The organism is Roseovarius sp. MMSF_3359 (genome assembly GCF_030733385.1).
Lineage (GTDB): Bacteria > Pseudomonadota > Alphaproteobacteria > Rhodobacterales > Rhodobacteraceae > Roseovarius.
In genome coordinates, this window is the sequence record NZ_JASHJC010000022.1 from 1 (window position 1) to 50297 (window position 50297).

The 50297-nt window shown below is 61.3% G+C and carries 44 protein-coding genes; 23 read left to right on the top strand and 21 right to left on the bottom strand.

The genetic code is table 11. The features are described 5' to 3' along the window. Positions 1–99: 99 nt before the first annotated feature. Complete coding sequence (gene gatB, locus RBB29_RS20800) at positions 100–1611, bottom strand: Asp-tRNA(Asn)/Glu-tRNA(Gln) amidotransferase subunit GatB (protein WP_306115317.1); 1512 nt, start codon at positions 1609–1611, stop codon at positions 100–102. Positions 1612–1831: 220 nt separating this feature from the next. On the opposite strand from gatB, the gene RBB29_RS20805 reads away from it, so the two are divergent. The 3 genes from RBB29_RS20805 to RBB29_RS20815 all read left to right on the top strand — a co-directional run bounded on the left by RBB29_RS20805 (position 1832) and on the right by RBB29_RS20815 (position 6620). Then, positions 1832–3256, top strand: coding sequence for a matrixin family metalloprotease (locus tag RBB29_RS20805; protein WP_306115316.1), 1425 nt, complete (start codon positions 1832–1834; stop codon positions 3254–3256). Between the two features lie 223 nt (positions 3257–3479). Further along, positions 3480–4967, top strand: a complete 1488-nt coding sequence (locus RBB29_RS20810; protein WP_306115315.1) for a matrixin family metalloprotease — start codon at positions 3480–3482, stop codon at positions 4965–4967. A gap of 360 nt (positions 4968–5327) precedes the next feature. Beyond that, complete coding sequence (locus RBB29_RS20815) at positions 5328–6620, top strand: matrixin family metalloprotease (RefSeq protein ID WP_306115314.1); 1293 nt, start codon at positions 5328–5330, stop codon at positions 6618–6620. A 119-nt stretch (positions 6621–6739) separates the two neighbouring features. Here the strand turns inward: RBB29_RS20815 and RBB29_RS20820 are convergent, their stop codons facing one another. Then, complete coding sequence (locus RBB29_RS20820) at positions 6740–7474, bottom strand: hypothetical protein (RefSeq protein ID WP_306115313.1); 735 nt, start codon at positions 7472–7474, stop codon at positions 6740–6742. 89 nt (positions 7475–7563) lie between these two features. Between RBB29_RS20820 and RBB29_RS20825 the strand changes: the two genes are divergently transcribed. Together RBB29_RS20825 and RBB29_RS20830 are read left to right on the top strand one after the other, a co-directional pair. Beyond that, the gene (locus RBB29_RS20825; protein WP_306115312.1) at positions 7564–7887 is read left to right on the top strand and encodes a helix-turn-helix domain-containing protein; all 324 of its coding nucleotides are present in this window, start codon (positions 7564–7566) and stop codon (positions 7885–7887) included. A gap of 33 nt (positions 7888–7920) precedes the next feature. Then, positions 7921–8589, top strand: a complete 669-nt coding sequence (locus RBB29_RS20830; protein ID WP_306121215.1) for an HD domain-containing protein — start codon at positions 7921–7923, stop codon at positions 8587–8589. A 9-nt stretch (positions 8590–8598) separates the two neighbouring features. Here RBB29_RS20830 and RBB29_RS20835 read toward each other — a convergent pair whose 3' ends face one another. Next, positions 8599–9879, bottom strand: a complete 1281-nt coding sequence (locus RBB29_RS20835) for a hypothetical protein (protein ID WP_306115310.1) — start codon at positions 9877–9879, stop codon at positions 8599–8601. A 110-nt stretch (positions 9880–9989) separates the two neighbouring features. Between RBB29_RS20835 and RBB29_RS20840 the strand changes: the two genes are divergently transcribed. Both RBB29_RS20840 and RBB29_RS20845 read left to right on the top strand, forming a co-directional pair. After that, positions 9990–10694 carry a transglycosylase SLT domain-containing protein gene (locus RBB29_RS20840; protein WP_306115309.1) on the top strand — a complete coding sequence of 235 codons (705 nt, stop codon included), beginning with the start codon at positions 9990–9992 and terminating at the stop codon, positions 10692–10694. 183 nt (positions 10695–10877) lie between these two features. Then, positions 10878–11657: a universal stress protein gene (locus tag RBB29_RS20845; RefSeq protein WP_306115308.1), complete on the top strand. Its 780-nt coding sequence runs from the start codon at positions 10878–10880 to the stop codon at positions 11655–11657. Positions 11658–11664: 7 nt separating this feature from the next. On the opposite strand, the gene pepN is transcribed toward RBB29_RS20845, so the two are convergent. Beyond that, the gene (gene pepN / locus RBB29_RS20850) at positions 11665–14256 is read right to left on the bottom strand and encodes an aminopeptidase N (protein WP_306115307.1); all 2592 of its coding nucleotides are present in this window, start codon (positions 14254–14256) and stop codon (positions 11665–11667) included. 293 nt (positions 14257–14549) lie between these two features. On the opposite strand from pepN, the gene RBB29_RS20855 reads away from it, so the two are divergent. Continuing rightward, a complete protein-coding gene (locus RBB29_RS20855; protein WP_306115306.1) occupies positions 14550–15326 on the top strand; it encodes a gamma-glutamyl-gamma-aminobutyrate hydrolase family protein in 777 nt (258 codons plus the stop codon). 71 nt (positions 15327–15397) lie between these two features. Further along, positions 15398–15826: a cytochrome c gene (locus tag RBB29_RS20860; protein WP_306115305.1), complete on the top strand. Its 429-nt coding sequence runs from the start codon at positions 15398–15400 to the stop codon at positions 15824–15826. 12 nt (positions 15827–15838) lie between these two features. Here the strand turns inward: RBB29_RS20860 and RBB29_RS20865 are convergent, their stop codons facing one another. The 4 genes from RBB29_RS20865 to RBB29_RS20880 all read right to left on the bottom strand — a co-directional run bounded on the left by RBB29_RS20865 (position 15839) and on the right by RBB29_RS20880 (position 20795). Next, the gene (locus RBB29_RS20865; RefSeq protein ID WP_306115304.1) at positions 15839–18277 is read right to left on the bottom strand and encodes a Hint domain-containing protein; all 2439 of its coding nucleotides are present in this window, start codon (positions 18275–18277) and stop codon (positions 15839–15841) included. Positions 18278–18482: 205 nt separating this feature from the next. After that, positions 18483–19676, bottom strand: a complete 1194-nt coding sequence (kynU, locus tag RBB29_RS20870; protein WP_306115303.1) for a kynureninase — start codon at positions 19674–19676, stop codon at positions 18483–18485. Further along, positions 19673–20038: an MmcQ/YjbR family DNA-binding protein gene (locus tag RBB29_RS20875; protein ID WP_306115302.1), complete on the bottom strand. Its 366-nt coding sequence runs from the start codon at positions 20036–20038 to the stop codon at positions 19673–19675. Before RBB29_RS20875 ends, kynU begins: the two co-directional genes overlap by 4 nt. 4 nt (positions 20039–20042) lie before the next feature. Beyond that, on the bottom strand, positions 20043–20795 hold the full coding sequence (locus tag RBB29_RS20880) for an SDR family NAD(P)-dependent oxidoreductase (protein ID WP_306115301.1): 753 nt from the start codon (positions 20793–20795) through the stop codon (positions 20043–20045). A gap of 355 nt (positions 20796–21150) precedes the next feature. Between RBB29_RS20880 and RBB29_RS20885 the strand changes: the two genes are divergently transcribed. The 4 genes from RBB29_RS20885 to RBB29_RS20900 all read left to right on the top strand — a co-directional run bounded on the left by RBB29_RS20885 (position 21151) and on the right by RBB29_RS20900 (position 26299). Further along, entirely contained in the window at positions 21151–21603 is a 453-nt protein-coding gene (locus RBB29_RS20885; protein ID WP_306115300.1) for an isoprenylcysteine carboxylmethyltransferase family protein, read from the top strand. A 126-nt stretch (positions 21604–21729) separates the two neighbouring features. Next, positions 21730–23310, top strand: a complete 1581-nt coding sequence (locus tag RBB29_RS20890; RefSeq protein ID WP_306115299.1) for a Re/Si-specific NAD(P)(+) transhydrogenase subunit alpha — start codon at positions 21730–21732, stop codon at positions 23308–23310. A 12-nt stretch (positions 23311–23322) separates the two neighbouring features. Continuing rightward, positions 23323–24756: an NAD(P)(+) transhydrogenase (Re/Si-specific) subunit beta gene (locus RBB29_RS20895; protein WP_306115298.1), complete on the top strand. Its 1434-nt coding sequence runs from the start codon at positions 23323–23325 to the stop codon at positions 24754–24756. A gap of 262 nt (positions 24757–25018) precedes the next feature. Beyond that, positions 25019–26299, top strand: coding sequence for a DUF3422 family protein (locus tag RBB29_RS20900; RefSeq protein WP_306115297.1), 1281 nt, complete (start codon positions 25019–25021; stop codon positions 26297–26299). A gap of 137 nt (positions 26300–26436) precedes the next feature. Here the strand turns inward: RBB29_RS20900 and RBB29_RS20905 are convergent, their stop codons facing one another. The 5 genes from RBB29_RS20905 to RBB29_RS20925 form a co-directional block, all read right to left on the bottom strand. Further along, complete coding sequence (locus RBB29_RS20905) at positions 26437–27660, bottom strand: CAP domain-containing protein (RefSeq protein ID WP_306115296.1); 1224 nt, start codon at positions 27658–27660, stop codon at positions 26437–26439. 472 nt (positions 27661–28132) lie between these two features. Next, a complete protein-coding gene (locus tag RBB29_RS20910; RefSeq protein ID WP_306115295.1) occupies positions 28133–29035 on the bottom strand; it encodes an ABC transporter permease in 903 nt (300 codons plus the stop codon). Next, the gene (locus tag RBB29_RS20915; RefSeq protein ID WP_306115294.1) at positions 29028–30035 is read right to left on the bottom strand and encodes an ABC transporter permease; all 1008 of its coding nucleotides are present in this window, start codon (positions 30033–30035) and stop codon (positions 29028–29030) included. Before RBB29_RS20915 ends, RBB29_RS20910 begins: the two co-directional genes overlap by 8 nt. Before the next feature lie 199 nt (positions 30036–30234). Then, positions 30235–31800, bottom strand: coding sequence for a 2-isopropylmalate synthase (locus RBB29_RS20920; protein WP_306115293.1), 1566 nt, complete (start codon positions 31798–31800; stop codon positions 30235–30237). 15 nt (positions 31801–31815) lie between these two features. Further along, positions 31816–32172, bottom strand: a complete 357-nt coding sequence (locus RBB29_RS20925; RefSeq protein WP_306115292.1) for a cupin domain-containing protein — start codon at positions 32170–32172, stop codon at positions 31816–31818. A gap of 245 nt (positions 32173–32417) precedes the next feature. On the opposite strand from RBB29_RS20925, the gene RBB29_RS20930 reads away from it, so the two are divergent. Further along, positions 32418–33083, top strand: coding sequence for an SDR family NAD(P)-dependent oxidoreductase (locus RBB29_RS20930; RefSeq protein ID WP_306115291.1), 666 nt, complete (start codon positions 32418–32420; stop codon positions 33081–33083). Further along, positions 33077–34606: a cryptochrome/photolyase family protein gene (locus RBB29_RS20935; RefSeq protein WP_306115290.1), complete on the top strand. Its 1530-nt coding sequence runs from the start codon at positions 33077–33079 to the stop codon at positions 34604–34606. The genes RBB29_RS20930 and RBB29_RS20935 overlap by 7 nt, the downstream gene beginning before the upstream one ends. 81 nt (positions 34607–34687) lie before the next feature. Here the strand turns inward: RBB29_RS20935 and RBB29_RS20940 are convergent, their stop codons facing one another. After that, positions 34688–36355, bottom strand: coding sequence for a winged helix-turn-helix domain-containing protein (locus RBB29_RS20940; protein ID WP_306115289.1), 1668 nt, complete (start codon positions 36353–36355; stop codon positions 34688–34690). Between the two features lie 227 nt (positions 36356–36582). Between RBB29_RS20940 and RBB29_RS20945 the strand changes: the two genes are divergently transcribed. Further along, on the top strand, positions 36583–37056 hold the full coding sequence (locus RBB29_RS20945) for an SRPBCC family protein (protein WP_306115288.1): 474 nt from the start codon (positions 36583–36585) through the stop codon (positions 37054–37056). A 131-nt stretch (positions 37057–37187) separates the two neighbouring features. Here RBB29_RS20945 and RBB29_RS20950 read toward each other — a convergent pair whose 3' ends face one another. After that, positions 37188–38597: an MORN repeat-containing protein gene (locus RBB29_RS20950; RefSeq protein WP_306115287.1), complete on the bottom strand. Its 1410-nt coding sequence runs from the start codon at positions 38595–38597 to the stop codon at positions 37188–37190. A gap of 154 nt (positions 38598–38751) precedes the next feature. Between RBB29_RS20950 and RBB29_RS20955 the strand changes: the two genes are divergently transcribed. Both RBB29_RS20955 and RBB29_RS20960 read left to right on the top strand, forming a co-directional pair. After that, a complete protein-coding gene (locus tag RBB29_RS20955) occupies positions 38752–40410 on the top strand; it encodes an NAD+ synthase (RefSeq protein WP_306115286.1) in 1659 nt (552 codons plus the stop codon). Between the two features lie 29 nt (positions 40411–40439). Continuing rightward, positions 40440–40892, top strand: a complete 453-nt coding sequence (locus tag RBB29_RS20960; protein ID WP_306115285.1) for a phage tail protein — start codon at positions 40440–40442, stop codon at positions 40890–40892. 16 nt (positions 40893–40908) lie between these two features. On the opposite strand, the gene RBB29_RS20965 is transcribed toward RBB29_RS20960, so the two are convergent. Then, on the bottom strand, positions 40909–41829 hold the full coding sequence (locus tag RBB29_RS20965; RefSeq protein ID WP_306115284.1) for an MBL fold metallo-hydrolase: 921 nt from the start codon (positions 41827–41829) through the stop codon (positions 40909–40911). A 99-nt stretch (positions 41830–41928) separates the two neighbouring features. Here RBB29_RS20965 and RBB29_RS20970 point away from each other — a divergent pair, with 99 nt between their 5' ends. Continuing rightward, positions 41929–42357: a DUF1801 domain-containing protein gene (locus tag RBB29_RS20970; protein ID WP_306115283.1), complete on the top strand. Its 429-nt coding sequence runs from the start codon at positions 41929–41931 to the stop codon at positions 42355–42357. Positions 42358–42458: 101 nt separating this feature from the next. Next, positions 42459–43784, top strand: a complete 1326-nt coding sequence (gene gltX, locus RBB29_RS20975) for a glutamate--tRNA ligase (RefSeq protein WP_306115282.1) — start codon at positions 42459–42461, stop codon at positions 43782–43784. A 13-nt stretch (positions 43785–43797) separates the two neighbouring features. Here the strand turns inward: gltX and RBB29_RS20980 are convergent, their stop codons facing one another. The 3 genes from RBB29_RS20980 to RBB29_RS20990 all read right to left on the bottom strand — a co-directional run bounded on the left by RBB29_RS20980 (position 43798) and on the right by RBB29_RS20990 (position 47341). Further along, positions 43798–44061 (bottom strand): zf-TFIIB domain-containing protein, encoded by a 264-nt coding sequence (locus tag RBB29_RS20980; protein ID WP_306115281.1) that lies wholly within the window; start codon positions 44059–44061, stop codon positions 43798–43800. 65 nt (positions 44062–44126) lie between these two features. After that, entirely contained in the window at positions 44127–46646 is a 2520-nt protein-coding gene (locus RBB29_RS20985; RefSeq protein ID WP_306115280.1) for an ABC transporter permease, read from the bottom strand. Then, complete coding sequence (locus RBB29_RS20990) at positions 46643–47341, bottom strand: ABC transporter ATP-binding protein (protein ID WP_306115279.1); 699 nt, start codon at positions 47339–47341, stop codon at positions 46643–46645. Before RBB29_RS20990 ends, RBB29_RS20985 begins: the two co-directional genes overlap by 4 nt. On the opposite strand from RBB29_RS20990, the gene RBB29_RS20995 reads away from it, so the two are divergent. The 3 genes from RBB29_RS20995 (at position 47340) to RBB29_RS21005 (ending at position 49217) form a co-directional block, all read left to right on the top strand. Beyond that, positions 47340–48014: an arylesterase gene (locus tag RBB29_RS20995; protein ID WP_371931538.1), complete on the top strand. Its 675-nt coding sequence runs from the start codon at positions 47340–47342 to the stop codon at positions 48012–48014. The genes RBB29_RS20990 and RBB29_RS20995 overlap by 2 nt on opposite strands. Positions 48015–48119: 105 nt before the next feature. Then, positions 48120–48626: a thioredoxin family protein gene (locus tag RBB29_RS21000; protein ID WP_306115277.1), complete on the top strand. Its 507-nt coding sequence runs from the start codon at positions 48120–48122 to the stop codon at positions 48624–48626. A gap of 75 nt (positions 48627–48701) precedes the next feature. Next, positions 48702–49217 (top strand): DoxX family protein, encoded by a 516-nt coding sequence (locus RBB29_RS21005; RefSeq protein ID WP_306115276.1) that lies wholly within the window; start codon positions 48702–48704, stop codon positions 49215–49217. Positions 49218–49302: 85 nt separating this feature from the next. Here the strand turns inward: RBB29_RS21005 and RBB29_RS21010 are convergent, their stop codons facing one another. Both RBB29_RS21010 and RBB29_RS21015 read right to left on the bottom strand, forming a co-directional pair. Beyond that, on the bottom strand, positions 49303–49659 hold the full coding sequence (locus RBB29_RS21010; RefSeq protein ID WP_306115275.1) for a hypothetical protein: 357 nt from the start codon (positions 49657–49659) through the stop codon (positions 49303–49305). A gap of 203 nt (positions 49660–49862) precedes the next feature. Then, a partial coding sequence (locus tag RBB29_RS21015) for a glycosyltransferase family 4 protein (RefSeq protein ID WP_306121216.1) occupies positions 49863–50297 on the bottom strand: 435 nt, incomplete at its 5' end.

Consider the following 50297-nt stretch of genomic DNA (forward strand, 5'->3'; position numbering starts at 1 on the left):
CTTGCGGGCGGTCTGGCGATCGCGCGGCGGCCTACGGCCTTGATTCCGCGCGGGAGGTGAAAGTCGAACGGCAGCTTCGTCCGCAATGCGGATGCGCGATTACAACCCCAGCTTGGCGCTGACGATCTGGTTGACCGCCTTGGGGTTGGCCTTGCCACCGGTGGCTTTCATCACCTGACCAACGAACCAGCCCGCCAGTTTCGGGTTCTGCTTGGCTTTTTCGACTTGGGCGGGGTTATCGGCGATGATCTGGTCCACCGCTGCTTCGATCGCGTCGGTATCGGTGACCTGTTTCATGCCACGTTCTTCGACAATCTGCGCTGGGTCACCGCCTTCGGTATAGACGATTTCAAACAGATCCTTGGCGATCTTGCCCGAGATGGCGTCAGAGGCGATGAGGTCGATGATCCCGCCCAGTTGCGCGGGGCTGACCGGGCTTTCAGCAATATCGTGATCGTCCTTTTTCAACCGGCCAAACAGCTCGTTGATGACCCAGTTGGCGGTGAGCTTGCCATCGCGCCCCCCGGCGGCCTCTTCGAAATAGGCCGCATTGGCCACATCGGCGGTCAGCACGTTGGCGTCATATTCAGACAGACCGAATTCACCCATGAACCGGGCCTTTTTCTCGTCCGGCAGTTCGGGCAGTGACGCGGCAATGTCATCCACCCAAGCCTGCTCAATCTCCAGAGGCAGCAGGTCGGGGTCGGGGAAGTAACGGTAATCATGCGCCTCTTCCTTGGAGCGCATCGAACGGGTCTCGTTCTTGTCCGGATCGTAGAGCCGGGTTTCCTGCGTGACCTCGCCGCCCGCCTCGACAATCGCGATCTGGCGGCGCGCCTCGTAGTCGATGGCCGCCTGAATGAAGCGCATGGAGTTCATGTTCTTGATCTCGCAGCGGGTGCCGAGATGGCTGAAATCGCCGGTTTCACGGTATTTCTCGTAAGCGCCGGGCAGGCAGATGCTGACATTCACATCGGCCCGCAGGTTGCCGTTCTGCATGTTGCCATCACAGGTGCCAAGATAGCGCAAAATCTGGCGCAGCTTGGTCACGTATGCGGCAGCTTCCTCGGGGCCGCGGATATCGGGGCGCGAGACGATTTCCATCAGCGCCACACCGGTACGGTTCAAGTCCACGAAGGACATGTTGGGGTCCATGTCGTGGATCGACTTGCCGGCGTCCTGCTCCATATGAATGCGTTCGACCCGGACCAAGCGGGCGATGCCCGGCTCCATATCGACAAGGATTTCGCCTTCACCCACCAGCGGCTCGTAAAGCTGTGAAATCTGGTAACCCTGCGGCAGGTCGGGATAGAAGTAGTTTTTGCGGTCAAAGGCCGATTTCAGGTTGATCTCTGCCTTGAGGCCCAGACCGGTGCGCACGGCCTGTTCCACGCAAAACTCATTGATGACCGGCAGCATGCCGGGCATGGCCGCATCGACAAAGGCCACGTTCGCGTTCGGCTCGGCGCCGAAACGGGTCGAAGCGCCGGAAAAGAGCTTGGCATTCGACGAGACCTGCGCGTGCACTTCCATGCCGATCACGAGTTCCCAATCGTGCTTCGCGCCGGCAATCACCTTGGGTTTCGGGCTCTCATAGGTCAGGTCAAGCATGGTTTCGGCCTTTTCGTTTTCCTGTCGCGGTTCTATGCCAGCCCCCCGCCGCGGGCAAGAGGGTGGAAACCTATTGTTTCCGTAACATAGCTGCTGTTTCTGCTGGTATCGGGTGCGGCTCCCGTCTTACTAAACCATGGGAAGAATCGGAGAGTTTGAGTTGCCTAATCTTTTTGGAACGAAATGGGGGAATCCGACAATCGGAACCTCCGGGGGAACAGTGACGTGGAGTATTGCAGGTGCGTTTGAATCGCTGCTGAATTTCGGCATTTTCACGCGGTCGGTGAACGGCAGCAGCTTCATGAATTTCAATTTCACGCAGGAAATCGAGAATGCCTTCGCCCAATGGGCGAGATTCGGCAATATCAAGTTCCAGCAGGTTCCCGATGGCGGTGGTCCCGCGGGCGGCAATGATGATGGCGACATCAGGCTGTTCTTCGGCCATCTGCCCGGGCGGACGCTCGGACTGGGCGCGTTCCCGAGCAATACCGATTTCGGCGGTGACATCCTCCTGGATGTGCGCAACATCTATAACACCAACCGCGAGATATTCCGTGCGCTGGTGCTGCACGAAATCGGTCATGCCCTGGGCCTGGACCATGTGGAGCGGGATTCAATCCTGACGCCGGTCTTGAACCCGAACATAACCCGCCTGCAGCGTGACGACCGCGACGGCATTCGCCAGCTTTACGGTGATCCCGATATCGCGCCATCTTTCACGATCAAGGGTTTTGGCGTCTATCGGCTGGCGGCCAAGAACAACGACTTCATCGTGCAGGGCAACGGCCAGAAAAACATCATCGTCGGGACCGGCGGCAACGATACGCTGGATGGCGGTGCCAATAATGACCGGCTGATCGGTGGCTGGGGTGCGGACGATCTGCGCGGTGGTACCGGGCACGATTTCCTGATCGGACGGGCAGGTGCGGACAGGCTCGATGGTGGCGACGGGTTCGACACCGCGGATTACCGCCATTCGACCACCGGCATTGTCCTCGACATGCTGCAACCCACGGGGACAGGTGGCGATGCCAATGGCGATGTCCTCATTAGCATCGAAAAGATCATCGGCTCGCGCCGTGGCGATACGATCATGGCGGACAATAACGACAACCGTATCGTCAGCCTGAATGGCTGGGATCTTGTCGACGGGCGCGGTGGCAATGACTTCATTAGCGGTTTCTTCGGAAATGACACGCTGATCGGTGGGACGGGCGATGACACCTTGCATGGCGAGGGTGGCAGTGACCTTCTGCAGGGGGGCGACGATAATGACGTCCTGATCGGATCACGCGGCAATGACACGTTGGAAGGTGGCGACGGGGATGATTTCCTGCGCGGTGGCTTCAACAATGACGTGATCAACGGCGGTGCCGGAAACGATGACCTGAAGGGCAACCAGAATAACGATGTCTTTGTCTTCGCGGATGGTCACGGCAGCGATACCGTCGGCGATTTCAACGTCCGGAGCCGTTGGGAATTTATCGACCTGAGCGGTGTGACCGCGCTGGACGACTTTGCTGATGTGCAGGCAGCGGCCACAGACACGGCGAATGGTCTTCTGATCGACACTGGCGGGGGCGACTCGATCCTGATCAGCAATGTTCGGCTGAACATGCTGGGTGCTGACGACTTCCTTTTCTAGGGATCAAACCCCGTCACTCTACTTTTGGTAGAGCGTTTCGGCGGGATTTCGCGGAAAAGCAGGCGGAGGGGAGTTTCGCTTGCTTTCCTTCCTTTGCTCTGCGACGCGGTGCTCTTATTCTTGGGGACCGTCGGGGACTAAGCGTGGATTTTCGCAAATCCGCCGGCGGGTCGGCTTTGACGGTGCTTTTTGACCGGGCCGACGCTGATGACGGAGAAAAGAGATGCCGAACCTGGTGGGGACCAAGTGGGGTGCAAACGGCAATGGTAATCCCGGCGGCGTGATTACGTGGAGCCTGGCAGGTGGTGGCGAAGGCATTGGCCGCTTCGGGGTCGCGGGGCGATCCGTCAACCCCGAGAGCTTTCTGAATTTCGATTTCCGACAGGTGGTCAGCGATGCGTTCGCGGAATGGTCGACCTATGGTGATATCGAATTTGTCCAGGTCGAGGACAGGGGCGGCGCGGCCGGTGCCAATTTCATCGCGGACATTCGTATCTTTTTCGGGTCGATCCCCGGCTCGACCATTGGATGGGCCTATTTCCCGACGCGCCACACCAGCGCCATTGCCGGCGATATCCTGATCGACAGCCTGAGCTCGTTCAACACCAACCAGACACAGTTTCGCGGTCTCATCATCCACGAGATCGGCCACGCGCTTGGCCTTGGGCATGTGTTCGGCGGCTCGGTCATGACGCCGCAGATTTCCCTGGCGACCCTGCAAGCCGACGATATCGACGGCATTCAGCAGATCTACGGGGTGCAGGACGGTGCCGACCCGGTCTTGAACGTCAGAGGCGGCGGTCGGTTCAACATTCTCGAAGGTCTTGACGACCTGACCGTTCAGGGCAACGCCCGCAACAATGTAATCATCGGCGCCGATGGGGATGAGACCATCAACGGCGGATCCGGGGCCGATCGGCTCAGGGGCAAGGATGGCGCCGACGAACTGAACGGCGGCAATGGCAGCGATACGCTTGGTGGTGGCGCCGGGGCCGATGTGATGAACGGCGGCTGGGGCAACGACGTGGCGGATTACGGCGATTCCGCCAGTGCGATCGTTCTCGACCTGCTGGCGGCGTCGGGCACCGCGGGTGACGCCCTGGGCGACACGTTGATCAGCATCGAGCGGATTTTCGGCAGCCTGCATGGCGATACCATTCTTGGGGACAACGACAACAACTTCATTGCCGGCGGTGGCGGCGCGGATACCCTCGAGGGGCGTGGCGGCAACGATGTGTTGAAGGGCAATGCGGGTTTTGACGTCCTGATCGGCGATGACGGCAATGACTTTCTTGTCGGGCATTCGGGGGCGGACCTGCTGCAGGGTGGAAATGACAATGACACCCTGCGTGGCGGTGATGCGAATGACACGCTTGAAGGGGATGCCGGTAATGATGTGCTCGCCGGTGGCATCGGCGCCGACATCATCGACGGCGGGAGTGGCAATGACTGGTTGAACGGTGGCCTTGGCGGCGACCGGTTTGTCTTCGCCGACGGTCATGGCGATGACACCATACGCGGCTTCAACGTGGCCAGCAGGAACGAATTCATCGACCTGAGCGGTGTGAGCGCGCTTAACAGCCTGGCGGATGTCCGGGCGGCGGCGACCAACACGCTCAACGGTGTGCGGATTGATACTGGCGGGGGCGACTCGATCCTCGTCTTCGGGATCGGTTTGAATGCCCTGGGAGCGGATGAATTCCTGTTCTGAACATCCTTAGCAGGAAACAGCCTGTTTCCGGTCGGGAATAGATCGCCCGTTGCCTTGCCCATAACTGCAAGAACAGCCTCGAAAGATTCACGAGAATCACCGGTTTTTGACCGATTTTGAAGCGAACCGCTGCCCCGACGGCAGCGGACCCGTCACTTTCCAAAATCGAAACTTGCGCAAATTACGGCCAAGCCGTGGCGATTCGAGCATATTTCCGCCCTTTTTGGTTAATAGATCGGTCTTCGCTGGCGGATTCCCGCAGGCGCCGAAGGAGACGATGCGAAGGTTGTTGAGTGACGTGTTGTGACGTGTTTAGCACTGTTCTTGGGATGAACGACAAGAAGCATTGAGGTGTCAGAATTGGCAAATGTAGTAGGAACGAAATGGGGGAGCAGCACACTTGGTACCGCAGGAGGCACAGTCACCTGGAGTATCGTAGGCGCTGGAGTAGACATTTCGCGCTTTGGCGTAAGCACAAAAACGTCGGTCTCGGGGAGCTCATTTCTCGACTATAACTTCACCCAGGTCATCGCCGGCGCATTCGCGCAGTGGTCGAAATACGGGGACATCGAATTCAAGCAGGTTGCCGATGGCGGTGGCGCTGCAGGGGTCGGCAAGGACGCCGATATCCGCATCTTTTTCGGCGAAATTCCGGGCAGCACCGCGGGCTATGCCTTCTACCCGTCGTCATATGGATCGGCGATCGCCGGTGACGTGTTGCTCGACACGCTGGATAGGTTCAACAACGACCAGGCGCTTTTCGAAGCCGTCGTGCTGCACGAGCTTGGTCACTCGCTTGGCCTGGGCCATGTGAGCGGCAATTCGATCATGACAGCGACGGTGCGCAAGATCGGCCTTCAGGCGGATGATATCGCGGGCATTCAACAGATTTACGGCGTTCAGGACGACGCGCCTGCGCCGCCGCCGGACAATGGCGATAATGACAATACCGGTGGCAATGACCACGACCATGATCATGACCACGATCACGATCATGACCACAATCCGGATCCGCAGCCGCCGACACCTCCGGCACCGCCTGCGCCTCCGACACCGCCGGCCCCTCCGGCACCGGACCCCGATGATGGCGGGCAGCGCCTGGTCGGCACAAGTTCCGGCGACACGATCCGTGGCACCGAGGGCGAGGACACGATGATCGGGCGATCCGGTTTCGATCGGCTCTATGGCGGTAATGGCGATGACCGTATCGAAGGCGGTGACGATCGCGACAAGCTCTATGGTCAGAACGGTGCCGACGATCTGCGTGGCGGAGACGGCAAAGACCTGCTGAAAGGCGGCCGTGGCTTCGACAAGCTCGACGGTGGTGACCAAAACGACGTTCTGCGCGGTGAATGGGGCGAAGATACCCTTGATGGTGGCGCCGGTGACGACTGGATGCATGGTGGCAGCCATGCGGATATCTTCGTCTTCGACGATAACAACGGGATCGATTCGATCCGGGATTTCAACGCCCGCAATTCGAGCGAAAAGATCGACCTCAGCGCGCATAGCCGATTTGACAACTTCCAGGATGTCCGCGACGCGGCGCATCAGCATAACAAGCACACCATCATTGATACTGGCGGTGGTGACATGATCTTCCTGTCATTCGTGAAGCTGAGCGATCTGGATGCCAGCGACTTCATCTTCTGAAGATCACGGCGCCTTCCTAGCGCACCCCTGAAACTGCGAACGCGCGCGTCCTTGATCGACGCGCGCGTTTGGTTTTTGGGGGCGCAGGCAGGCCAGGATTGCCCCGGCCTGCCGCGTCATCAGGCCGCCGCCGGTATTGCGGAGGAGTGGCGGAGCCTGCTGATCAAGATCAGGTGGAAAGCCAGGAATATTGGTACGAAGAAGCCGGGAAACAGGGCAAGGGGATGCAGGTTGATGATGTTGGGTGCCTCATGCGCCCAAAGATGCGCGAAGCCTTCCGAGGTGGTGATGCCCATGAAAACGGCCACGACAAAATCGCCGATGCCGATCACATTGGCCTGGACCAGTTTGCGCCGCGCATCGGGCGCGTTTCGGCGCACAGCCTGCCACGCCTGATACCCTGCGATACCCGCCCAGATATCGCCCAGTCCCGCAAGCAGGGCAAATTGCCAGGGGATCACGCCCGCGGCCCATCCCAGCAGGAAAAGCGCCCCCATGACGCGGGGGATCTGGAACGCCGCAAGCAGGCCGAGATCCAACCGGTCGGTCACGGCCCGTCCGATCGCCGTTAGTCTTGCCAGGGCCCAGAGTGTGAACGCCCCGCCAAAAAGGAACGCCAACACGATGGGCGGTTCAGCCAGCGTTGCCGGGACATTGAAGACATTGGTCTGCGACATGTGGTTGGCGATCGCATACCACGCCCCGAGCAGGATCGCCGGTACAAGAACGGCCACCCGCGTCTCGGTCGGGGATAGGCTGGCCTGCGTGGCGCCCATGGTCACGAGTGCAACCGCCAGCGCCGGCAAGAGCACAGCGAAGAAATGGACATACCCAAGAAAGAAAACGTCAAGCATAGCGAACTCCTTATTCGATACGTTTTAGCTAGTAACTACTATAATTATAGTCAATTCACATTTTGAACAAACGCGCTATATTGTCCTCCATGGCAAAGCGTAGTCGCGATAACTGCCCCATTTTGCGGGCAACAAATTTCATTGGAGATCAATGGTCTATCCTTATCCTGCGGGAGTTTTTCCTCGAAGGTGCGCGGCGTTTTCAGGACCTGCAGGATGTGCTGAATGTGTCGCCCAATACGCTGTCGGGCCGTTTGAAACGCCTCGAATCAGGCGGCATACTTGTGCGCCATCAATACTCCACCAACCCGCCGCGTTCGGAATATCGCCTGACCGACAAGGGCAGGGCATTGGCGCCGGTCATGAACGCCCTGCATGATTGGGGCACGGCCCATACCGATGACTTGCCGTGATCGATGCGCGCCAAATTGCGGCGGCATGACGGTATGATTGATCCCACCTGTTTCGCGCCACATGAACGGATCGCGGGCGATTTGCTCCCGGTCATAGCGGAGGCCGCGGAGGATGGTTCTCATGATCTTGGCCACATCCTGAGGGTCTGGCGCAACGTGCAGCGGATTTCCCGGGCGGAAGGCGGGGATCAGGAGATCCTCGTGGCTGCCACGATCCTGCACGATTGCGTGGCTGTTTCCAAAAACACTCCTCAACGATCGTCGGCATCCGCTCTTGCGGCGCAAAAGGCGAGTGATGCGTTGCGGACGCTTGGGTGGCCGGAGGACAGGATCAGGAGCGTGTACCATGCTATTGAAGCACATAGCTTTTCCGCCGACATCATGCCGCAGACCGTCGAGGCGATGATCCTTCAGGATGCGGACCGTCTCGACGCAATTGGCCATATCGGCATCGCGCGATGCTTCTACGTGGCCGGGCGGCTTGGCACGGGTCTCTATGACCCGGACGACCCGAGGGCGGAAAACAGGACGCTCGATGACCGGCGATTTGCCATTGACCATTTCAGGACGAAGCTGTTGCGGCTTTCGACGTCATTTCAGACGGCAACGGGTCGGGCGCTGGCGGCTGAACGTCACAAGGTGATGTGCGCGTTTCTTGATGGGCTCGAGGCTGAAATTGCGGTGCAGGCGGACACCCCGTGACCGATTGGATCACAGCGATGGCAGCCGGTACATCCCCGCCGTGGAAAACGCGATGGAGTACCCGTTGGCAATGTCGTCGGCAAAACGTTCGGCGATGACCCTGAGCGCGGTTTGACGTCCCTTGGCGACAAGAGCGCGACGCGAGGGCAGGGGTGGCGTCAGGCCGGGGCTGAGGAGCGTCTGCGACCAGATCAGCGGATGCAACTCCTGCAGATGGCAGGTCAAGATGTAGTCAAGAAACTGGTGCAGCTGTTGCCGCGTGGTGCGGGCGGAGGCGGACAGGTCCTTCGCGCCCTTCGCCTCGGGGCTCATGGTGATCGCACAGAATGATGCCAGAAGGTTGGTCACGTGCTGATCGGAGCGCCGCATCAGGATGTCTTTCATGCCTTCGATGAAGAAATCGCAATCGAGCAGGTCAATCGCACCGGTATCAAGCGCCAGCGCATCGAAATAGACCCATGTATATGCCCCGGCTCCCCAGATATCCCCGGTGCGGGCCGCCGTGCGCCGCGCCTCCAGCTCCAGGCGTTTGTGATCGCCGTAATAGGCCGGCAACAGGTGCTGCCCCAATGCGCGCATGTGGCGGGGGCAATCGGGGTCGAGGTCGATCAGGGTCTCGTAATCATCGGCAACCCGGTTGCCAGGCTGACGGCGCGATGCCAGCAGGGCGCATTGCGCCGCGGCCAGAGACGGGGCGTCAAGCTCGACCCCGTCAAAGGTGCCAAGGATATCTTCGGCGCGTTTGAAATGCTCTTTGAACTTGAGAAGATGACCGCTGCCATCCTCTTCCGGCGCCGTGTTGCGCCAGGCCCAGCCGATGTCGATATGCGCGAGCGCCGTGACCAGGGCGCAGGCGTAGTCGCCGTAATTCTCCGCCAGCATCTCTTCGAGCGCATTGATGCCTTCCATGCTGGGGTCCGCCTCGTCGTAAAGCGCGTCCTCGGTCACCGCGACCACATCGCTGCGCGCCCCGAAAGCGAGCAGCATCGCGGCGGATTCGCCCCCCGGGGTGCTCAACCGGCAATCTTCCGCATATTGGATCTGATCCGACAGTTCCTCCCAGTTTTCCTGCCGGGCCAGTTTCTGACCCCGATCCTGATGGGCGGCACGGGCCATCTCTTCGTCGGTGACCGGAAGCGACGGCAAAATGACATGTTTGGCAAGAAGTTCGATGTCGATTTGCGGCTTCTTGCGGGGATTGAGGCCGCCAACGCTGTCGGGCAGCGCCGTCTTGAGGGACTTGAACACAGAGCCAGCAAGCGACTTGCCGGTGTCGAACGGGGTCTTCATGGAGGCTCCAACTCGTTAACCTTGTTGCACAATGCCCGCGTTTGTGGGCCAAAACATGACAAGCCTTTGGTCTTGGCGGGGAAATTCGCGGGCCGGGCAGGGGCGTTGCCTTGCGCGCACAAACCAGCCAGAATGCGGGGATGAAACGTGTCGCTGCCCTTGTTTTGCTGGCTTTCTGGCCGGGATTCGCGCTTGCCGTCGAAACCGGCGCCACCGAATTTGCCATGTCAAAGCCCAAACCACCCGAGAGGACGGGCAATTTACCGCGCACAAGGTGGGAAAACCGTCCCGAGGCGCAGCTTTGGACCCGCGCCGCGCTGTCGGCGCTCAAGGAACACGGCGCCCGGCTGCCGCAAACGGTCCCGCGTGACATCGAAGCCTGGTGTCCGGCCTATGCCGGGGCGGACGAGGCGCAACGCCGTGCCTTCTGGGTTGGGCTTCTGTCGGCGCTGGCCAAGCACGAAAGCACCTTCAGGCCCCGTGCGGTGGGCGGCGGCGGCAAATGGTTCGGCCTGGTGCAGATCTCGCCGGGGACGGCACGCGGTTACAACTGCCGGGCGCGCTCGGGCGAGGCGCTGAAGAAAGGCGCGGCAAACCTGTCCTGCGCGATCCGCATCATGGCGGTGACGGTACCCCGCGACGGTGTCGTGTCACAGGGCATGCGCGGTGTGGCCGCCGATTGGGGCCCGTTCCACAACCGCAAGAAACGCAACGACATGATGCAATGGACCCGCAAGCAGACCTATTGCAAACCGATGAACGCCGTCCGGCCGAGAACACGGCCCATCGAGGTCGCAAGCGCGACACTTGAGTGACCCCGGATTTCGGGCTGTCCGCGCAGTTCTGAGCCGTCCGGTGACTTGCATTTCAGGACCCGCATATCTGTAACCATCGCGTAAAAAACGATGGCCGCAATCGGTCGTGATCTTGTGACCCGCCTGAGATTGCATAGATGAAAGACAGGTCAAAAAACACTTTATGCGGGAGAATTTGGATCAATGAAGAGCATTCTGGTCGCCAGCGACTTGTCGGAAAGATCACGGTCGGCGGTGCGCCGGGCGGTCAACCTTGCCGCGGATGCAGATGCTCGTCTTACCGTGTTGCACGTGGTGGACGCGGCCATCCCCGACACCCTGGCGCAGCAGGTTGAGGTCGGCGCCAAAACGATCCTTTCCGAACAGGTGGCGGCGGACATCGGTGACCGGTCGGTCACGTCGGAAGTCACGGTGGTGACCGGCGACGCCGTTGAGGTCATCAACGAGGCCATCGACACCTCCGAGGCCGAACTCTTGGTCGTTGGCCTGCACCGCCGGCGGCGGTTTCTCGACCAGGTCAGGGAAACGACGATGGAGCACCTGATCCGCGCCAGCCGCATTCCGGTTCTCCTGGTGGCCGGGGAGGGGGCCGAGCCCTATGCGGGCGTTTTGGCCGGGGTCGATCTTTCGAAGATATGCGCCGCAGCCCTCCACAGCATCCCGACGGTTGCGCCAAAGGGGAAACTCAGCCTTTTTCATGCCCATGAAGTTTCCTTCGGGCAGGAGGCGCGGCGTGATTACGAGACGTGGAAAGCCATGTTCCCGTTGCCCCAAAGCGCCCCCGCGCCGCAGTTTTTCGAAGGGTCGGCCAGTGATGCGCTGCATGCGTTTCTCGACACGAAACACCATGATCTGCTGGCGATTGGCGGACATACAAGGTCCAACGCCGCGCGCTACGTCCTTGGCGGTTTCACCTCGGGCCTTATCCGAAATCCGCCATGTGACCTTTTGATCGCCAAATGACGGGGGGTCACGCCGCTAGGATGCGCGTGACCATTTCGGTGGTGTCACGGCTGAGGTTCGGGGTGTCGAGGATACGTTCGAGTTGCGCCTTGATCCGGGCCTGCCGATCCGCGTCATAGCGCCGCCAGGTCTCGAAGGCGGAACACATCCGTGCGGTGGTCTGCGGGTTCAGGGGATCAAGCTGGATCAACCAATCCGCCAGCAGGGCATATCCCTTACCGCTGGCGTGATGGAAACCCGCGGGCGAGGCCGTCAGCCCGCCCAGGGTCGCGCGGAAGCGGTTGGGGTTTTTCATCGTGAAATCAGGATGTTCGGTCAGGCGCGCGGCGGTGGCTGCGGCCTCGGCCGGATCGGCATGCAGGATCTGCAGCATGAACCACTTGTCGATCACCAGCCGGTCATGCTGCCATTGATCGTAGAAGGCGGCGGTGGCGGCTTCACCCTTGCCAGCCTGGAGCAGGCAGGACCAGGCCGCCAGTTGCTGCGTCATGTTGGCCGCGCTGTCATATTGCCGTTGCGCCTGCGCCCCGCCATCGAGGCGCGTGATCATGCCGAGCGCCGCATTGGCCAGCGCCCGGGCGCCTGATTGCGCGGCGTCGGGGCGGTAGGGCTCGGTCACCTGGTATTGCGCGTAGAGCCGCGGCGCGAGGTCCTGCAGCGCCTGGGCCTTGGCCTGGCGCAGGGTTTCCAGCGCCTCCCAGATCGCCTGCGGATCGGGCGTGTGCCCGGCATCAAAGAGCGTCTGCGCCAGATCGTCCTGACTGGGCAGGCCGAGGGCCAATGCGCGGAAGGCCGGATCGAGGCTGTCATCCCGCGCCATGGTCTGCACCGCGTCGAGATAGGCGCCATCAGGTACGGCCCCGTCGCGGATCATCGCGATCAGCCCGTCACGCGCCAGATCGCGCCCGGCCTCCCATTTGTTGAAGGGATCCGTGTCATGGGCTAACAGCGTCGCAAGTTCATATCCGGCATATGATGTTGATCTCGTTGCAATAATCGGCGCAGAGAAACCGCGATTGAACGAAACGATTGGTGGGAGTGGCATCCCACTGGCCAATGCTTCTTTTGGCGGCTCGGAAACCTCGAACTCAAATACTTGCTCTTGCTCAGTCATTTCAAAGATTTGAGTCGGCGCCGCTTCAGTGCCATCATCATGCAGTGCGCCCAGGGCAATTGGTATGTGCAAGGCCGCCTTCTCAGATTGTCCAGGTGTTGGTGGTGTTGATTGTTTGATTGTCACCGATACGTTCGCTCCGTCCCAATCATCACTCCATATCAGTCGCGGCGTGCCAGCCTGTTCATACCAGCGTTTGAATTGGCTGAGATCACGGCCGGTCGCATCCTCGAAGACCTTCAGCCAGTCTTCGATCGTGGCAGCATCGCCGTCATGCCGCTCGAAATAGAGGTCGAGCGCCTTGTAATAAGCCTCATCGCCCACCAGCGTCTTGAGCATCCCGATTAGTTCGGCGCCTTTTTCGTAGACCGTGGCGGTGTAGAAATTGTTGATCTCGACAAAGCTGTCGGGCCGGACGGGGTGGGCGAGCGGGCCGTTATCCTCGCGGAACTGACGCGCGCGCAGTGCGATCACGTCCGAGATGCGTTTGACCGGCGCCGAGCGCATGTCAGACGTAAATTGCGCGTCGCGGAAGACGGTCAGCCCCTCCTTGAGGCAGAGCTGAAACCAGTCGCGGCAGGTGATGCGGTTGCCCGTCCAGTTGTGGAAATATTCATGGGCGATGATCGCCTCGATCCGCTCGAAATTCATATCGGTGGAGGTCTCGGGCGAGGCCAGCACAGCCGACGAGTTGAAGATGTTCAACCCCTTGTTTTCCATTGCCCCCATGTTGAAATCATCGACCGCAACGATGTTGAAGATATCAAGGTCGTATTCGCGGCCATAAACCTCTTCGTCCCATTTCATGCTGTCCTTCAGGGCCTGCATCCCGAAGGCGCATTTGCCCTCATCCCCGGGCCGGACCCAGATGTTCAATTCGACATCGCGGCCCGCTTTCGTGGTGAAACGATCCGGGTGATTGACCAGATCGCCCGCGACCAGCGCGAAGAGATAGGCGGGCTTGGGCCAGGGATCATGCCATTCGGCAAAGCCTGCACCTGCGTCGCCGGGATTGCCGTTTGACAGCAGGATCTTTTCGTCCCCTTCGATGCGCACGCTGAACTTCGCCATGACGTCGGGGCGGTCCGGGTAATAGGTGATCTTGCGGAACCCTTCGGCCTCGCATTGGGTGCAATACATGCCGTTCGACATGTAGAGCCCTTCGAGCGCGGTGTTGGTCGCGGGCGAAATCTCGACCTCCGCCTCCCAGGTGAAGGGTGCATCTGGCGCGGGGCAGGTCAGGCCGCCTTCGGTGATCTCGGGCGTGATCTCCGCACCGTCGATCGCGGCACGGATCAGGGTCAGTTCTTCGCCGTGCAGAAAAAACCGTCGATCGGTGGCGTCCGGGTTGGGGCGGAAGGCGATGCGGGAGAGGACACGGGTTTTCGTTGGATGCAGGCGAAAGGTCAGCTCGACCTCGTCGATCGCGTAGCCGAAGGGGTTGTAATCCTTGAGATAGATGGTCTGGGGGCTGGCATCGCGCATCTTCTCGGGTCTCCTGTCACCGGGTCGGCACAGGTTTACCGGAATGCGGCGCGGCTGCAAGGTCGGGTGGTGTGGACGACGGCAACCCGCCTGACCGGGATGCTTGTGGCCAGGGCAGGGACGCCTGCGGGCGCAACGCCCGGCGCGACACATGCCGCCGCCCACGCGCCAACCCTAGGGGTGCTTTGGTTACCACTCGGTGCACAGGCGCGCGGAAACCTGTGCGGTGATTGATGTTTTGTTATCAATTTGCCAGATATACCGTGTAGGTGGAGAATGATCAGGGGTAAACGATGGCGCGCGCAGTAGTCGGCATTATCGGTAACAAATACGATTTGGAAAACCGCTATATGGTTCACGCCAATGGCGAGATGAATTCGCAGGCGATTGCCCATGTGGCCGATTGCGTGCCGTTGATCGTCCCTTCCGATCCGACGCTGGCGCAGGTCGAAGATCTGCTCGAGGTCTGTGATGGCTTCCTGCTCACCGGCGGGCGGCCCAATGTCCACCCCGAAGAATATGGTCACGAAGAGACTGAAGCGCATGGCGCCTTTGACCGGGCGCGCGATGCGCTTTGCCTGGAATTGGTGCGGGCCTGCGTGACGCGCGGGCAGCCGGTCCTCGGCATCTGCCGCGGGTTTCAGGAGGTGAACGTGGCCATGGGCGGCACGCTGCACCCGGAAATCCGCGACTTGCCGGGCCGGGACAATCACCGGATGCCCCCCGATGGGACGCTCGAAGAGCAGTTTGCCCTGCGCCACACGGTTAGTTTCACCCCGGGCGGGCCGTTTCACCGGCTGATGGGTCAGACCGAGGTGATGACGAACACGCTGCACGGGCAAGGGATCGAGGAGGCGGGCGACCGCATCGTCGTTGATGGATGGGCCGATGATGGCACGCCCGAGGCGATCTATATCGAAGGGGCCAAGGGCTTTGCCCTGTCCGTTCAATGGCATCCCGAGTTCAACGCGGTGAATGACCCGGTCAGCCGGCCGCTTTTTTCCGCCTTCGGGGATGCGGCGCGGGCATGGTCCGCGGGCCGCACGGCACCAATCCTGAAATCCGCCTGAAAACCCGCTTGACCTTCCCCCTGCTGGACGGCGCAGACACGCCGGTGAGCTGACATTTTGGGGGACATACAATGCGAACTCTGCTCATTGGGGCGTTGATTGGTGCAATTGGGCTTGGGGCCTGGGTTTATGTCGGTCCTCGGGAAAAAACCGGGGCGGGGGGCCAGACACCAGGTACCGGGGCGGAAATGGTGGCCGTGACACTGCCCGCGCTCACGGGCGAAGCGGCGCTTGGCGCCAATGCTTTTGCCGGGCTTTGCGCTGCATGCCATGGACCGAATGCCGGCGGGATCGACGGTGCCGGGCCGCCGCTTGTTCACCGCATCTATGAACCCGGCCACCATGGAGACGGCGCCTTCCTGCGGGCGGCACGCCAAGGCGTGCGGAGCCATCATTGGCCGTTTGGGGATATGCCGCCTGTCGAGGGCGCGACCGATGCCGATATTCGGGCCATCATCGCCTATGTCCGCGCCGTGCAGATGGAAAACGGGATTTTCTGAAACCCCCGAAGGTTAGGCCGCCGACCGAACGGCCGGATGCGCCACCTCGGGCATCAAAAGTCGCGCTTCATGGGCCTTGAGGCAGGTCCGCGCCGTGTCGCCATAGGCGCCAATGTTGGACCGCAATTCCGGAAACAGCGCGAACATCTCTTCGCGGGACTGGTCCGAAATCGCCGAGATGCCGATATCGCCCGCATGAAAGCTCTCGGTCGCGGCGCCATCCGCGTAGATCACCTCGTGTTGGTCGAACATCATGTGCAGATACGTGACCGCGGCGCAATCGACCTGACGGATGTTCAGATCATTGACGAGGTGTTTGGCCGCCACAAGCACCTCCGACGTGCCAAAAAGCAGCTCGGCGCGGTAGCCCGTAAACAGGAACCGATGCTGAGGCGAAACGGTAAGCCGCCGCGTCTGGCCATCGAGCGCCCCGGCATCCAGCGTCACTGGCGCGAACCGGCCAAGCCCCGGCACGGTCCGGCGACCAAGCCAGCGGATCGGCTGCGGCCCGTGATCGCGGGTGACCACCATGTCACCAGCCTTTAGGGTTTCGACCGCCCGCAACCCACGCGGCGTAAGGATGCGCGCGCCCGGCGTGAAGCAGATAATGTTCTCGATCTCCGAGAAGGTTACCACCGTGCCATCGGCCATGGTGAAATTGCCCGACAGGCCGCCCGCCGCGTCATCGGTATTGGTAAAGGTGATATCGGCCAGTGAAATGTCCGACGTCAGTTGCAGCGTGTCGCCGTCGGTCTCGTCGCCCTCGCCACCCACAATCGTGATCGCATCATTGCCGGCTTCACCCAGGTCGGTCAGGGTGAAAAAATCGTCTCCATCGCCGCCCTCGGCGGTATCGCCCTGCGCCACCTGGAACGTATCGTCCCCGGTACCGCCGGTCATGCTGTCCGAGCCAAGCCCGCCGATCAGGCTATCGTCGCCGACCCCGCCATCAAGCGTGTCATCGGCCAGGCCACCGTCGATCGTGTCATTGCCAACCCCGCCCGACAGGCTGTCCTGGCTGCCGCCGCCGCCGCTGTCGGTGATGAGGTCATCACCGTCGCCACCATCGACCGTGTCGTCACCATTGCCGCCGTCAATCGTGTCATTGCCGGCTTCGCCAAATATGTTGTCAGCCCCGCCGCCCCCTTCGATGCTGTCATCCCCATCCTCGGGGGGGACCGCGTCGAAATGGACATCGGTGATGTTGATGCCGTGGGTGCCGTCCTGACCGTTGGAATAGATGATCTGGATCTGCGACACCGGTCCGGCAATTTCGATCAGGGCCGAGCCGTTGGCATCCTCGGGATCATCCAGCGCACCGCCCGCGGTGATCGTGTTGCCGACAACCGTATCGTCCCCCTCGGGCGTGATGGTGACCGTGACCGGATTGCCGTCGGCGTCAAAGGCGTTGACCGTGACCGTATCGGTGTGATTGCCCGCAAAACTGTCGATGTCGTTGATGCGGAAGCTGACATTTTCAACCTCATCCGCATAGGTGCTGCCGGGGGCGGCGGCGAAGTCGATTGTCGTGGTCGAGGTATCCGCATCGCCATCGCCGAACATCGCCAGTGACGAGGTCGTGTTGAACGGCTCGCCGGTGTCTTCGTATTGCGTGTCTGTGCTTTCGACGGTGAAGGTCGCGTTGTTGTTGCCGTCATCGGTGAAGCTGACCGAAACTTCGATTTCGCCGGTGATCTGGGTGACCCCGCCCGATATATCGGCCTCGTCATTGTCGACGGCTTCCCAGTTCAGGATTTCGGCGGAGGTCGCCGAAATCCCATTGTCGCCGCCATAGATCGTGTCCGCACCGCTGCCACCGATGAGGGTGTCGGCACCGCCGCCGCCTTCGATCGTATCATTGCCCGCACCACTGACGACACTGTCGTCGCCATCACCCGCCTGAATACTGTCATTGTTGCCGGCGCCATTGACGCTGTCATCGTCGAAATCCGAATAGCTACCGTCAATCGTGTCATCGCCGGAGGTACCGTTGACGATCGTGTCCGTGCCGACATAGTTCGAGATGTTGAAGCCCGGATCGCCCGCGGTGACGTCGGGGTTGGTGTCGTGGGCCACGACCTCATAGGTTCGGCCGGGGATGAGGGGGCGTTCGGACAGGGTGTAGAAGCCTGTTGCGGCGCCATTTTCGACTTGGAACTGCGAAACGTCGAAGGTTTCGCCCGTTACCGTATCGCGGATCGTCCAGCTTTGTTCGGCATCGACGTTCGATCCGGTGGAGGTGTTGCCACCGATCGTGACATCTGCGGTGGCGGTTTCCGCGCCGTTGTTGTCATCGTCGAGCGTGTAGCCCTGAAACGTGGCTTCATTGTCGGTGATCGTCGCGGTGCCGTCCTGGTCCGCAGGGCCAGTCCAGTTGAAGGTCGACCCGGTCGCCGTCGTGAAGATCGTCGTCGGATCAACGTCATAGATGCCAACCGTATATGTAGGCATGTATTTCTTCTCCTGTTTCGCATGTGCCGCGACATGCGCCTGCTCTTCGTTTGCCCGTTTTCCTAGGTCAGGTGCCCGAAGGCCCCATTGTCTACACGGTCAGCGTAGCGCGCCGGTGCGGCGCAATTACGTGGCCAATGAGGCAAAATTTTGTCGATTGTTTCCGAAACTGTGGTTTTCCGTATCGCGTCCGGTTCTGGCAAGGTCAGGTGACGCGGCTCCGGATCTGAAACTCCGGGTTTTTCCAGCGTTTTTCGCGGATTACACCGATCAATACATCCGCTGCATGGTCGATGTCAGCCGTGTCGAGGTAAAGCGGGGTGATGCCGAAACGCATGATGTCCGGCGCGCGGAAATCGCCGATCACCCCTTCGGCAATGCACGCCTGCATCGCAGCATATCCATGCTCGAAGTGGAATGAAACCTGGCTGCCGCGCAGGTCCGGATCGCGAGGTGAGGCTAGGTCCAAGGCCGGGCAGGCGTGTTCGACACGGGCGATGAACCGTTCGCTCAGCGCAATCGACTGCGCGCGCAAAGCGGCCATATCGACCGCGTCCCAGATGTCGAGCGCCGCGTCAAGAGCTGCCATGGCAAGCACTGGCGGTGTCCCGACCCGCATCCGTTCGATTCCCGCGCCCGGCCGGTAAGCCGGATCAAAAGCAAACGGTGCCGCGTGGCCAAGCCAGCCGGAAAGGATGGGGTCAACGGTTTCCGTGTGACGTGGCGAGACATAGATGAAGGCCGGCGCGCCGGGGCCGCCATTGAGATACTTGTAGGTGCAGCCCACGGCGAAATCTGCATTGCAGCCTTGCAGGTCCACCGGGATTGCCCCGGCGCTATGGGCCAGGTCCCATATCGTCAGGCAATCATTTTCATGCGCTTTTTGAGTGAGTTGCGCCATGTTGTGAAGGCGGCCGGTGCGGTAATCCACCTCCGTCAGCATCAGGACGGCGACCTCGTCGGTGATGTGATCCTCAACCGCATCAGGGGCCACCACCCGCAATTCATGACCGGCATCGAGCGTCTTGATAAGCCCCTCGGCCATGTAGAGATCGGTGGGGAAATTGCCACTATCGGACAGGATCACTTTGCGGTCCGGGCGCAGCGCCAACGCGGCGGCCAGCGCCTGGTAGACCTTGATGCTGAGCGTGTCGCCCAACACCACATGGCCGGGTTCCGCCCCGATGAGCCGCGCAATCCGATCACCGAGCTGCCGTGGCTGCTCCATCCAACCGGCCCGGTTCCAGCCGGTGATGAGCATCTCCCCCCATTCGTCCCGCATCGCCCCGGTCATCCGCGCCTCGGCCGATTTGGGCAGGGGGCCAAGCGAGTTCCCATCAAGGTAAGTCACGCCGGAGGGTAGATGAAACCTGTCTTTCAGGTGCTTGAAATCATTCATTTTGGTTCTGGTATACCCAGTTCGGCGCGCTTCTTCTTGCTGAGATTGGCAGCGGCCATGTGGTAGGAGGCAATCAAATGTTCGCGCAGCTCTTCATCGCTGAGCCCCGGCGTGTCATAGACCTGCAACCATTTCAGCCCGCGCGAGGCCAGGTAGGGCGCGGGCCGGATGCCCGGCTGATCGCCCAGCACTTCGAACGCAATCTCCGACGCCTTGAAGGTGAACGCATCCTTGCCATCGTTCCAGCCGCAGATGCCGAACACCTTGCCGCCGACCTTCCACACATCCGCATTGCCCCATTGCACCACATGGGTCGTGGCCTTGAGGCTGCCGCAGAAGATGTTGAACTCGTCCCGTGTCATCGGATCAGAATTTTCCTCCGGCGATTTCAATGGCCTGTCCGTTGACACTCTCGGATCCCGGTCCGCAGAGCCAGAGCACGGATTGCGCCACTTCGCTCGGGGCGATGAGGCGTTTGTGCTTGTTTGCCCCGACCATGATGGCGCGGGCCTCTTCGGCACTGATGCCCGCACGCTCCTGGATCGAGGTGACGTTGCGGGTGACAATCTCGGTGTCGACATAGCCGGGGCAGACGGCATTGAAGGTGAATGGCGTGCCGAGGTAATCCTCGCTGAGCGCCCGGATCAGGCCAATCATCCCGTGCTTCGACGCGGTGTAAGCCGGCGCGCCCTTCAGCCCCTTGAGCCCGGCGATGGAGGAGATTGCGATCACGCGGCCCCAATCCGTGTCGCGCATGGATTTCAGGCTTTCGCGGATCGTGAGGAACGCGCCATCGAGGTTTGTGGCCATCATCCGCCGCCAGAACGCCATTTCCGTCTTGTGCAGGGCTCGGCCCTCGGCGAGCCCTGCATTGGCGATGCAGATCTGGATCGGGCCACGCTGACAGACGGCATCGGCGATGGTCGCGGTCACCTGCGCTTCGTCGGTGACATCCATCACAGCAGGGTGGAGGCCTTGCGTCGCAGCACTCTCCAAAACACCCGCGCGCCGCCCGGTGATGGTAACTTCTGCACCTTCCTGCGCGATGGCCTGGGCAATCGCCAGCCCAATGCCGGTGCCGCCGCCGGTGACGAGCGCATGTTTGCCGGAAGGTGTCATAATGGCACCCTAAAGGAACCAGGGAAGGGGGCAAGAGGCCTTGGGGCCGGGCATCTCTACCTGCACGCGTTCGTCCGACCGGTTACGGGATGAGTTCGCCATCACTTGCGCTTTTTCTGCATTGCGGACGAAGCTGTCCCTCTATCGCAATTGAAACAGAGGGCATCGCCTGACCGCGGTCGGGCGCTGCCCGACGGTGCTGCGCACCTTGAGTCTGGGCTGGGTGCTACGTCTGCTACGGGCTCCGAGCAGACCTTCGGCACCGCATCCCGATGCGCCTACGAAACCCCTTGGCCGCTCGGGCTGCGGCAACTCGCGCTCTTTTCCGGCGGGGAGCGGCAGGGTAGGAGGCGACATGCTGAAATGGATCGACATACCGCCGGTCTGGTTGCTGGGCATTGCGGTGCTGGCCTGGGTGCAGGCGGCATACTGGCCGCTGGGGTTGAGTTTCGGCGGGGCCTGGGCGGATTTTGCGGGCGGGCTGCTCGTCGGCGGTGGCTTGGTGCTGATGGCTTTGGCCTTTGCCGAGTTTCGCCGCCACAAGACCACCGTCATCCCGCACCGGGAGGCCGACCGCCTCATCACGGGCGGCATTTTCAAACGGACCCGCAACCCGATCTACCTGGGCGACGCGCTGATTCTCGGCGGTCTGATTCTGCGATGGGACGCGGTTCTGGCGCTGCCATTGGTGCCGATCTTCTTCTGGATTATCGAAAAGCGGTTCATTCTCGCCGAAGAAGATCGCCTGCGGCGCAAGTTTCGGATGGATTTTGCGCGATATTGCGAAAAAACGCGACGTTGGTGTTAAGAAATGTGGCAATCTGGCAGTCGCATCTTTCCAAACCTTGTGAAATAACGGCGCTTGACGTCAGAAATGCGACGGCCATTCAGGGCGGCCAGCGCAGTGGAACGTGACAGAAGAGGGAACAGGACATTGAAAATAGGGACGCCGAAAGAAGTCATCGACGGTGAAAACCGGGTGGCGATGACGCCGGACTCGGTGACGCAGTTGCAGAAGCTGGGTCATGAGTGCGTGATTGAAACCGGGGCCGGAGACAAGGCCGGGTTTTCGGACAAGGATTACAAGGACGCGGGCGCGGAGGTGGTCAAGACCGCCGCGGCGCTTTGGAAAGCGGCCGATGTTGTAGCCAAGGTACGGCCTCCGGTTGATGCCGAAATGAAGCGGCTGCGTGACGGTCAGACGCTGATTTCCTTCTTCAACCCCGGTGCCAACGAGGCGCAGATGAAGGCCGCCGCCAAGAAGGGTGCGACGGTCATCGCGATGGAGATGGTGCCGCGCATTTCCCGCGCTCAGAAGATGGATGCGCTGTCGTCGATGGCCAATATCGCGGGCTACCGCGCGGTGATCGAGGCGGGCAACAATTTCGGTCGTTTCTTCACCGGACAGATCACCGCGGCGGGCAAGGTGCCCCCGGCCAAGGTGCTGGTTGTCGGCGCCGGTGTGGCCGGATTGGCGGCGATCGGTACGTCGACGTCGCTGGGTGCGATCACCTATGCGTTCGACGTGCGCCCCGAGGTGGCCGAGCAGGTCGAGTCGATGGGTGCCGAATTCGTCTATCTCGATTTCGAGGAAGAGCAGACCGATGGCGCAGCCACCGGTGGCTATGCGGCGGTCTCGTCCCCTGAGTTCCGTGAGGCGCAGCTCGCCAAGTTCCGCGAATTGGCACCGGAGGTCGATATCGTCATCACGACGGCGCTCATTCCCAACCGCGAGGCGCCCGAGCTTTGGACCGAGGACATGGTCAAGGCGATGAAACCGGGGTCGGTCATCGTGGACCTCGCGGCCGAGAAGGGCGGGAACTGCAAGCTGACGGTCATGGACGAGAAGATCGTGACCGACAACGGCGTGACCATCATCGGCTATACCGATTTCCCGAGCCGAATGGCGGCGCAATCGTCGAGCCTTTACGCCACCAACATCCGTCACATGATGACCGACCTGACGCCGGAGAAAGACGGCGTGATCGTGCATGACATGGAGGATGACGTGATCCGCGGCGCGACCGTGGCGCATGCCAAGGAGGTCACCTTCCCGCCACCGCCGCCCAAGGTGCAGGCGATTGCGGCGCAACCCAAGAAGGAAGCGCCCAAGGAACTGACTGCCGAGGAAAAGCGTGCCGCCGAGACCGCCGCGTTCAAGGCGCAGACCAAGAACCAGGTCACGTTGCTGGCCATTGGTGGCGGTCTGCTTCTGGCGCTCGGGGCGATCCCGGGGATGCCGGCGAGCTTCATGCAGCATTTCATCGTCTTTGTTCTGTCGGTCTTCATCGGCTTCCAGGTGATCTGGAACGTGTCGCATTCCTTGCACACGCCGCTGATGGCAATCACCAACGCGATCTCGTCGATCATCATCCTCGGCGCGCTCATGCAGATCGGATCAGGCTCGTTCCTCGTGATCCTGCTGGCCGCGGTCAGCGTCTTCATGGCGGCCATTAACATATTCGGTGGCTTTCTCGTCACCCGGCGCATGCTCGCCATGTTCCAGAAGTCGTAAGGGGGACGAGACATGGATTTTGGTTTCACAACAGCGGCCTATGTGGTCGCAGCAGTTCTCTTCATTCTCGCTCTGGGCGGCCTTTCGGGGCAGGAAAGCGCGAAACGTGCCATTTGGTACGGGATCGTCGGCATGGCCATCGCGGTCGTCTCGACGCTCATTGGCCCCGGTTCGGGCTTCTGGTTCCTGTCACTCATACTGATCGCGGCAGGTGCCGTGATCGGCTATCAACTGGCCACGCGGGTGCAGATGACGCAGATGCCGGAACTGGTGGCGATCATGCACTCGCTGGTCGGTCTGGCGGCGGTTTTCGTGGGCTTCAACGCGGATTTCACTATCGGCATGGTCGAGGCGGCGAAGGCCGCAGGCGAGAGCGTCGAAGGGGTCTTCCCGCAACTGGTGGCCAAGAAAACCCCGATCGAGATCACCATTCTGCAGGTCGAACTGGTGCTTGGCATCTGGATCGGCGCGGTGACCTTCACCGGCTCGGTCATTGCCTATGGCAAACTGGCGGGCAAGGTCGATACGTCGGCCAAGCAACTGCCCGGCGGCCATGCGCTGAACGCGGCGGCGGCGGGTCTGTCGCTGCTCTTTGTCATCATGTACCTGGGCGGTTCGGGCACCTGGACGCTGGTGCTGCTGACACTGTTGGCGCTCTTCATCGGTTATCACCTGATCATGGGGATCGGCGGCGCGGACATGCCCGTGGTGGTGTCGATGCTCAACAGCTACTCGGGCTGGGCAGCGGCGGCGATTGGTTTCTCGCTTGGCAATGATCTCCTGATTACCGTGGGCGCGCTTGTGGGCTCGTCCGGTGCGATCCTGAGCTACATCATGTGCAAGGCCATGAACCGGTCCTTCATCAGCGTGATCCTCGGCGGCTTTGGTGGCGCCTCGGGCGAGCAGATGGCGGTCGAGGGCGAGCAGATCGCAATCGACGCCGATGGTGTTGCCACGGCGCTCAACGAGGCCGAGAGCATCATCATCATCCCCGGCTACGGCATGGCCGTGGCGCAGGCGCAGCAGGCGGTGAGCGAGCTGACCAACAAGCTGCGGGCCAAGGGCAAGAATGTGCGTTTCGCCATTCACCCCGTTGCGGGGCGTCTGCCGGGGCATATGAACGTGCTGCTGGCCGAGGCGAAGGTCCCTTATGACATCGTGCTGGAGATGGACGAGATCAATGAAGACTTCCCCGACACGGACGTGGTCATCGTTATCGGCTCGAACGATATCGTGAACCCCGCCGCGCAGGACGACCCCAACAGCCCGATTGCCGGGATGCCGGTTTTGGAGTGCTGGAAGGCGAAACAGGTGTTTGTCTCGAAGCGCGGGCAGGGGACCGGCTATTCCGGCATCGAAAACCCGCTCTTCTACAAGGACAACACCCGGATGTTCTATGGCGATGCCAAGGATTCGGTGTCGAGCTTGTTGCCCAAGGTCGACTAGGGTTATCGACAAACGATCAGAGGGGGGCGCCCATCATCGGGCGCCCCTTTTTGGTTTGTTATGCGGTGCGTTGATTTGGCTGGGAGGCTGCCGCACTGCGATCCGCGACAAGTGATCCGTCAGGTTCCGGGGTCTGGTGGCAAGCTGTGGCGCTTATTGCGATGTATGCCGCGGTGTGCCGCTAAGTCATTGGTGTGACAAAAGAATCCGTTTTATTCGCTGGCCGGGCCGGATATGTTGCCTGCGAAGATGAGGAACGCCGATGCCCCCAATTCCTGACCACCCTTTGCGGTTTGCGCTGGCCAATGAGCTGCATGCGCGGCCCTTTCCGTCGTTGAATGTTCCGGCAACGGCGGTTTTTCTGGCTGTCAAACAACCCACTGACGCGGCCAAGCGGGACCGCGATGCGGATCGGGCGCATCTGCTGGCCTTGCTGGATCGGTACGGTGCCTCGCATCCGCGCCCGGACGCCACGCATTACTTCGGGCAGGTGGGGCGCCATATGCTCAAATGGGAAAGCCATACCGAGTTTGTGACCTACACCATGCTGAGCGAGGGGGCCGGGGACAAACCCTTTGCGCCGGATGAATTCGATGTCTTCCCCGATGATTGGCTGGCCGCGGTGCCGGGGCAGCGGATGACCTCGGCGCTGATCCGCATCACATCGCATCAGGATGACGAAAAGCTCCGCGAAGACCTGGGAAACTGGTTCATCCCCGAAAGCGTGGCGGTCGCACGAGTGCTGGATAATTCCGCCGTGATTGCGGGTGATTTCAGGATTGATGCGGCGGGTCACCTGCGGTTCCTGGTGAGTGTTGCGCCCGATACCGGCGCTCGGCGCGTGGGCCGGATCGTGCAGCGCCTGTGCGAGATCGAGACCTACAAAACCATGTCCATGCTGGGTTTTGCCCGGGTCCGCGACATGGGAACGCGTATGGGGGATATCGACGGCCAGTTGGGCAATCTCATGGTCGAGATGACCGACGGGTATACACCTGCGGAGAAAACCCTTGGGCACCTGCTTGAAGTCTCGGCGGAGTTGGAGGCGATGGTGGCACAATCCTCCTTCCGGTTCGGGGCGACCGAGGCCTATGCGCGCATCGTGGATCAGCGGATCGAGGTTCTGCGCGAGGAACGGTTCGAGGGGCGGCAGACCTTTTCGGAATTCATGATGCGGCGGTTTTCGCCGGCGATGCGCACGGTGGCCTCGACCAAGGAGCGGCTGCGCAGCATGTCGGACCGGGCGCTCAGGGCCGGCAACCTTCTGAGGACGCAGGTGGACGTGGAACGCAGCGCGCAGAACCAGGTCCTGCTGGAAAGCATGAATCGCCGCGCCGATGCACAACTGCGCCTGCAACGCACGGTCGAGGGGTTGAGTGTCGTCGCGATCAGCTATTATGCGGTATCGCTCGCGGGCTATCTTCTCTACCCGCTGAGCGACATGTTTGGGATCAGCAAGGGCATGGTCACGGCACTGGCGACCTTACCCGTTGTCGCGGCGGTCTGGTGGATGATCCGCAGGATTAGAAAACGGCTTGATTGAAGGGTGCCCCGGGGCCGAGGCGCCGCTTGCAACATGTTCCAAACCGCAAACTGGCGAGGCGCGCTCGACCGTGCAGCCATTCCTGGCAAAGCTCTGAGCCTTGCCAGGTCTGTTGGATGAGCTTGATCTATCAGACGTCAGAACAAGAAGTCGCTGGCATCCAGTTGACGGAGCGCCGTGTTCAGCAAAACGATCGAGCTGTCGGCGCCCGTGTCGATGGTGACATGACCGTTCCTCTGGCTCGCCGCATCGCGCACGTCCTGGAAATTGTTGAAGCCCGAGACATCGCCGAGGTCGATCTTTTCCCATTGACTCCGGGCATTGAAATCGGCAACGCGATCATGCCCATGGCCGTTCTCAAAGACAAAGATATCAGAGCCCAGACCACCTCTGAGCATGTCATTGCCGCGACCACCATCAACCGTGTCCACGCCGATATCGCCGTTCAGCACGTCATTATCGGCACCGCCATCGAGGCGGTCGTTGCCTGAGCCGCCCCGCAGGACGTCACGATCTGCGTCGCCCCAAAGCCGGTCATTCCCGGAATCCCCGAACATCCTGTCGCGCCCGTCGCCGCCGCGGAGGTCATCACCACCATTGCCGCCAAACAAGAGGTCATGACCCGCATTCCCGAAGAGATCGTCACTGCCATTGTTGCCATGCAATTTGTCGCGACCGTTGCCACCTTCGAGGCGGTCATCGTCCGCGCCGCCCGACAATGTGTCACTGCCGCCGCTGCCAAGCAGGGTGTCGTCGCCCGCGCGGCCGTTCAGCCGGTCATGGCCATTCGTCCCGGTGATCCGCTGGTCATCGTTGTTGCTCGGGGGAACAGGTTGCGGTTGGGGATCGGGTTGGGGGTCAGGTTGAGGTTGTGGCTGTGGTGCGGGCGGTGCAGATCCACGGCTGTCGAGCTGCACCGGCGCGTCCGTCCGCGCAAAATTCTGCGTCACGAACAGGCCATCCCACCCCCTGTAGTCGCCACGTTCAATGCCGATGCCGATGACTTCCAATGAGGGGTTCAGGATATTCGCCCGGTGACCGGAGCTGTTCATCAGGGATTGGTGCAGATTGACGACGTCATCGGCGAGGCCCGGCTCTCCGCGCACGCTTTGCCAGGCGATGTTTTCCGCGGTCCGCCAGCTTCCTGCGAGATCGAAATTCGCATCACGCATCCGCGCGGTGGGCGACGAGCCGCCAGCCCCGGTATGGCTGAATTGGTCGACGTTGATCATCCACCGGCTATGATCTTCGGCGGCGTCGTTGAGCCGCAACTCCAACCGCAACGGATTGAGGTTACGCGAAACACGTTCGTTGTTGATCAGGTCCAACATCTGCCATTCGAGGGCGTTCGCTTTTGACATGAGAGTTTCGCTTTCGCTGTTGTTTCAGTTTTTCCGACGGCTAGAGCGGCAAACGCCGTCTGGAAAGAAGGAGGTGTGCATGACCGCAAAAAGTGGCATCAAGCCGCGCAATCCGGGGGAAAGCCGCCGATGGCTGGCAAACACCTGCCGACATTCGGCGGAAACCCGACCGGATCAGATAGGGCCATGGACGGGCGGCGTCACATACCCTGGAAGATGCGCCAGATAAAGGCGCCACATCGCGCTCAAAGCCTCCGGATCGGAGGCGAGCAGGCTTGGACCAAAGTAACGTCAAAACTGTCGAAAAGCGGCGCATGAATTTTTGGTTAACGGAGCTTTGTGGCAGAAAATTGGCCCAAAATGTGGCGTGAATCCGGCAGACGGGCAGGGAGGTTCAACCGGCTTCTTGCCCGCTATTGATCTGTCAGCGTAGGACTGCGCGTTGCGCTGGCTCACGCCGGTGGGGTCAAGGTTACCGACCGCGGATGCGGGGATCGAGCGCGTCGCGCAGCCCGTCGCCCATGTAGTTGACGCTGAGCACCGTGAGCGAGATCGCGAGGCCGGGCCAGATGACCCGCTCGGGGTAGTCCTGCAGATAGACCGTGGCATCGTTCAGAAGCCGTCCCCAGGTGGGGAAATCGGGCGGAAACCCGAGACCCAGGAAGCTCAGGGCGCTTTCTGTGATGATCGCGTTGGCGATGCCGAGCGTGGCAGAGACCATGATCGGTGACATGACGTTGGGCAGAATATGGCGGGTGATGAGGTGCCGGTTCGAGGTGCCGATCGACCGGGCAGCGAGGACGAACTCCCGCTCTTTCAGGGCCAGTACATCGCCGCGCACGATCCGGGCGGTGGGCATCCAGCTTGTGATGCCGATGGCAAAGACGATGAGGATGAAAATCCCCGTTTCCGGGCCGAAGGCCGCGTTGAGGGACTCGCGGAAGAGCATGACCATGACCAGCAGGAGGGGCAGCAAGGGCAGGGACAAGAAGAGGTCGGTCAGGCGCATGAGCGGTGCATCGAGCCAACGGAAGAACCCCGCCAGCACGCCAATGAGGCTGCCCAGCACCAGCGCCAGCAGCATCGCGGTCAGCCCCACGGTGATCGAACTGCGCCCGCCTGCCATGATCCGTGCCAGCGTGTCGCGGCCCAGTTGATCCGTGCCGAAGGGATGCGCCCAGCTTGGCCCCTGGTTGCGGGCGCGGATGTCGATATGGGTGGCGTCGATGCTCCAGACGAGCGGCCCGAGAAACACCCCCGCGATGATGAAGAAGAACACCCCCATGCCGATCAGCGCCCCGCGATGGGCGCGGAATTGCAGCCAGACATCGCGCCATTGACTGCGCGGGGCGGAGGAGAGAGCCGGATCAGTCATAGCGAATCCTCGGGTCCAGCATGCCGTAGAGCAGGTCGGCGATGATGTTGAAGAGCACGATGAGCACGGCGAGCATGAAGGTCACGGTCTGCACCATCGGCAGATCGTTGGCCTGTATCGCGGTAATCAACAATTGCCCGAGCCCGTTCACCTTGAAGATCTGCTCGGTGATGATGGCGCCGCCGAAGATCTGCGGCACGCCAAGCGCGATGACGGTGACCACCGGGATCATCGAGTTTCTCAGCACATGTACCATGACTACGGTGGGTTCACCCATGCCCTTGGCGCGGGCGGTGCGCACGTAATCCTGCCCCAGATTGTCCAGCATCGAGGCGCGCATGAAGCGGCTGATCTGGGCGGTGATCTGAAGCGCGAGGACCATGACCGGCATCACCATCTGCTTGAGCTGGATGACGAATGTGTCCCAATCCACGACCCGATGCGTGGTGTCATAGATCGATGGTAGCCAGCCCAGTTGCACCGAGAAGATCACGATCACCAGAACGCCCGAGAAAAAGGGTGGGACCGAATAGCCGACCATGGTGACAAATGTGCCAAGCTGATCGAACATCGAATACTGACGATAGGCCGAATAGATGCCGACAGGAATGGCGATAAGGACGGCGACGAGATAGGCCATGGCCACCACCCAGAGCGTCTGCGGCATCCGCTGAAGCACGATATCCATGACCGGCGAGCGCGTCTGCCAGCTGATGACGCGCTGTTTGCCCTCGGCCAATGCCGTGCCGAAGGCATTGTCAAACCAGACAGATGGTTCGACCACAAAGAACTGATAGAGCCATTTGCCAAACCGGATATGGGTCGGCTGCCCCACGCCCAATGCCTCGCGCATCTGCTGTTTGACTTCCGCGGGCACGGTCAGCGGCACCTGCGCCATCGGATCGCCCGGCGCCAGTTCCAGCAGCAAAAAGATGACAAGTGCGATGAAAAGAAGCGTCGGAACGGACAGAACCAGCCGTCGGACGGTATAAGTCAGCATTCAGAGGCCACCTTTGAGACACGGGCAGATCCTGTATCTCCTCTCGGGCGGGAAAAAGCAACGCAGGGTTGGGTCGAAATACGTGGTCGGTGTCCGGCCGGTATGCCCTTGGCGGTGCACAACATGCGGCCTTGTCGCCCTCTTCGGGGGGAGATTGCAGCCCTGTGCCATCTCGGCGGCGAAGGGGCTGCAAAGTGGTTTACGAGACGTCCTTGTAGCTGATCTCGCGGCGGTCCTGTCCGACCTTGTCGCGGCGCACCAGCAGGCGGTTGAGCGCGTTCACATAGGCCTTGGCCGAGGCCACAACCGTGTCGGTATCCGCCGATTGGCCGGTAGCAATGTTGCCGTCTTCTTCGAGCCGGACGGAAACCGTCGCCTGCGCGTCCGTGCCTTCGGTCACCGCATGCACCTGGTAGAGCGACAGGTGGGCATTGTTGGGATAAAGCTCCCGTACCGCCTTGAAGGTTGCGTCCACGGGGCCGTCGCCGGATTGCGTGGCGGTTTTCTCTTCGCCGTCGATGGTCATGACCAATTCCGCATCCGCCGGTCCGCCTGTGCCGCAGGCGACGCGCAGGGACGTGATGACCAGCCGGTCATTGGCGGCATCCTCACCGGCGGTTACCAGGGCCAGAAGATCTTCATCATAGACCTCCTTCTTGCGGTCGGCCAGTTCCTTGAACCGCACGAAGACATCGTTCAATTGATTGTCGGCCAGCTCATACCCGAGGTCTTTCAGCTTCGAGCGCAGGGCCGCGCGGCCCGAGTGCTTGCCCATCACGATATTGGTCTCGGTCAGGCCCACATCCTCGGGGCGCATGATCTCGAACGTCTCGGCGTTCTTGAGCATCCCGTCCTGGTGAATGCCGCTCTCGTGGGCGAAGGCGTTCTTGCCGACGATGGCCTTGTTGGGCTGTACCTGGAAGCCGCTCACGGTCGAGACCCGGCGGCTCAGGTGCATGATTTTCGTCGTGTCGATGCCGGTGTGGTAGGGCATGATGTCGCCGCGCACCTTCATCGCCATCACAACCTCTTCCAGCGCCGTGTTGCCCGCGCGTTCGCCCAAGCCGTTGATCGTGCATTCGATCTGCCGTGCGCCACCGGCCACCGCGGCCAAGGAATTTGCCGTCGCCATGCCCAGATCGTTATGGCAGTGGGTGGCAAAAACCACCTCATCCGCGCCGGGCACTTCGGCGATCAGATTGCGGATCAGGTCGGCTGATTCCACCGGGGCGGTGTAACCGACCGTATCGGGAATGTTGATCGTGCTGGCACCGGCCTTGATCGCAATCTCGACCACGCGCTTGAGGTAGTCCCATTCCGTCCGCGTGGCGTCCATCGGCGACCACTGCACGTTGTCGCAGAGGTTGCGCGCGTGGGTGACCGTATCGTGGATGCGTTCGGCCATCTCGTCCTGCGTGAGGTTCGGGATCGCGCGGTGCAGGGGCGAGGTGCCGATAAAGGTATGGATGCGGGGGCGTTTGGCGTGCTGCACGGCCTCCCAGCAACGGTCAATATCCTTGAAGTTCGCCCGGGAAAGCCCGCAAATCACGGAATTTTTTGCGTTTTTGGCGATCTCGGTTACCGCGTTGAAATCACCCTCCGAGGCGATCGGGAAACCGGCTTCGATGATGTCGACGCCCATTTCATCGAGCAGCCCGGCAATCTCCAGCTTTTCGTCATGGGTCATGGTCGCGCCGGGGGATTGTTCGCCGTCGCGCAAGGTGGTGTCAAAGATGACCACTCTGTCTTTGCTGTCAGTGCTCATGTCGTCAGTTCCTGTTCAAATATGGTCCTTGGCGGCGGCGGGTTGGCCGCTATCGCCGGAATTCGGTTCGCCTTTGGGTTCGATCAGCAGCACCTTGGCCTCGTGTTCCGCGCGCGGCCTGTGCACCACGCCCTTTGGGACGATTACCAGTTCGCCGGGGCCAAAGACCACGCTTTCGGCGCCCTCATAATCCATCGTGACCGTGCCGTCGATAACCAGAAAGAAGTCATCGGTGGTGTCATGCTTGTGAAACGGGAACTCTCCCTGGAATTTCACAACCATCACCTCGTTATCGTTGTAGCTGGCCACGACTTTCGGATCCCAATGGGTGTCAAAAAGCGCGAGCTTTTCCGCGATGTTGATTTTCTGCATCTTTGTTTTCCTAAGCGAGCGTTAAGGCGCGAAAGAGCACATCCTCTGAGCGGTCGCGCCGAATGGCACGCTCAGAGGCGGCTTAGGAGTAGGATGAGGGCAGCACCAGGCGCGCCGGGAATACGGCGTGCGGTGGTCGTGATATGCCCGTTGGTCATCATGGGCGACATGATAGGCGCGGTTTGCGGGAAATAAAAGAGCGTTTTCGTGTTGATCCGCCGCGCATCTCTTCTAGGTCTGGTGGCATGGAAAAAGCACTGATTATCGGCGCATCGGGTGGGATCGGTTCGGCCCTTGCGGACGCCCTTGCGGCGCGGGGTGTGGCCGTGACCGGGCTGTCGCGCCGCGCGGACGGGCTGGACGTGACCCACGAGGCGTCGGTCGAGGCGGCCATGGGCGCGCTTGAGGGCCCGTATGACCTGATCTTCGTGGCCTCGGGCGCGCTCGAGGTCGACGGGGCCGCGCCGGAAAAGACGTTGCAGGCGATCTCGGCAAAGGCCATGGCGGACCAGTTCGCGGTAAACTGCATCGGGCCGTCGCTGATTCTCAAGCATGGCGTTCGGTTGCTGCCGAAAGAGGGCAGGGCGGTTTTTGCGGCGCTCTCCGCGCGGGTGGGATCCATTGGCGATAACCGTCTTGGGGGCTGGTATTCCTATCGCACCGCCAAAGCCGCGCTGAACCAGATCATCCACACCGCCGCGATCGAGGTAGGGCGCACGCACAAGGAGGCGATCTGTGTCTGTCTGCACCCGGGAACCGTCGCCACCGATTTCACGGCGAAATACGCCGGGCGTCACAAGACCGTCCCGCCGGAAGAGGCGGCGCAGAACCTTCTGGCGGTAATCGACGGGCTTGAGACCGCCGATAGCGGGCTTTTCTTCGACTGGGCGGGCAAGCAGGTCACATGGTGAAACGACTGATCCTGGTGCTGGGCGATCAGCTTTCCCCTGATCTCTCGGCGCTACGCGAAGGTGACCGCGACAGTGACCTCATTGTCATGGCCGAGGTCACGGATGAGACCGGCTACGTGCCGCATCACCCCAAGAAAATCGCGCTCGTGCTGTCGGCGATGCGTCATTTCGCGGAAGAGTTGCGCGAAGACGGCTGGCAGGTTGCTTATACCAAGCTGGACGATAGCGAGGCGTCGAAATCCATTGTCGGCGAGTTGATACGGCGCGGGCAGGAACACGGGACGAGCGAGGTGATCGCCACCTGTCCCGGCGAATGGCGGTTGCTCCGGGCGCTTGAGGATGCACCCCTGACCGTGACGATCCTGCCCGATGACCGGTTTGTGGCGACTCTCGATGAATTCGCGAGCTGGGCCGAAGGGCGCAAGGAACTCCGGATGGAGTATTTCTATCGCGACATGCGCCGCAAGACCGGGCTGTTGATGGAAGGCGACAAGCCCGCGGGCGAGAAGTGGAACTATGACCACGAGAACCGCAAACCGGCCAAGGATGATCTGCTGCGGTCGAAACCGATGCAATTCACCCCAGATGAGATCACCGAAGAGGTGCTGGATCTGGTCGAGGATCGGTTTGGCGAGAATTTCGGGGTGTTGCGCCCGTTCTGGTTCGCGGTGACAAGCGGGCAGGCGCGCCGGGCGCTGGACCATTTCGCCAAGCATCTTCTGGAGGGGTTCGGCGACACTCAGGACGCGATGCTGCAAGGCGACCGCTTCCTGCACCATTCCGTCCTGTCGCCCTATCTCAACCTCGGCCTGCTGAGCCCGATCGAAATCTGCGAGCGGGTCGAGGAAGAGTGGCGTGCGGGCCGGGTGCCGATCAATGCCGCCGAAGGGTACATCCGGCAGGTGATCGGTTGGCGTGAGTATGTGCGCGGGCTCTATTTCCACGAAGGCCCGGATTACGCCACGCGCAATGGGCTGGGCCACAAACGCGATCTGCCCTGGATGTACTGGGGCGGTGAGACGGGCATGAACTGCATGTCCCATGCGGTGGCGCAGACCCGCGACGAGGCCTATGCCCACCATATCCAACGCCTGATGGTGACCGGCAATTTCGCCCTGCTGGCGGGGATTGACCCCGAACAGGTGCACGAATGGTACCTGGCGGTCTATGCGGATGCGTTCGAATGGGTCGAGGCGCCCAATACCGTGGGTATGAGCCAGTTTGCCGATGGCGGCATCATCGCGTCGAAGCCTTACGTGAGTTCCGGGAATTACATCAACAAGATGTCGAATTATTGCGGCTCCTGCACCTATTCGATGAAGGACAAGACCGGCGATACGGCCTGTCCCTTCAACCTGCTTTACTGGCATTTCCTGGATCGCCACCGCGACAGGTTCGACAAAAACCCGCGGATGGGCAACATGTACCGGACGTGGGACCGGATGGACGAGGGGCGCCGCGAGACGGTCCTACGGGACGCCGAAAGGCTGCTTGACCGGCTGGACAGCGGGGAGGTGGTCTGAAGCGACCGGCAATGTGAAATGCGACATGTTTTACCGCCCGCATCGAGCCAGGGCCAAACCCGTTTCCTTTGTTTGACCTGATTAATCCTGCAGCCCGGCGCCGCGCAAATCGTTCAACACGCGATCAAGATCGGCGGTGTTCGTGTATTTCCCATCGTAGTTGTGACGCACCTTCGCGAGTGAATAGGCCGGGTCAAAATCAAGCAGGTGTCCAACGGCCTCCCTGGCCCCGTCGGTATTTCCACGGCACATCTCGATGATTGCCAGCACGCGATAGGCCATCGGCGGGATTTCGGACATCGCGTTCATGGTCTGCAAGGCATCGTCGCAATTGCGCGTGTGCCATTGCACCCAGGCCAGGTTCCACTTGATCCAGTCCTGGTGCAGCGGGTCGAGGCGCACGACTTTCAACATCAGCTCTTCCGCCTCTTCGGCTCGACCGCCATAGGTCAGTGCCTCGGCCAACGAGGCCATTGCGCCCGTGTCATTGGGGTTCAAGGCCAGGGCTTGCTGATACCGGGCAATCGCCTTGTCGAGCTTGCCCTCCTGGATGTGCATATAGGCCATTGCCGAATGGCCATCATAGAATTCCGGCGCGATCTCGACCGCCTTGCGCGCATAGTTCCGCGCCGCATTCAGCTCCTCAATCGGGTCCTGGTCCGTCCACCCCCAACGGTACTTGTTGATGTGGACGAAGGTGAGCCCGACATATCCGTATGGTTGGGACGGGTCCGCCTCGATCGCCGCCAGATTGGCCTGACGTGCCTTTTCGTTGCCCTCGGGTGTGAAATCGAAAAGATGCTGGCGCGCCTTCAGATTAAGAAGCAGCGCCGACAGCTTCGCCTGATCGGACCTGATTGCCTTCTGCCCTTCGAAGTTGATAACCTTCTGCGCCACCGTGGCCGCGGTTTTGCGGACAATCTCGTCCTGCACGGCGAAGATGTCGCTCAGATCGCTGTTATAGACCTGCGACCAGAGGTTTTGACCTCCGACCGCATCAATAAGCTGGATCGTCACGCGCAGCCGGTCGCCGCTTTTCTGTTGGCTCCCTTCCAGCAGGTACCGGACACCGAGCACGTCGGAGATCCTCTTCACCTCGGTCGGGGTGTCGCGAAAGCTGAAGCTCGAATTGCGGGCGGTGACGAAAAGTTCGGGAAATCGGGACAGACCGCCGATGACCCCCTCGGCGATGGCGTCACTCAGGTAATCCGCGTCATCCCCGACGCTGTGGTCCTCAAACGCCAGCACCGCGATGGAGGGCCTGGAAGGCAGCGGCAACTCGGTAGTCTCGGAAACGTCCGGGCCCTTGTCAGATGCCGTGACCCAAATGAGGCCAAAGCCCAGGACCACCACCAGAGCGAGGCCCACCAAGACCAGACGCTTTGTGCGGTGTTGTTGGATGGCGGGCGTATCGGTGTGACCCGCGGCGCTTTGCGGAGGTTCCTTTGCGTTCAGGCGGTACCCCTTCTTCGGCAGCGTTTGGATAATGTTGTGGCCCGTGTCGTTCAGGGCGCGCCGGATATCGGCAATGCACTGGGTCAGGCTGTCATCCGTGACAAATTTCTTGTCCCAGACATTTTCAAACAGTTCGTCCTTGGACACGGTCTCGCCCCGGCGCCGCGCAAGGTAGGCCAGCACGTCGGAGCTTTGGCTGCGCAGATGCACCAAATTGCCCGTGCCATCGCGCAATTCGTTCGTTTGCAGGGAAAAGCGACAGGCGCCGAGGGAGAGGGTCCAGGACGATTTCATATTTTTTTCAGGCTTTTCTCCGGACATTTCAGGCCCCTCCATGCCCATCTGACTTTGCGAAGAGGCGCCCCGGGAGGCAAGAAAATTCTCCTGGACTCGTCGCAAGCCCGCAGGTGGCAGAGCCACGCGAAACGGCGGGCACCCAACATGGAAGGACGCCGTCCGGACGATCTGGCACTGCAAAGGCCGATATGCGCGACGGCAACATGAACCGGAAAGGAAAGATCATGAAAACCCTCACGAAAGTCACAGTGATGGCCATCGCAACGCTTTGTGCAACGGCGGCCGCCTCCGCGGATTACAAGGTGAAGCGGACGCTTAAATTGTCGGCGCAGGCAACGGACGTCTGGCATCTGATCGGCGATTTCTGCGACATCGACGATTGGCACCCCGATGTGCGTGCCTGTTCGCTGAAGGTGCGGGACGGCGCATTGATCCGGGTCCTGACAAATGTGAACGGGGAAGAGCGGACCCAGAAACGCATCGCCCATGAAGCTGGCCTGTCCTACACCTACAAGACGGTCAGTTCGCCCCTGCCGGTCGAGAATTTCATCTCGACCCTGTCGGTTGAAAGCCTGGAGAACTCGTTGATCGCCTGGTCGGTGAATTTTTCGTCCGATGACCCGGCCATGGAACAGGTCGTCGTCGATGAGATCGAAGCTGGCCTGGCGACGATCGAAAAACTCATCGACGCCCGGTAGGCGGGGGAGCCGCGGCGGGGCATTCCGGAATGCTGATGCACGGGATGAACGGTCACCACGAAGGATGTCGATTTGGTCCTGTAGACAGGCGGGGCGGGCTCAAGCAATGGGCCCGCCTTTGGGTCTTGGGCCTAGTTCGCCTCGCTGTCGCCGGATAGGGCACCATCCTGCCATTCGCCGCTGGCTTCCTCGCCGGTGGCGTAGCGCATCGTGCCTTGCCCCTGACGTTTGCCGCGCTTGAACATGCCTTCGTAGACATCCCCGGTGAGGTAGGTCGCAACGCCCTGGCCGCTGATCTCGCCGTTTTGCCATTCGCCGGTGTAGCGGAACCCGTCGGCCATCTTGATCTCACCTTGGCCGTGCCGCTGATTGTTGCGGAAATCGCCCTTGTAGACGGTGCCGTCGGCATAGGTGGCCACGCCCTGACCGTGGCGTTGGCCGTCGGCCCATTCACCCTCATACTTATAGCCGTCCGCATGGGTCATCACGCCTTGCCCGTGGTTCTTGGCATTCTTGAACATGCCCTCGTAGACAAGCCCGTTGGTATAGGTCGTCCGGCCTTCGCCTTCGATCACGCCATTGACCCACTGCCCCTCATAGGTGGAGCCGTCGGCATAGGTGATCTTGCCCTCGCCATCGGCCAGATCATCGCGGAAATCCCCGACATAGACCGAGCCATCCGGGTAGGATACCGTGCCTTGCCCCGAGATCTTGCCCGCGACCCAGGACCCTTCGTACTTATAGCCATCCGTGCCGATATAAGTTCCCTGACCATCGCGCAGATCGTTGAGGAATTGCCCTTCGTAAGTGTCGCCATTTGCATAGGTGACGCGGCCCTGGCCCTCGCGGCGACCGGCCACGAGCGTCCCCTCGTAGACATCGCCATTGGGATAGGTGAGCTTGCCGGTGCCGTTGATCTGGCCACCCTTCCACAAGCCGGTATAAACCAGGCCCTCGGGCGTGGTCAGCGTGCCTTGGCCTTCGCGCGCGCCGCGTGCCACGTCGCCCTCATAGACCGCCCCGTCGGGATAGGTGATCTTGCCTTTGCCTTCCTTGACCGCGTTCACCCAATCCCCGTCATAGATGTATCCGCGGGGGCTGGTCATCACGCCGCGCCCGTTATGCATCGCATTGAAGAACCCGCCCTCGTAGCGCACACCATTGGCATAGAGAGCGACCCCCTGACCGGTGATCTTGCCGTCCTCCCACTGACCCTCATAGGTGCCGCCGTCGCTGAAGACGATGATGCCCACGCCATGGGGCTTGCCCTTGGAAAACTCGCCCTCATAGATCGACCCGTTGGGGAAGCGCGCCACGCCCTTGCCCTTGATCTCTCCCTCGACCCATTCGCCGGTGTATTCATAACCATTGGGCAGCGTATAGGTGCCGGTCCCATGCTGCACGCCGTTCTTGAACGTGCCCTCATAGATGCCGCCATCATCGTATTGTTTGGTGCGGACCTCGTTTTCCTGCGCAGTCAATGCGGTGGCGCCGCTCAATGCAATGCCCAGAATAACGGTTCTTGTCAGTGAAAATGTCATTTTTGCCCCGAATGCCCCACCTCGCATGTGATGCGCGATCACTGGAAATCTAGTGGACCGCTGGCGGGCTGACAACGGGTTTTGCTCAAATCGGCTTTCCCTTGCTACCTGATCTGCTAAATCAGTTGGGGAAGATAAAGATGAGGCTTTGGCAATGGCCGACAGGTTTCGCCTGACACTGGCACAGATGAATCCGACCGTGGGCGATCTTGACGGCAATGCCGCGCTGGCCCGCAAGGCGTGGGAGGCCGGGCGCGACGCGGGCGCCAACATGGTCGCACTGCCCGAGATGTTCATCACCGGCTACAATACGCAGGACCTGGTGATGAAACCGGCCTTTCACCAGGCGGCGATTGCCAAGCTGGAAGAGCTGGCGAAGGCCTGCGCCGATGGGCCGGCATTGGCCATTGGTGGTCCGGCGCTTGAGGGGGCAGGGCTCTATAACGCTTACTATATCCTGAAGGGCGGCCGCACCTCAGCGCGGGTGCTCAAGCACCATCTGCCGAATGAGACGGTGTTCGACGAAGTGCGGATTTACGACGCGGCCGAGGTTGGCGGGCCTTACGTGGTCGATGACGTGCGCATCGGCAGCCCGATCTGCGAGGATAGCTGGCACGAGGATGTGCCTGAGACGCTGGCAGAGACCGGGGCGGAGTTCCTGCTGGTGCCTAACGGGTCGCCCTATTACCGCAACAAGATGGAGGTTCGGCAGAACCTGATGGTCGCCCGCGTGGTCGAGACCGGCCTGCCGCTCATCTACCTCAACCTCGTCGGCGGGCAGGACGATCAGGTTTTTGACGGCGGCACTTTCGTGTTGAACCCCGGCGGCGAACTGGCGCTGCAAATGCCGGTTTTCGAGGAGGCGATCACCCATCTCGATCTCGTGCGCTCAGAGGATGGCTGGCGCGCGGAGAAGGGTGATTTCGCGCCCCTGCCGGATGCGTATGAGCAGGATTACAACGCCATGGTCCTCAGCCTGCGGGACTATATGCGCAAGACCGGGTTCAAGAAGGTGCTGCTGGGTCTTTCTGGCGGGATCGACTCGGCCATCGTGGCGACAATCGCCGTGGATGCGCTGGGGGCCGACAACGTCCGCTGCGTGATGCTACCGTCGGAATATACCTCTCAGGCGTCGCTGGACGATGCCAAGCAGGTCGCTGAAAACCTCGGCTGCCGCTACGATTTTGTGCCGATTTCCGAGGCGCGCGGCGCGGTCACCAACACGCTCGCCCCGCTTTTCGAAGGGACCGAGCCGGGGCTGACCGAAGAAAACATCCAATCGCGCCTGCGCGGCCTCTTGCTGATGGCGCTTTCGAACAAATTTGGCGAGATGCTCCTGACCACCGGCAATAAATCCGAGGTCGCCGTGGGCTATGCCACGATCTATGGCGACATGGCGGGCGGCTATAACCCGATCAAGGACATGTACAAAACCCGCGTGTTCGACACCTGCCGCTGGCGCAATGCCCATCACCGCGACTGGATGATGGGGCCAGCGGGTGAAGTCATTCCACCGAACGTGATCCAGAAGCCACCCTCGGCGGAGTTGCGCGAGGACCAGAAAGACAGCGATTCACTGCCCGATTACCCGGTCCTCGACGGTATCCTCGAAATCCTGGTGGATCAGGACGGATCTATCGAAGATTGCGTGGCCGCGGGGTTCGACCGGGCCGATGCGAAAAAGGTCGAGCACCTGCTTTACATCAGCGAATACAAACGCTTTCAATCCGCCCCCGGCACCCGGCTGAGCAAGAAGGCTTTCTGGCTCGACCGGCGGTATCCCATCGTCAACCGCTGGCGCGATGACGGGTAACGGGTGGCGAAACGCGATGGAGGACTACCTTGAACAGCCCCACTGAAATGCCCGTCGCCTTTCGCTTCAACGTCAGTTTCGCATCGCCTTCCGGGACGGTCGTGGTGTTTCAAGAGGTCAGCGGGTTGGAGGCCGACCTTGGCACCGAGCCCGTTGTCGAAGGCGGAGAAAACCGGTTTGTGCATGCGCTGCCGGGCGTGGCGAAGCACGGCAATCTTGTCTTGAAGCGCGGCATGTCAGAGGGGAGCGCGCTCCTTGTTACCTGGTGCCGCGACACGCTTGAGGGCGGGTTCGACAAGCCGATCGAGGTGCATGACCTTGAGGTGTCGCTGGTCAATGATGAAGGAGACGCTGTTGCGATATGGGTCATACAGCAGGCCTATCCGGTGAAGATGCAGGCGGCGGGCTTCGACGCGATGAAAAACGAGCTCATGATCGAAACCATCGAGCTCGCTTACAGCAAAATACATCGGAAAGTCTGAAGGTTAGACCGCTCTCCTAAAGCTGCAATTGGTAGCTTTCGGGGATGTAAACATAACCGTCGCCATGTTTGGCCGCGTATCCGACCGCGGGCCAGGGCATGTGATACCCCACGAAGGGGATCTTGTCGGCGGCCATCATGTCGAGCAGACGTTTGCGCGTCGCCGCGGCGGCCTCCTTGTCCATGTCGAACTTCACCTCCCAATCGGGATAGGCCAGCGACCAGACATAGTGGTTGGCGAAATCGGCGGCGATGATGAGCTGCTTGCCGTCGCTTTCGACGCGGTAGACCATATGCCCGGGCGTGTGTCCGAAGGCGTCCACCGCCGTGATGCCGGACACCACATCGGCGCCGGGATCAATCAGCGTGGCTTTCTCGGCCAGGGGCTTCATATTGCTGTCAAACCGCTCGTTTTCGGCCTTGGACCAGGCATCGAACTCCACCGCACCGGTGACGTAGCGCGCATTGGGGAACGTGGGCGTCCCCTCGTTCATCAGGCCGCCGATGTGATCGCCATGCATATGGGTGATGACCACCACATCGACCTGATCGGCGGTGTATCCCGCGCCCTCAAGCGCGCCGGTGATGTCGGCAGCACTCAGCCCTGTGTCAAACAATACCAGGTCGCTGCCGGTATTCACCACCGTGGGCGTAAAGAAAAACCGCGCCTGATCGGTGGGCAGATTCGCCTCCGCCGAGACCTTGTTGAATTCCTCCTCGCTGACGTTCAGGCCAAAAATCGAATGCGGATCGTCACGCGGGAAACTGTTTGAAAGCAGGGTCGTGACCTCGAAACCGCCCAAGGTGAACCGTTTGAACCCGGGGGTTGCGGCGCCAAGCATTGGGGCCGCCGCGTGACCGGGCCGCGCCACCGTGGCGAGCGGCACTGCGGCGGCGGATGCAATCAGGGTGCGGCGGGTCAAATGGGGCGTGGTCATCGGTTTCTCCTCCTTGGGTTGCAAGGATGATAGCGCGGCTGGCCGGTGGGGTGTATGATCTCACGGTATTGTGACGGCACTGCGGCCCGGAGGCGCGCCATGAGCACCAACAAGACCAAAGCGACCGATCAGACCCCTGCGGATTTCATCGCCGGTGTCGAACACCCGCGCCGACGCGAGGATGCGGAGACCCTGCTTGCGTTTTTCAAGGAGGTTACCGGTTTTGCGCCCTGTATGTGGGGGCCGTCGATCATCGGGTTCGGGCGCTATCATTATGTCTACGACAGCGGCCGGGAAGGGGATTTTCTGGCCACGGGGTTCAGCCCCCGAAAATCCGCCCTGAGCATCTACATCATGCCCGGATACCAGGACTATGGCCATATCCTGAGCAGGCTCGGCAAACACAAGACAGGCAAATCCTGTCTCTACGTCAACAAGCTTGCCGATATCGACATGGCGGTTCTGGCCGAGCTTGTCCGCACGGGGCTGCGCGATCTGAACGCGATCTGGGAAGTACATCCATCCTGATTGGCCCTGCCGTCAAAGATATGATTACTGCCGGGAATGCCGTGAATTCTGGACAATCCGCTGCGGCTGTGACATCTGCCGGTTGATCCAGGAGAGAGCCAATGACCACCACCCGTTTTGCCCCGTCGCCCACCGGTTACATCCATGTGGGCAACCTGCGTACCGCGCTGATGAACTACCTGATTGCGGCCAAGGCCGGGGGCACCTTCATCCTGCGGATCGACGACACCGATCCGGAACGGTCGAAGGAAGAATATGTTGACGGGATCAAGAAGGACCTGGAATGGCTGGGTCTGCACTGGGACCGGATCGAACGTCAGTCGGAACGGCTGGACCGCTATGCCGAGGCCGGGGATCGTCTGCGCGAGATGGGTCGCTTCTATGAGGCGTTCGAGACGCCTACGGAGCTGGATCTCAAGCGCAAGAAGCAGCTCAACATGGGCAAACCACCGGTCTATGACCGCGCCGCTCTGGCCCTGAGCGACGCCGAAAAGGAGGCCCTGCGCGCCGAGCGCGGCAATGGCGTCTGGCGCTTCAAGCTCGACCAGGAGCGGATCGAATGGACCGATGGGATCCTTGGCGATATCTCGATTGACGCGGCAAGCGTTTCGGATCCGGTGCTGATCAAGGCGGACGGGCAGGTGCTTTACACGATTGCGTCGGTGGTCGACGATACCGAGATGGGTGTTACCCATGTTGTGCGCGGATCGGACCATGTGACCAACACCGCGACGCAGATCCAGATCATCGAAGCCCTCGGCGGCACGGTGCCGGAATTTGCGCACCATTCGCTCCTGACCGGGCCGCAGGGGGAGAAATTCTCCAAGCGGTTCAAGGTCGCGTCCCTGCGCGATCTGCGCGAAGCAGGCGTAGAGCCGATGGCGCTTTTGAGCCTGATGGCGCGGCTTGGGTCGAGCGATCCTGTTGAGCTGCAAACCGAGATGGCGGCGCTGATCGATGGGTTTGACATTGGCCGGTTTGGCACTGCCCCGACGAAACTTGATACCGAGGATCTGTTCCCGTTGTCGGCACGGGTATTGCAGGCGCAGCCCTTTGATGCCGTGGCCGCCCATATCGACGCGCTTGACGTCCCGTCGGACATCGCGCCGCAATTCTGGGAGGTCACGCGCGAGAATATCACCACGCTGAATGACCTTGCTGGCTGGTGGGAGATGTTCCGCGACGGTGCCGAGCCAGTGATTGACGATGAGGACAAGGAGTTTGTCGCCGAGGCGATGGCGCTATTGCCTGACGGACCGCATGATGCGGAAAGCTGGGGCAATTGGACCGCGGCGGTCAAAGAGGCCACCGGGCGCAAGGGTCGCGGCCTCTTCATGCCATTGCGCAAGGCCCTCACCGGGCAGGCGCATGGGCCGGATATGGCGCAGGTCTTGCCGCTCTTGCAGAAGATCCGCGCCAAGGGCTAGGGGCCCAAACGGCTCAGAAGTCGAAAATCTCGCTTAGGAAACTGTCGCGCTTTTTCTTCTTGCGCGGGCGCGTGTCGTAGCCGTGACCATGGTCATAGCTGCGCTCCGGCGCGTGTTGCGGCGGCGGGGGTGGCGGCGTTTGCGTCATGTTGCGCTCGATGATCTTGTCCAGCTCGCCGCGATCAAGCCACACGCCGCGACATTGCGGGCAATAGTCGATTTCAACGCCATTGCGGTCGGTCATTACGAGTTGGGTGCCATCAATAGGGCATTGCATGATCTGTCATAGCCTCCTGTTTCTGTCAGGATTGATATGGGGCTGATTGTCGTGAAAACAAGGTGTCAGTCGCGGGCGCGCAGGATCCGGGACGGGCGGGCGGAAAGCGGCCCAAGGGCAAAGGCCAGCCCGGCCAGCAGCGAAACACCGACCCCGCCGGAGATGATCGCGAGCGCCGAGGGCCAGTTGATGCTGAAACCGGTTTCCATGATGAAATGGCTGACCGCCCAGCCCCCCAGAAGACCGGCGCCAAGGGCTACGCCCCCCGCTGCCAGCCCAAGCAGCAGCGCGCGCAGGGTAAGGCTGCTCAGGATCTGCGCCCGCGTCGCACCGAGGGTTTTGAGAATGGCGGCCTCCTGCCTGCGTGCCTGGCTGTCCGCCGCAGCCGCCCCGATCAGGACCAGAAAGCCGGTCAGAAGCGTGGCCGACGCCCCCCAGGCCGATGCGCGCGCCAGACCGCCGAGCATTTCGGCCACCCGGTCGACCGCATCGCGCACGCGGATTGCGGTCACGTTGGGGAACATGCCGCTGATATCGTTGAGGATCGCGGCCTCCGCCTCGGGCGTGGCATAGGTGGTCGCGATGAAGCTATGCGGCGCCCCGGAGAGGGCCGAGGGGTTCATGATCATGATGAACCCCATGCCCGCGGTCGAGAAATCAACTTCGCGCAGGCTGGTCAGCGTGGCGGTGATATCGCGCCCAAGGATGTTGACGGTCAGCAGATCGCCCAGGTTCAGGCCCATCTCCGCGGCCTCTTCGGCGGCAAAGCTGACCTGGGGCGGGCCGTCGTAATCCGCCCCCCACCATGCACCGGCAGTGATGGTCGTGCGCGCAGGAACCGGACCGGCATAACTGATGCCACGATCCCCGCTCAGGACCCAGTGATCGCCCGCCACCTCGCGCGCAGGTTTGCCGTTGATCGCGGTGATGATCCCGCGCAGCATGGGGGCTTCGTCGATCTTGCTGACCGCGGGATCATTTTCGAGACGGTCGAGGAAACCGGGCATCTGGTCCTTCTGCAAATCGACGAAAAAGAAGCTCGGCGCACGGGCGGGCAGGTCGTTCGAGATCGCGCCTCGCAGGTTGGCGTCGATCTGTCCGATGGCGGCCAGGACCGACAGGCCAAGCCCCAGCGAGAGGACCACCGGGACCGTGGTGGCACCGGGTCCGCCGATGGCCCCGAGCGCCCAGCCAAGCGCCGGTACCCGCCGAAGACGGGGGCGCGCGCGACGGGCAAGCCATCGGATCAGTATCGCAGACAGCGCCAAGAGCATGAGCGCGCCGGTGATCCCGCCCAGCATCCAAAGAGTCAGCCGCGCATTGCCCGAAAACCAGATCGCCGCCGCCAGCAGCGCGCAGATCAAAAGCAAGGTGGCGATGAGAAAGACCGGTTTCGGGAGTTTGGCGTCGGGCGCCATGCCATCGCGAAAGAGCGTGGCCGCGCGGACCTCTTGCGTGCGGGCCAGCGGCCAGAGGGTGAATAGGAGGATGGTCAAGACGCTGTAAAGCACCGCCTCCGCCACTGGCGCCGGGTAGACGGCAAAGATCGCCGGAACCGGCAGTTCGGCCTCGATCAAAGACGCAAGCGTAATCGGCAGGCCCACGCCAAGCGCAAGGCCGATAAGCAGGCCAAGCACGGCAAGCGCGGCCACTTGCAGGAAAAACGTGAGGAAAATCGTGTTCTGATCCGCGCCCAATGTGCGCAATGTCGCGATCGTGTGCGTCTTGCCGGTCAGGAAAGCCCGCAACGCCGCAGAAATGCCCACACCGCCCACGGCAAGACCGCTCAAGCCGACAAGCACCAGGAATGCCCCCAACCGGGAGACGAATTCCGCGATGCCCGGCGCGCCGTTTCGGGCATCCGTCCATCGCATGCCACTGTTTTCAAACCGCTTTACGGCGGTGTATTGCGTCAGGTTGATGTCCGTGCCAGGCGGCAGCAGCAACCGATACTTGGTCGAAAACAGCGTTCCGGGCGCAAGGAGCCCCGCGTTCTCAAGCGCCGTCGTGGCGACAATCGTGCGCGGCCCCAGGGCAAAACCACTGGCGATGCCGTCGGGCTCGGTCACAAGCTCCGCCATCAGACGAAAATCCTGCGTACCAAGACGGAACGTGTCACCGGGGCTGAGGCCCAGCCGGCCGGTCAAGAGCGGGTCCATGACCGCGCCGGGCAAGTCCCCAGTGCCGGCAAGTGCATCGGCCAGTGGGATCGCGGGATCAAGCGCGACCTCTCCGACGAGCGGGTAAGCCTCATCGACGGCCTTGATCTGGCTCAGGCTGCGTGTCCCGCCGGGAACGCTCGCCATGGAGCGGAAATCGGCAATCTCGGACACCGCAAGGGCGGTTTCCTCCATCCAGGCGCGCTCGGCGTCGCTGGCAAACCGGTAGGTGAATTCAAGCTCGGCATCGCCGCCCAGAAGGGTTGCCCCCTCGGCGGTCAGCCCGGCGTTGATGCTCTCGCGAACGGTGCCGACCAATGCAATCGCCGCGACGCCCAGGATGATACAGGCGAGGAAGATGCGAAAGCCGCGCAGACCGCCCCGCAATTCCCGCCGGGCAAGGCGCGCGGCCGTGCGAAAACTCATTCCGCGGCCTCGGATTTGGAAGCGTCGGGTGCGATACGGCCGTCATGAAGCGCGATCACCCGGTCACAGCGCGCCGCCAGCGCGGGCGCATGGGTGACCAGTACAAGTGTCGTGTTATGCCGGTCCTGCAGCCCGAAAAGCAGGTCGATGATCGCATCGCCATTGGCGCTGTCGAGGTTGCCGGTGGGCTCATCGGCCAGAACGATATCGGGCCGTGGCGCAGCGGCCCGGGCCAGGGCTACGCGCTGCTGCTCTCCGCCCGACAATTGCGAGGGGTAGTGACCCGCGCGTCCAGCAAGCCCAACGGCGGCCAGTTCTTCGGCAGCACGGTCATGTGCGTCGCGGTGTCCGGCCAGTTCGAGCGGCGTGGCGACATTTTCCAGGGCGGTCATCGTCGGGATCAGGTGAAAGGATTGAAAAACAACGCCGAAATGGTGGCGGCGCAGCCGTGCCAGTTGATCTTCGGACATGGCCGAGAGGTCATGGCCCAGGGCTGTCACTGTTCCACCACTGGCGCGTTCCAGCCCGCCCATGAGCATCAGGAGCGACGATTTGCCGGACCCCGACGGACCGATTAGCCCGACACTCTCGCCCCGGTGGACATCCAGCGTGATCCCCTTAAGTATCTCAACCAACCCGGCATTGCCCGTGAGCGAAAGCGTGGCGTCGTTGAGAGACAGGATAGGATCAGCCATGGGTTTGCGCCTGATTGCAAAAGATTTTCTGACATATGGGGTCGGGGGCCTCAGGGGCAAGGTAATGGCGGGCTTTCTTTTCCTGGCCGCGCCGCTTTCGGCGGAAGAGGTCACGGTCCTGGCGCTCGGTGACAGTCTGACACAGGGGTTCGGCTTGCCCGAAGCGCAGGGGTTCGTGCCGCAGATGCAGGCGTGGTTGCGCGGGCAGGGGGCCGATGTGACGCTCATCAATGCGGGCGTTTCCGGCGACACGACCGCGGGCGGCGCGGCGCGGGTTGAATGGAGCCTGACGCCAGAGGTTGATGTGATGATCCTCGCCCTTGGGGCCAACGACATGTTGCGCGGCATTGATCCCGATGTCAGCCGCGAGAACCTGTCGAAAATCCTGACCGTTGCCCGGGCGCAGGAGGTGGAGGTGCTTTTGGTTGGCCTCAAAGCGCCCGCCAACCTTGGCGCGGGGTACAAATCCGATTTCGATGCGATCTTCCCCGAACTGGCCGCGGCGTTCGGCGTGGCCTATGCGCCGGATTTCTTCGTGGGCCTCGAAGGGACCGCGCCTGCGGACTTGCCAACGTATTTCCTGCCCGACCGGCTGCATCCGAATGCCGACGGCGTGGCGCGGATCGTCGAAGGCTTGGGACCGAGCGTTCTGGAACTGGTGACGCCCGACTGATGCCTTGGCCCGCGCTCCGGTTTCACCGGAATGTGATTGGGCCGTTACCACGTCGCGGATGATACTGCGCCACATCTGTCATTGGCTATTCAGGGGTGCCCCTCGGTGAAAAAACAACGCAAGAAGCCGCAATCGAAACGTGCGCCAAAGCAGGCCGATCCCGCTGTGGAAGCCGAGACCGCCCGGTCCGAGAGCCGCCGCAAGTTTCTGCGATTGGCGCGCAATACGGCCATCGCCCTGCCGGTCCTGGTCGGTGCTACGGTGTTTTCGGTGCAATCCGTGCAGGCCACGATCTGCGAGGCGGACCTGACCAAGATCGGCAAGGGAAAACCATCCGTCGTGCAGGTGCACGACCCCAATTGCTCGCTGTGTCAGCAGTTGCAGCGCCAGACGCGCAAGGCGTTGAAATCATTCGACGATGAGGCGGTGACCTTTCTGGTGGCAGACATCAACACGGCGGAAGGCGGGGCCTTTGCCGCGCGTTTCGGCGTGCCGCATGTGACCCTCTTGCTGTTCGATGGGGACGGCGAAATGGTGCAGATTGTCCGTGGCCCAAGTGACACAGACAGCCTGCGCGAGATCATCGGTGCCCACCTCGCGGCCTATGGGTAAGTGGGCCGCCATCTTCGGTTAATCGGAACATGAAGGCGGGCAGGTTGGTGGCCCTCGATCCAAAGGGAAAATGGCATGAGAGGTGACGCCATCGTGACATCCACGATCGCGCAGCAGTTCAGCTTGCTTCTGCTGCGCGTGAGCACGGGGTTTCTTCTGATCTGGTCCGGCCTCGCGAAGATCGTGAAGGCCAAGGCGCCATTTGCGCTGCGGTCGATGGAGTTGAGCGACACGATGAATGCCGTTTTGGGCTATGCCGCCGGTGGCGCGCAACTGGTGATCGGTGTGCTGTGCGTGATCGGTCTCTGGCGCCGCTATGCCCTGTCGCTGCAGGCGCTGATCCATGGGTTTACCGCCATCAGCGTCTGGTGGGCGATCATTGATCCCTATCGTTGGTATATCACCGGTGTTGACCGCATCGTCTTCAATTCACACGTCTTTTACCCAACAAGCATCACCTTCGCGGCCTGTATCGTCCTGATAGCTTTTCGCCACCGCGACAGGATCGCCGTAGACACATTGTTGGATAAAGCCCCGCCCCAGGTGCCGCAGGCGGCGCCCACGGAAGAAAACCAGCATGCAGGGCTGTGAAGGGCGTTGCACCCTGCAATGGCCGGTTGGTGGTCTGAGCACCGGCCGCCGGGTGCATCGACCGGCGACCGGGCATTTCATTTTGTCATTCGCAGGCGATGATGAAACGTTGCGTCCAGCGTGATACGAGTTTGGGGATGGCCGAGATCAGGTAGGACCCGACCTTTGCCTCTTCCTTTTTCAGGATTCTATAGCCGCCCGACGGGCAGGCCTTGGCGGCTCTTGCCGGTAACCGAGAAAACTTCTTGCCGGTTGCCAGTTCTTTCAACGCAATCTCGGTCTGGGCATCGGTGGGTGGATAGTCGAAGTTGCTCGTATAGAGGGTCACGACGTCAAAGGCTTCCTGGCCACTGTATTCGATCTTGTCAGGTACAGACAGGGTCGTGGACCCGCACGCCGTCAATGTGCCGAACAGGACTGCCAGGGCCGCTATTTTCTTCACCAAATTCGCCTCCTAAAGCCAATGATAACGCCGATCGCGAATGGACGGCCCTCTGCTGGCAACAGGGGCAATGCAGATGCAAACTGCTCCCCGTCGCCTCATGATCAGCGTTCCCGATACGACTTCAGGCGTTGGTAGCAGCAGGCATGTGAAGGTTCAATAGAAGTGATTAAAATCAACGGCTTTCGACTTGAACCTGATCTTTACTGGCTTTGCCATAGCGCCTGATACACGGCGTCGATGCCGTCGGCTTCGGACGCGATGCTGAAATGCGTGGTGGCGGCGTCCCGGGCCGATTGCGCCATTTTGCGGAAACGGTCGGGGGTGTTCAGAAGGTCGGACAGGGCGGCGATGGTAGCGTCGGGATCGTCTTCGGGAACAATCGCACCAGCCTGGCCCTGACCCGAGAAACTGCGGTAATACCCCTGATCGGTGGCCACAAAGGGCACGCCCGAGGCCATGCCTTCAAGCGGCGCCATGCCGTAACCCTCGTAGCGGGGAAGTTGGACCACCGCCGATAACCCGCGCATCAGCGCAGGCAGCGCATCGGGGGCGATCTCGCCGGGAAAAAGGACGCGGTCCGCGAGGCCCTCCGCGGAAATCCTCGCTTGTAGCTCTTCCTGGAATGGCTGATGCGC

Coding starts and splice junctions, on each gene's coding strand:
- gatB (WP_306115317.1), bottom strand. CDS start 1,611: ATGCTTGACCTGACCTATGAGAGCCCGAAACCCAAGGTGATTGCCGGC.
- RBB29_RS20810 (WP_306115315.1), top strand. CDS start 3,480: ATGCCGAACCTGGTGGGGACCAAGTGGGGTGCAAACGGCAATGGTAAT.
- RBB29_RS20820 (WP_306115313.1), bottom strand. CDS start 7,474: ATGCTTGACGTTTTCTTTCTTGGGTATGTCCATTTCTTCGCTGTGCTC.
- RBB29_RS20825 (WP_306115312.1), top strand. CDS start 7,564: ATGGCAAAGCGTAGTCGCGATAACTGCCCCATTTTGCGGGCAACAAAT.
- RBB29_RS20830 (WP_306121215.1), top strand. CDS start 7,921: ATGATTGATCCCACCTGTTTCGCGCCACATGAACGGATCGCGGGCGAT.
- RBB29_RS20835 (WP_306115310.1), bottom strand. CDS start 9,879: ATGAAGACCCCGTTCGACACCGGCAAGTCGCTTGCTGGCTCTGTGTTC.
- RBB29_RS20845 (WP_306115308.1), top strand. CDS start 10,878: ATGAAGAGCATTCTGGTCGCCAGCGACTTGTCGGAAAGATCACGGTCG.
- pepN (WP_306115307.1), bottom strand. CDS start 14,256: ATGCGCGATGCCAGCCCCCAGACCATCTATCTCAAGGATTACAACCCC.
- RBB29_RS20855 (WP_306115306.1), top strand. CDS start 14,550: ATGGCGCGCGCAGTAGTCGGCATTATCGGTAACAAATACGATTTGGAA.
- RBB29_RS20860 (WP_306115305.1), top strand. CDS start 15,398: ATGCGAACTCTGCTCATTGGGGCGTTGATTGGTGCAATTGGGCTTGGG.
- RBB29_RS20865 (WP_306115304.1), bottom strand. CDS start 18,277: ATGCCTACATATACGGTTGGCATCTATGACGTTGATCCGACGACGATC.
- kynU (WP_306115303.1), bottom strand. CDS start 19,676: ATGAATGATTTCAAGCACCTGAAAGACAGGTTTCATCTACCCTCCGGC.
- RBB29_RS20875 (WP_306115302.1), bottom strand. CDS start 20,038: ATGACACGGGACGAGTTCAACATCTTCTGCGGCAGCCTCAAGGCCACG.
- RBB29_RS20880 (WP_306115301.1), bottom strand. CDS start 20,795: ATGACACCTTCCGGCAAACATGCGCTCGTCACCGGCGGCGGCACCGGC.
- RBB29_RS20885 (WP_306115300.1), top strand. CDS start 21,151: ATGCTGAAATGGATCGACATACCGCCGGTCTGGTTGCTGGGCATTGCG.
- RBB29_RS20895 (WP_306115298.1), top strand. CDS start 23,323: ATGGATTTTGGTTTCACAACAGCGGCCTATGTGGTCGCAGCAGTTCTC.
- RBB29_RS20900 (WP_306115297.1), top strand. CDS start 25,019: ATGCCCCCAATTCCTGACCACCCTTTGCGGTTTGCGCTGGCCAATGAG.
- RBB29_RS20905 (WP_306115296.1), bottom strand. CDS start 27,660: ATGTCAAAAGCGAACGCCCTCGAATGGCAGATGTTGGACCTGATCAAC.
- RBB29_RS20910 (WP_306115295.1), bottom strand. CDS start 29,035: ATGACTGATCCGGCTCTCTCCTCCGCCCCGCGCAGTCAATGGCGCGAT.
- RBB29_RS20915 (WP_306115294.1), bottom strand. CDS start 30,035: ATGCTGACTTATACCGTCCGACGGCTGGTTCTGTCCGTTCCGACGCTT.
- RBB29_RS20920 (WP_306115293.1), bottom strand. CDS start 31,800: ATGAGCACTGACAGCAAAGACAGAGTGGTCATCTTTGACACCACCTTG.
- RBB29_RS20925 (WP_306115292.1), bottom strand. CDS start 32,172: ATGCAGAAAATCAACATCGCGGAAAAGCTCGCGCTTTTTGACACCCAT.
- RBB29_RS20930 (WP_306115291.1), top strand. CDS start 32,418: ATGGAAAAAGCACTGATTATCGGCGCATCGGGTGGGATCGGTTCGGCC.
- RBB29_RS20935 (WP_306115290.1), top strand. CDS start 33,077: ATGGTGAAACGACTGATCCTGGTGCTGGGCGATCAGCTTTCCCCTGAT.
- RBB29_RS20940 (WP_306115289.1), bottom strand. CDS start 36,355: ATGAAATCGTCCTGGACCCTCTCCCTCGGCGCCTGTCGCTTTTCCCTG.
- RBB29_RS20945 (WP_306115288.1), top strand. CDS start 36,583: ATGAAAACCCTCACGAAAGTCACAGTGATGGCCATCGCAACGCTTTGT.
- RBB29_RS20950 (WP_306115287.1), bottom strand. CDS start 38,597: ATGACATTTTCACTGACAAGAACCGTTATTCTGGGCATTGCATTGAGC.
- RBB29_RS20955 (WP_306115286.1), top strand. CDS start 38,752: ATGGCCGACAGGTTTCGCCTGACACTGGCACAGATGAATCCGACCGTG.
- RBB29_RS20965 (WP_306115284.1), bottom strand. CDS start 41,829: ATGACCACGCCCCATTTGACCCGCCGCACCCTGATTGCATCCGCCGCC.
- RBB29_RS20970 (WP_306115283.1), top strand. CDS start 41,929: ATGAGCACCAACAAGACCAAAGCGACCGATCAGACCCCTGCGGATTTC.
- gltX (WP_306115282.1), top strand. CDS start 42,459: ATGACCACCACCCGTTTTGCCCCGTCGCCCACCGGTTACATCCATGTG.
- RBB29_RS20980 (WP_306115281.1), bottom strand. CDS start 44,061: ATGCAATGCCCTATTGATGGCACCCAACTCGTAATGACCGACCGCAAT.
- RBB29_RS20985 (WP_306115280.1), bottom strand. CDS start 46,646: ATGAGTTTTCGCACGGCCGCGCGCCTTGCCCGGCGGGAATTGCGGGGC.
- RBB29_RS20995 (WP_371931538.1), top strand. CDS start 47,340: ATGGGTTTGCGCCTGATTGCAAAAGATTTTCTGACATATGGGGTCGGG.
- RBB29_RS20990 (WP_306115279.1), bottom strand. CDS start 47,341: ATGGCTGATCCTATCCTGTCTCTCAACGACGCCACGCTTTCGCTCACG.
- RBB29_RS21005 (WP_306115276.1), top strand. CDS start 48,702: ATGAGAGGTGACGCCATCGTGACATCCACGATCGCGCAGCAGTTCAGC.